Origin of the sequence: Spirosoma soli, from assembly GCF_042684525.1 — a bacterium.
In the GTDB taxonomy this organism is placed as follows: Bacteria; Bacteroidota; Bacteroidia; order Cytophagales; family Spirosomataceae; genus Spirosoma; species Spirosoma soli.
In genome coordinates this window covers 164,602-222,272 of the sequence record NZ_JBHULN010000002.1, presented here as the reverse complement: position 1 = coordinate 222,272, position 57,671 = coordinate 164,602, and the positions used below count along the sequence as shown (strand labels likewise).

Genomic DNA, 57,671 nt, shown 5'->3' with positions numbered 1-57,671 from the left:
AAAACGATTTGCCCTTCTTTTCGTTGATAACTAGTGAGGTAAGTGTCGCCAATACTGCACGTAAATGAACGTCTTAAACGTATTCTATTTATCTGCTGCTGCACTTATTTCCTTATTTTGACTTAATTGCTAAACTATGCATTATCGCCTGTCTGCTGACCCAACCTTACCTCATTATATCGCTGTTGAAGCCTTCCTCACCAACATTACAACAGCGGAGGTTGAGCTACAATTGCCAGCCTGGCGTCCGGGGCGTTACGAATTACAGCAATTTGCCAAAAATATTCAGCGTTTCGACATAGTCGATCAGAACGGACGGCTCCTGCCTTTTCAAAAGATCACCAAAGACCGCTGGCGGGTGCAGACTAAGCAGACAACTGATTTAACCGTCCGATATAACTATTACGCTTTGCTGCCGACGCCTAATCTGCTGAACGCCGGTAGCAGCTTCGTGAGCGATACGTTGCTGTACGTTAATCCGGTGAATCTGTGTCTGTATGCCGAAGGACGAATTAATGAGCCGTGTCTACTTGAACTGGGTATTCCACAAGATTGGACGGTAGCCTGCGGATTAGCACCGACTTCAGATCAGGCCCACATATTTCAGGCCGCTGATTTTTACGAATTGGTCGATTGTCCGCTGATGGCGGCTCCCGTTATGCAGCACGTTCGATACGAAGTAAGAGGCATTTCGTTTCACGTATGGATTCAGGGGGGGCGTCGGACGGATGGTAACCCCACGTTTGATGCCGACCGTATCGTTCATGACTTTAGCCGTTTCTCCGAGAAACAGCTTGATTTATACGGTGAGTTTCCCGAACGTGACTACCATTTTCTGACGCTGGTCCTCCCCGTACCACATTACCACGGCGTAGAACATCGCAATTCGACGATGCTGGTGTTAGGGCCTAATGATGAAGGAGAAGGGTTATACCAGGATTTACTGGGCGTATCGTCGCACGAGTTGTTTCATGCCTGGAACATCATCCGCATTCGACCGACGGAACTTCTACCGTATGACTTCACTCGGGAAAATTACTTTTCTACCTGCTTTGTAGCAGAAGGCGTAACCACCTATTACGGTGATCTGATGCTTCGGCAGTCGGGCGTGTTCAACGATGAAGCGTATCTTAAAGAGTTACAGGTGCTCTTTAAACGGCATTTTGAAAATAACGGGCGGGCGTTTCAATCGTTAGCGGAATCTTCCTGGGATCTGTGGCTCGATGGGTATGATAAAGGCGTACCCGATCGGAAAGTCTCTGTTTATCACAAAGGGGCTATTGTGGCGCTAATTTTAGACCTGCACATTCGTCGGCTTACTGACCATGTCCGCTCCTTAGACGATGTGATGCAGCAGATGTGGCAACACTTTGGTAAGCCTTTTATCGGCTATACGTTAGCTGACTACCGGGCTATTACGGAAGCCGTAGCCGGTGAGCCACTGGACTGGTATTATGAGGTATGTATTTTCGGTAATAAACCACTCGAAGCTAAACTCAATGAATATCTGGCTTGGGTAGCGCTGGAGATTATTTATGAAGAGCCCTCTCTGGATCGGCCGGGCGGTATTCGCCTACTAGAGCGAGATGATATTCAGGGCCGACAGCAACGGGCCCGGTGGCTTGGTCATTCATTGTTGGAGGATGGAGCCGTTGAGTTACCGCAGGAAAGACCAGTACCACAAGGAAAATTGGGCAAAAGCGTAGTTGCGAAATGAATTAACACAATAAAGACATGAAAAAAGCCCGATGCCTTCAGGCCGCCTTACTTCTGGTATTCCTGACCAATTTGGTGTTGGCTCAGTCAACGCCCGAAAAGCCGTGGATGCTGGGGCCGTTTCAAAAACAAAACAAGGACAACCCTATTCTGGATGCGAAGGCCAGCACTACGTTTCCGTGTCCGGTGCGGAAAGAAACGGTGCATTGGGAGGAGAAAGACGTATTCAACCCGGCAACGGTGGTGCGCAATGGAAAGGTGTATATGATCTACCGGGCCGAAGATACCGTTGGTAAACATGCGGGTACATCCCGTCTAGGGTTGGCTGTAAGTTCGGATGGAATTCATTTTCAGCGGATGCCCAAACCTGTTTTTTACCCGGATAACGACGCCATGAAAGTCTACGAGTGGGAGGGTGGCTGCGAAGACCCGCGGGTTGTGGAAAGCCCCAACGGAGTGTATGTGATGACCTATACGGCTTACGATGGTGATAAAGCCCGGCTGTGCGTGGCCACCTCGCGTGATTTGACGAACTGGCAGAAACAAGGATTAGCGTTCGACCAGTTCGACAATGGTCGGTATCGTAACGAATGGTCAAAGTCAGGGGCCATCGTTTGCAAACGCGTGGGAAGCCGGTTGGTAGCGCAAAAGATAAACGGTAAATACTGGATGTACTGGGGTGATCAGCCTGAGCTTCGTATTGCTACGTCCGATGATTTATTGCACTGGACACCCCTTGAAACAGATAAAAGCAAACCCTTCGCTGTTGCCGAGTCCCGGAAAGGAAAGTATGACGTTCGCCTGATTGAGCCTGGGCCGTTTGCGATGTTAACACCAGCAGGTATCCTGTTGATTTATAATGGCATGAACGACGCCAAGAATGGCGATACAAATCTACCCGAAGGCGCGTACGCAGGTGGTCAGTTGCTCTTCGATGCCCAACACCCTGAAAAACTCATCGATCGTTCGGAAACTTACTTTATTAAACCTGACCAACCCTATGAGATGGAGGGGCAGGTGAACCAGGTGTGTTTTCTGGAGGGTATGGTTCCTTTTCGCGGTAAATGGTTTTTGTATTATGGTACAGCCGATTCAAAGATTGGCGTAGCGGTAGCTCCGCAGTAGTATTTCTCTGCTAAACCATCCTCTTAAAATAGCATGCAGACCTCGTCTACCTCAATCCTTTCGTTCGACGAATACGTTTCGCACGATGCAACGGCGCTGGCTGAACTGGTGCGAACTGGCGAGGTTACACCCGCCGAGCTTCTCGAGGCAGCTATCGCCCGCGCCGAGTCGGTTAATCCGCAACTGAACGCCATTGTAACCCCTTTGTATGAACAAGGCGTTGCCATGACTAAACAATTGCCTCCTTCAGGACCGTTTCGGGGTGTACCCTTCCTGCTTAAAGATTTAGAGCTCGAATGGGCAGGCACACCCATGAAATCGGGGAGCCGGGGCTATCAAAACTATGTCTCGACCGCCGACAGCGAGGTGACTAAACGCTTAAAAGAGGCTGGACTAATCTTTTTCGGTAAGACCAATACGCCCGAATTTGGCCTGACGCCTTATACGGAGTCAAAACTATATGGCCCCGCTCGTAACCCCTGGAAGCTCACCCATTCGCCGGGTGGGTCGAGTGGTGGCTCAGCTGCGGCCGTGGCAGCAGGCATTGTCCCCGCAGCGACAGCTTCAGACGGGGGTGGCTCTATTCGCATTCCGGCAGCTTGCTGCGGCTTATTCGGGTTCAAACCCTCGCGGGGGCGCGTTACCCTCGGTCCGCGTTTTGGCGAGTTATGGAATGGCGCCGTTATCGGTCATGCCGTCACGCGCAGTGTTCGCGATAGTGCCGGATTATTAGATGTTGTGGCGGGTGGACCAACGTATCAGCCATTTCCGGGTGACCCTTATTTGATAACTCCGCCTGAGCGTCCGTTTGTCGAAGAAGTTGAGCGAGCGCCGGGTAAGCTACGTATCGCCTTCTCGACACAGGCGCTGATGCCTTCGCAAGTCATTGATCCTGAATGCGTAAAAGCAGTGCAAGAAACAGTTCGGCTGTTAGAGAGCCTGGGCCATATCGTTGAGGAGGTGCCGCTGCCTTACGAAAAGACGATTGTGACCGAAGCTTTTTTCGTGACGGTACTCAGCGAAACGGCGGCTACGCTCCGGGAGTTAAGTGCTTACCTGGGACGGCCCGTTCGGCGTGGCGATGTCGAACTTAATACGTGGGCGCAGGCCCGGCTGGCTGGTGGATTCTCGGCGGAAGACCTGGCGTTTCAAAAACGGCGCTGGAACACCCTGAACCGCAGCATGGGGCGGCTCCACGAAAGCTATGATTTGTTTCTGACACCCACGCTTCCGCGTTCGCCAATCGCGATTGGCACCTTTCAGAATAAGGCCTCAGAAGAGCGGTTGCTTAAGTTAGTCGATACTGTTGGAGGGTTGAAATACTTAAAGAACAGCAAAACGGTGGAAGACCTGGCGGAAAGATCGCTGGGTTATATTTCTTACACAGTCATCACAAATATGACCGGTCAGCCGTCCATGTCTGTTCCCTTGCATTGGTCGGCCGATGGATTGCCCATTGGGGTCATGTTTGCCGCTAAACTCGGCGATGAAGCAACGCTGTTCCGGCTGGCGGGTCAATTGGAACAGGCCCGCCCCTGGTTCAATAAGCGCCCCGTACTTTAGAAGTTGTTTGAATAAGTAATTTTGAGGCAACCCGATGCATAATGCTCCGGTCACAGACCGGATAACGCCTGAGCATAGTCTGAGATTATGCTCAACATGGCTATAACAATTCGTTCATTTATTATGCGTACCATACTTATTGTTGAAGACGACCGACGAATTGCGCAGAACATTAGCCGTAGTCTGCGCGAAGAAGGGTACGCCACCGAAGTAGCTTATGAAGGGTACGCAGGACGTCAACTTGCACTTGATCAGGCTATTGACCTGCTAATTCTGGACATTAACCTGCCCGGTCTGAACGGATATGAAGTTTGTCGTAGCGTTCGGCTTCAAAAACCCGACTTACCCATTATCATGCTAACGGCACTGGGCGAAATCGAGGACAAAATCGAAGGCTTGTCGTTGGGGGCTGATGATTACTTAGTTAAACCATTTGACTTGCGTGAACTGAGCGCCCGCATCGGGGTCTGGATGCGCCGGGCGAATTCGAAGCAGATAACTAAGGAAGACGTGCTACAAATTGCCGATTTGGTAATAAACTTATCGGCCAAGACCGTTAGTCGTCAGAATATACCGATCGACTTGACAGCCCGCGAGTTTACGCTATTAGAATATCTGGTTCGTAATCAGGGGCGGGTTGTATCAAAAATGGACTTGAGCGAGCAGGTTTGGGGGCTAAATTTCGACTCAGGTACCAATGTCGTTGAAGTATACATCAACTACTTACGTCGGAAAATTGATCGCGACTTCGTACCAAAACTAATTCACACCCGACCCGGTCTGGGCTACGTGCTCCGGGAAGACTAACTCCTCATGACGATACGTAACCGAATTGCCCTCCAGTTTTCGATCATTGTAGCCGTTATTTTACTTGTCTTCTCGCTGATCGTTTATCTCCGTTCTGAACAATATCGGCAGAAAGAATTTTATGACCGACTGGAGCAGCGCGCCCGAACAACGGTGAAGTTTTTAACCGAAGTCGAAGAGGTTGATCGTAATCTGCTGCGGATTATTGACCGTAACACGTTAATCACTTTATACGATCAGAAGGTATTCGTTTTTGATGCTACGAACCACCTGCTTTACGCCAGCATTGATGAGGATTCATTGGCGATTCCCTCTTCATTGTTGACCCAAATCAGGATGGAAAAGGTCGTACGTACGGAGTTAGGCGAACGAGAGATATTTGGATTGTTTTCTTCCGAAAACTCCCAACCGCTGACCGTTGTCGCGTCGGCCTATGATAAGTTTGGTAAAGGCGAATTACGTGACTTAAAACGAACGCTCATCTGGAACCTGCTCATCGGCATCGGTTGTACGGTTGTGTTGGGTGTGCTCTTTGCGGGTCAATCATTGCGTCCCATCAGCCAAATCAACCACCAGGTATCCACTATCAATGCGCTGAATCTTCAGCAACGGCTGGACGAAGGTAATCGCCAGGATGAGGTAGCACAACTCGCTATTAATTTTAACCTGGTGCTGGGGCGACTCCAACAGGCATTTGAGCAGCAGCGTACCTTTATCTCTCACGCATCCCATGAGCTACGAACTCCCCTGACTGCGCTCAAATCAGAACTTCAGCTTGGATTACGTCATACGCTCGCCCCCGAACAGTACCAGCGAATACTGTACGATCTCTCTGCGGATACTGACCGGATCATAAACCTGACCAATAGTTTGCTGTTACTCGCTCGCACACTCGATGCGCCTGCTCAACTAGCTCATGAAAAAGTTTTTATAGATGACGTTGTATTTTCGGCCTGTGACGAGTTGTTGAGCGCCTGGCCCACCTACCGAATCGACGTAGGTTTTGCCAACGTGCATGACTCAGAAGAGCATCCACAAGTGCTGGGCGACGAGTTGTTATTACGGCGGATGCTGCTCAATCTAATCGATAACGCTTGTAAATACAGCCCCGACCATCGCGCCGTTGTTCGTATTGCTACTGACGAGTCAACGTGCCGGGTGAATGTGACCGACCAGGGTATTGGTATAGCGCCGGATCAGATAAAACGAATTTTTGACCCGTTCTACCGTGCCGAAAACGCCCGGACTCACAACGGTTTTGGCCTGGGTCTATCCATCTGCCAGCGCATTATCGAACTGCACCAGGGCCGCATTGAGGTCGTTAGCCAGCCTGACGCAGGTAGTACATTCACCGTAGTTTTGCCACTCAAAGGGTAATTGAAAATCTAATTTTTTTCTAATGTAGCTGTAAGCTTCCCCTAATAGCGCTGTTCTACCTTTGCCAGTCGATAGCTAAAATGCTATCGACTCAACATGCAACAAGTCATAAATTTTATAGGAATAGATCAGACAACATTGGTTTGGCTGATAGTGCTCATCCTATGTGCAGGCTTGTTCGCCTACGCCAATCGACAGTTAGATTCGATTAATCTGGAATCAACCAAGGCTGGTCCCGACCAGACTGGATTGTATAACTGGCTTTACCGGATATTCTACGTTACGTATGCAGGCGGTTTAATCAGCCTTGGTACGCTTGCTTACATTGCCCCAACACTTACTATAATAGTTTCAGGCTTTGTTGCGTTTCTGTTTGCCCTTAAAAGCCTGAACCGTTGGCTTTCATTAGCGATAAACGCTGCCGTTCACCGGGTCAGCCAATGGCGATGGTCGATGTCTCTTCGGTCGGTGCGACTAGGGCTATTGGGCGTCGGTGTTAGCACCGTAACTTTTGTTGAAGAGGAATGCCTGTTAGGGTTTATGTCGATCAGCCCTGAAAATGTGATCGGTATTATTTCAAGTCGTTTAAACCATGCCGAAGTTTGGGACTGGGCCAACGGACTGGTTGTGATAACCGAGTATGTGTTGGGCAGTGCCTTGTGGCAGGCATCCATACGGTTGCGTCAGGAAAATGAGTTTCTGTCTCTCGCCATGAAGACCTCAAGCTACTCGTGGCGAGCTGATTCACTACTGCTGACCTATCTGGCCCTGTTGATTGGGCTGATCAGTACAACCGCTTTTGTTTCACTGACGCCTGTATCTGACTATGCTTTCTGGATTGGTTACGCTACTGTTTTGCTTGGACAACTTACACCAACCGGTCAACGTATTGGTAAAGACCTGCTGCGTCGTTTCGAATCGCTGTTTCGCTCCACCAATCATCACACGCTTTAGTAAATTATAATCCTCGACCAGGGTAATTTGTCAGATTGCTACTAACCCGATTGAGTAGCGCGTCTATTTATTCTGAATAGTCCAGCTCCTTGCCAAACGTTTCCTCTATCGTTAGTAGCGACCAGAAACCAAGGCCAAAGCAGAGCAGCGCAACAACCCCCGCTGCACCTAATACACCTATCGCTGGCTTCATGGCTTGAAAAGCCGGAATCGTCAGTAACGTAGTCGCCCTTACGTTGTTAGCTACCGAGGTAGTTGCCGTAGCCCGTAGATTGGTACCGAAGCTTTCGGCCGTAATGGTCAAAAACATGGCGATGTAGCCAATGCTGAAGCCCATGCCAAGGCAGATGGCGTAAAATAAAGGCGCTGAATTAATAAGCCCCGACAAGTAGATCAAAACGAATACAAGGGTGAAGCCCATCATCAGGCCGATGGCTTTTCGACGTGACTGTACGTATTGACTCAGGGGGCCGCTCAGCAGATCGCCAACAGCGGTGCCAATGTAAGTAAACATCACGCACCGACCCGGCTGAATGGGTTCGTTGATGCCGAGCGCTTTGCCAAACTCGTTGCCGAAAGTGGCCAGAATGCCAATCACTAAATACGTCGGTAACGCAATGCCCATGCAGCGCAGGTAACGTAATAAACGATCCTTACCTTGAAACAAAGCCCAGAAATTTCCACGGGATGCGGTGGTTTCCTGAACACGTTTGAACATGCCAGATTCCAGTACGCTGACCCGTAGCAACAATAAGCCCAAGCCCAGCCCGCCCCCAATAAAATAGGTCGTGCGCCAATCGAAGAGTGTAACGGTAAAATAGCCCACCACGGCCCCCAGCAAACCAACACCAGCCACAAGCGAAGACCCTAACCCGCGTAACTCTTTCGGGAGAATCTCGCTGACTAACGTAATACCCGCTCCTAACTCACCAGCCAGACCCAGGCCAGCAATAAACCGGAGTATGGCATATACATTAGGATCGTGGACAAAACCACAGGCAATGTTGGCCAGCGAATAGGTTATGATGCTGCCAAAGAGCACCGACAATCGACCGCGTTTGTCGCCCAGGATGCCCCAGAAGATGCCACCCAGCAGAAGCCCGGCCTGCTGAAAGTTCAGAATGCGTCCGCCGATTAGAGAAACATCCGCTTCTGATAAATCCAGATCTTTTAGGCTGGGCACACGCACGATGTTGAACAGCAACAGATCGTAGACATCAACGAAGTAGCCCAGCGCAGCCACAATTACCGGCAGGGCAAACAACGGACGGAGCGATACGGGACGAGATTCGGCAACTTGCATCGACTGTAAATAATCTGACAGAACACAGGTTAGGCGGATCGAGCGGATTTGCCTAACCTGTGTTCTGTCAGGGTTTCAATAAGTTTTTACCAGAACCGGATATACAAGGCAGAAATCAACAGCAGAATAATCGCAATTAATGCCGTCGTTGATGGCGACAGGCGGAACATGCTTGCATCAATCTCAAACGCTTTGGGGTTCACTTTAGGCCCGGCCAGGCTAATGGCTACCATCAGGAGGACCGTTAACACGAATGACCAGCCCATCGCAATCAGGAACGGAATCTCATAAACACCCTTCGAGTTTGGGAAGGCCGTGTACATGAGCGTTTCATTGCCAAACAAGCCCGGTGCAAAGTTGTTGAACAGTACGGCAAAGCCAAAGCCGGCCAGAACGCCAACTACCGCAGCCACACCCGTAGTGCGCTTCCAGAAAAAGCCCAGAATAAAGATGGCAAAGATACCCGGGCTGATGTAGCCCGTGTACTTCTGAATGTACGTAAAACCACCCTCGCCACCAATGCCCAGCGCATCGCTCCAGGCGAAGGCGATGGAAACAATCATCGCAATGAGGATCGTCAACCGACCGATCCACACCAACTGTTTTTCTTCGGCAGTTTTATTGATGTATTTGTGATAAATGTCCAGCGTGAAGATGGTCGAAATGGAGTTCGCTTTTCCCGCCAGCGACGCTACAATGGCCGCCGTCAGGGCCGCCACCGATAAACCTTTTAAACCATTGGGCAAAAAGGTAAGCACCGCCGAGTAAGCATTGTCGCCCACAACGATACCATCGCGAACCATTTCCTGTTGCAAACCGCCGTTTTTGAAGATAACATAAGCCGCAATGCCGGGCAGCATTACGATAACTGGCATAAAAATCTTCAGCAAAGCGGCAAATAAGATACCTGTGCGGGCCGTTTGCAGGTCGGCACCCAGCGCACGCTGGGTGATGTATTGGTTACAACCCCAGTAGTTAAGGTTTACAATCCATTGACCGGCGAAATACATGGCAATACCGGGTAAGGTCAAGTACTTATTGATATCAGCCTGGGCGGCTCCGGGACCAGGTTTTTCGAAGATCATGTGAAAGTGATCATCGGCGTCGCGAATCATTGACGTAAAGCCCGCAATAGCTGAACTACCCAGCCCAAATGTCTCACTCACCTTAGTGAGCGCCAGGTAGGTTGTTACCAGTCCGCCGATAATCAGGACCAGTACCTGAATGACGTCGGTAAACCCGATAACTTTCATGCCACCGAGCGTAATGACCACAGCAAACAGACTTAGTCCGATGATAATGGCATGGAACGAGTCGCCCCCGATGAGATTGCTGATAGCCGACGCGCCCAGAAACAGAATAGACGTGAGGTTAACAAACACATACAGAAACAGCCAGAATATCGCCATAATTAAACTCACGGTCTCGTTGTAGCGGGTACTCAAAAACTGAGGCATGGTGTAGATGTGGTTCTTGAGGTAAATGGGAATGAACCACACCGCTACGATAATGAGGGCAATAGCCGCTACCCATTCGTAGGCTGCAATAGCCACCCCTAACCGGAAACCATCACCCGACATACCAATGAACTGCTCGGCCGAAATGTTCGACGCAATCAGCGAAGCGCCAATGGCCCACCAGGTCAGCGAACCCTCGGCCAGGAAGAAATCTTTAGTATCAGTTTGTACTTTTTGCTTTCGTTTGTAAATCCAATATCCATACGAGGAGACACCTATAAAGTACAGAAGAAAAATAACGTAATCGGTCAGGTTTAATTGATTCATTGCAGCACGCAGAAGAGGTTTCTATTTTAGCTCGTAAAAAAGCAATTATTTCTTGAAATAGGCTTTATCAATCCCGAAATCATTTGCCAAATGAAGCCAATGGCCCCGTTTAAAACGTAAAAAGCACGAAGCTCGGCCCCGTGCTAATCTGGATTCATTTATGTTTAAAGAACTAGTTCATCGAAATAAGTCGATTTGGCAGAGCTTCAGTTAACGTTGGTGTCGTGAGTTTAAACGTCATTTCCTGTGTTTGCGAACCACCCGTTACCCGGAAGGTGTACTTACCATCGCTGATCTGGCTCATGTCGAACTGCTGACGGAAGCTGTTACGCTTGTTGCTTTTTTTGGGGAGCACGCCATGATACAATATTTTACCACGTTCGTTGTACAACTCCACGCTAATCTTGTCTTCGGGTTTATACTTCTCCAGATGCAGCCAGAGTTTAGAGGCATCAGCTGCTGGAAACATGGCCGCTGCAAATGATTTCGTTGAGGATAGGTCATCCTGAGCCAAGCCAGGAAGCGATACGGATACAATGGCGGCCAGCAATAAGGTGCTGAGAGTCGACTTGAGGAACGTTTTCATTGAGTTGAAGAATTAAGTGGAAACCTTTAACTGTCAACCCAATGATGCTAAAATGCTGGCTGGGAGCTGCCGTTCTGGAGCAACGGTTTCAGCGAATGATAAACGGTTTTAACGTCACTCAACGAAGTCTAACTCCTTACCAAAGGTCTCTTCCATGCGGCTTAACGACCAAAACGCCATTCCGTAAACGACGCCCCCCAGCAAACCAGCTGCAACCAGCGCACCCACGGACGGCTTGAGCGCTTGAAAAAGTAACGTCATGGGGATAAGCGTGCCACGAACAATGCTTGGTACCGATGTGGTGGCCGTATTACGAAGGTTGGTGCCATACAGTTCAGCCACCATAGTCAGGAACATGGCAATGTACCCGGTGCAGAATCCGGCGAGTAGGCACACGGTATAAATGCCGCTGGCGGTAGTAATGCCCCCAAACAAATAAACCCCGCTAAGAACCATGCTGAAAACGAGCAGACCCGTTATGGCGCGAAGCCGCGATTGTAACCACTGACTCAAGGGGCCGCTGAGTAAGTCGCCCCCGGCTAAGCCGACGTAAATCATCATGACGCAACGACCTGGCTTTACTACTTCACTAATACCCAGGGCCTGGCCAAATTCGTTAGCGAACGTAGCTAGTATGCCAACAATGAACCAGGTCGGAATACCCACCGTCACACAACGGAGGTACTTGATGGCTTGTGGCCAGCTGCTGAAAAAGTAAAGAAAGTTACCCCGCTTAACGCCCTTATGCTCGACGTTCATGCGGCTAAACAGGCCGGACTCAAATACGCTGACTCGCAGCAGCAATAAGGCAAGCCCCATGCCACCACCCACCCAGAAGGCCGTGCGCCAGTTGAAGTATTCGACGGTGAGGTAAGCGGCCCCGGCTCCGAGGTAACCAATACCCGCCACGACGGACGAACCATAGCTGCGAATCTCTTTGGGCAAAATTTCACTGACCAGCACCATGGCCGCTCCAATCTCGCCCGACAGACCAACCCCGGCAACAAACCGTAACAAGGCGTACATGTTAACGTCCTGCACAAAGCCGCAGGCAATGTTGGTGAGTGAATAGGTAACAATGCTCCCGAACAGCACCGACATCCGTCCTCGTTTGTCGCCTAACACACCCCATAATATGCCACCCAAGACTAACCCGGCTTGTTGGCAATTTAAAATGAACGTACCCGCTCTGGACACCTCGACTTCCGACAAACCCAGCGATTGCAGACTCGGCACGCGCACAATGCTGAAGATAAGCATGTCGTATACGTCCACAAAGAAACCCAGCGCCGATACAATCACTGGCAACGTAAGCAGAGGGCGGAGCGAAACGCGGGGAGCGGGGCTGAGTGTATGCATGTAAGGCTGGCAGAGTAAGCTGATCGCTGGTTATTCTTCCAGATAGTTCAGGTCTTTACCGTGGGTTTCGGGAATAGTCAGGATGGAGTAAAAGCCAATGACAAAGCTAATCAGCCCTACAACGGCCCCCGCGTTGATGATGTCCAAAGAGGGCTTCAGGTATTGGTAGAGACTCGTCATCAGAATGACTGTCCCGCGTACCATGTTGGGTACCGTTGTCGCGGCTGTAGCGCGGATGTTGGTACCAAACTGCTCGGCCCCAATGGTCACAAACATGGCCCAGTAACCGATGCCAAAGCCCATTGCCAAACATAGGCCGTACAAAACAGTAGCGCTGCTAATACCAACGTACAGGTAAATCAAGCCAAACACGAGCGCAATCGCCATGAGTAACGTAACGGCTTTTTTGCGAGATGCCATGGCCTGGCTAATGAAACCACTGGCCAAATCTCCCACGGCCAAGCCGACATAACACCACATAATGGCCAGGCCGGGTTGTATCTCTTCCGCAATGCCCAGGGCTCGGCCAAATTCGTTGCTGAACGTGGCCAGAATACCAATCACGAACCAGGTTGGTAGCCCAATACCAATACATTTGAGGTAGCGGATGAATCGGTCTGCGTTGGTGAAGAAAGACAGGAAGTTACCCCGGCTCACGTGCTTCTGCTCGGTTACGTCTTTAAACATGCCCGACTCGACGACACCCACGCGCAGGAGTAACAAACCAAAGCCTAAACCACCTCCCACGAAAAAAGCCGTTTGCCAGTCGAATAATTTTACTGTGAAATACGCCACCACAGCTCCGAAAAGACCAATGCCTGCCACAAGCGAGGTGCCAATGGCCCGTTTTTCTTTGGGCAGAATTTCGCTTACCAGCGTGATACCCGCACCCAGCTCGCCAGCTAAGCCAATACCGGCTACGAATCGCATGAGGGCATAATAGGTAGTGGGGTTCATGAACGTAATGTCCTTCACGAAGCCGCAGGCAATGTTGGCGATTGAATACGTAATGATGCTGCCAAACAGTACCGATAGTCGGCCGCGCTTGTCACCAATAACGCCCCACAGAATCCCTCCGAGCAGTAAGCCGCCCATCTGCCAGTTTAAAATACTAGCCCCAACAGTAGAGATTTGCTCGGGTGTTAACCCTAAATCTTTTAAGCTAGGAACCCGTACGATACCGAAAAGCAACAGGTCATAAATATCAACGAAGTAACCCAGCGCGGCCACAATGACCGGTAGGCCGAACAGACTGGTTGATGGAGATTGCTTTTCAGAAGAAAGAGTAGGAACAGCCATGCGGCAAAATCAGTGGTTGAGGGACAATGATTCTGCAATAATACAAAACGGCCAAAGAATAGTAAGGTTAAAAACTGTATTAAGCCCCATGACTTACTGGCGGACTACCTTCCTGGTCAGCGTTTGTTGCCCTACTTGCACAGTCAATAGATACGTACCGGCCGAAGTAGGCATCGGTATTGATTCCGTGACGTGCGTTGTCAAACCAAACTGCTTTTGAAACACTGATTTACCTTGAGAGTCTCGCAGAAATAAACGAACCTCTTGTTTCTGCGTAGTCGATAAATCAATTTGAACGACATCGTGGGCCGGATTTGGGTAGATACTCAATCGACCACCGGCAAACTCCTCGGCCTCGGTTGGCAACAAGATTGTCACAGACGCTTGCCCCGAGCCAGTGCCCTTGCCGCAGCTGTTTTCCAGAGCTGTGATGGAGTACGTAGCAGTTTGCTTGGCCAGGACAGTTACTGCAGTAGGGGTAGTTGTGGCCGAGAACGACGTCCCATCCGACAAGCTGCCTCGCCAGGGGCCATCGCCGGTAAAACTGAGGGTCAGGGAGGCTGGTTGTCCTTGCAAAACCGTGGCTGAGCCTGTGAGCGTAGCCGTTGGTAACGCACTTACCGTAAACGCACCACTCGATGCGACGTCTGCATACGTTATGCCGCGCGGACGAACCTGGAGTCGGTAACCTGTTCCGGCTGGTAGGTTGGCCGGCAAGGTCGCTTTTAACTGGCTCAATGCCCCTGAGCCTACTAAACGCTCGGGCGTAAAATTGCCAGACGCGTCCGATAGCAATACGTCGTACTGCCACCCGGCGGCCTTCGTTGTGTTTTCGGGAAGAGCAGTAACCGATATGGTGCTACTCGCACAAACAGAACCAGTGGGGGTTTGGGCGGTTAACTTAGGGCGGGCTTGTACGTTCACCTGAAACTGATCGGTAAGGCATTGCTGAGGATCTGTAACCTTAACCGAAAACTGCCCCGATGTAGCCGCTACATAACGAATACTGCGGTTTGTCTGGCCGTTACTCCAGCGGTACTCGCCGGGCCAGGAGGCATTGAGTTGAAGTGTGTCGGCGAATTCAGCCGTAAGCGCTGACGTTTTGTTCACGCTTTTTATGATCGTAAACCGATCCGGTACTGAACCGTCGGCGGCTACCCACTGGCCATCCATACGATTGTCCGTTACGTCAACAACCAATGATCCGCCAAGAGACGTATTGCTGTAAATCATGGCTGGGTGTGGATAACCAGCCGCTTGGCCGCCTAGTTGTCCCCCTGACCCGGCTACGGCATAAACAGTGCCAACGCCCTGGCTGACAACCGGGCAGGAATTAGCTGAGCCATCGTACCTGAATGTCGTGGTATCAGTTGTGTTAGTCCGTTTCTGAAATGTATTGGCCAAACCGGTGTGGTTTCGCAACCGGTATGAGCGCTCATACACATGGCTATGCCCGTTCAGGACCAGATCAACGCCGAAACGTTCGAGAATAGGGGTAAGATTTTGACGAAGCCGTACTAGCTCGTCTTCTGTATCCGAGTTATGAGAGCCTTTAGTATGGGGTGGATGATGAAAGTAAACAACCGTCCAGGGACGCTTATTGGCGGTTAAATCGCGTTTGAGCCATTGTACTTGGGTGCCAGTTGTATCATAAAGCCGGGACTGGCTGCCTTGAGTGCCGTAGGAATCTAGTGAAATAAAATGGACGTTACCATAATCATACGAGTAGTATGAGGCTGTTTCTGAGGGGACTCCACCCGCTTCGCCTTTTACCGGGACACTGAATATCTTGTAATAATCAATATCCATAGCGCAAATGTTGTCGCCATAATCGTGATTACCGGGAGCAGGCCATACCGGAATATTTTTGAAAAAATCAGGGTAGACGGCGAATACTTTCTGACCAAACTCCGCATCGGTGCCCGCGTTGTACGCGTTATCGCCGAGCCACAGCCAGATGTCAGGACGGTGGCCAGCAGTGAAGCGCGCAATCTGGTCACGGACGGCGAACTGGTTAGGGGTTGCGCTACCAAAGTCACCGAGTGCCCAAAACCGGATTGGGGCGGTACTACCAGCAACCGGCGCTGTACGCACATTTTGGGTAGAGTCACCAGATAGGACCGCTGCGGTACTACCAATAGTGTAATAATATTTTGTAGCTGGTTGAAGGCCCGTTAGCGTAACAATATGTTCGGTGGTTAGCTGGGCCACGGATGCCTGCTGGTTAAATTGACCAGCGCGGGTGCCGAACGTAACGCGACTGTCAGTAGACTGGTTGGTGCGCCAGCGGACAGTAACCGAGGTTGGGGTGACGACTTGTAGATACGGCCCTCGGGTAATAGTGGGCGCCTGGCCTAAAGCGGTAAGGCTTGAAAGCAGCCAATAAATGACGGATGAATGAAAGTACAGTTTCATACGGTGTCGTTATGTCACCGCAAAATACGCTTCCAGCTAAGAACATTCCTAGCTGGAAGTAAACAGAGAGTCAGCTTGTTTGTCTAGCGGTTTGTCTCCGCCAGCGCCTGGTGCATCCGCAGCAGGTACCGCACTGGCCAATCGCTTTTGTTGTACGATTCAAGCTGAATCGTTTTGATAAGTAGGAGCCGTTCTGTTTTCCGACGCTCGTCCGCCGGAAGGCTTCTCAACCGAAGAGGTAGTTCATGTAAGGCTTGGTTCAATTGAACGCAGGCCGTTACGGGCAGCGAAAAATGGGCTGCCAATCGCTCAACATCCGAGAGTTTCCATAAATCTGGCTTGGCGCGTCGGTTGCGAATAGCGTTACCGCTGACTCCCAGCGCCAAGCCTAGTTGTTCGTCGTTGAGTGAACATTCGCGGAGCCGCCACATGACGGCCTGGTAGTTGTTCGCAAATGAGTGTAGTGTGGTGCGTAAATAGTCTACCAAGTTTTACAGAGTTTAGATCAGTCATTGGCTTTGCATCGAATGACCAACGGGTTTTTAGACTTTACGAATCACAATCAGAAGGTAGGTTAACATTCCCAAGACGCAGACGATAAACGCATTGTATATCAGTGTAGTGCGCCTGTATTGGCCAATGAGGTTAACACTTCATCCAATTGTATATACCGGCTTATTGGCAAGTTTCATGCCACCGAACACTTTTTGTTAAGATCTCTGTAAAGCTTATATGAATAAAAAGGCGGCACCCAATAGGATTGCCGCCTTTTTCAATTGCTGGTATGAATTTGTGCTTACTGGGCTACATCTATTTTTACCCGGAGCAGGAATTCGTCCATTTCAATTTCGGTGGCTGACCCGTTCAGATCGGTCACTACATCGAGTGATAAAGCCTGCACTTCCTGTTGGATGTAATTGCTGTTACTTTCAATCGCCTGGGCCAGCAGGTCGTTGTTTCGTTCGAGCGCAATGATGATCTTATCCGTAACATTGAAGTCACGGTCTTTGCGTAGGTTCTGAATCCGGTTCACGAAATCACGAGCAATGCCTTCCCTCCGCAGTTCGTCGGTCACCGTTACGTCGAGCGCCACCGTCAGGCCACTCTCACTGGCAACAAGCCAGCCAGGGATGTCCTCCGTTAGGATCTCAACGTCCGATAACTGCAAGTCGAAATCGCCCAGTTGCAAGCCACCGTTGGCTTCAAGCTGCTTCAGCTGCTCTTCGTTCATAGCCGTAATAACAGCCGCTACGTCCTTCATCTGTTTGCCAAACCGAGGACCGAGCGCCTTAAAATTAGGCTTCACTTTCTTCTTCAGAATGCCGCTCGCGTCGTCGACAAATTCGACCGCCTTTACGTTGACCTCCGACATAATCAGCGGGGCAACGTGCTCAATCTGCCGACGTGTATCAGCGCTCAGCACGGGTATCAATACACGGCTTAGCGGCTGTCGCACTTTCAGTTTGTGCCCTTTACGCAATGAGTGCACCAGCGACGATACGTCTTGTGCTAACTCCATTGACTGCTCCAACTCTACATCAATGATGGCTTGATCAGCCACCGGAAAATCGGTCAAATGAACAGACGTAGCGCCTTCTACCAGGCTACGATACAACCAATCCGCGTAGAACGGCGCAATCGGCGACATCAACTGCGACACGGTTGTTAAGCATTCGTGCAGCGTTTCGTAAGCCGCCCGTTTATCGTTGGTCATCTCGCCCTGCCAGAAGCGCCGACGTGCCAACCGAACGTACCAGTTCGACAATTGATCGTTGACAAAGTCCTGAATGGCACGACCTGCTTTCGTTGGATTGTAACTGTCAAACTGCTGCTCAACTTCCAGAATCAACGATTGCAATTTCGAGAGAATCCAACGATCTAGTTCAGGGCGTTCGGCAACGGGTACCGTACGTCCTTCGAACGAGAACTGATCGAGATTCGCGTAGAGTGCAAAAAAGTTGTACGTATTTGACAACGTGCCAAACAGCTTCCGTTGCACCTCTCCAATGCCATCGACGTTGAATTTCAGGTTGTCCCAGGGCTCGGCGTTGGTAATCATGTACCAGCGCGTGGCATCGGGGCCATACTGAGCCAGCGTCGCAAACGGGTCAATCGCGTTACCGAGCCGCTTCGACATCTTATTGCCGTTCTTGTCGAGCACTAGCCCCGTCGAGACTACGTTTTTGAACGCGACCGAATCAAACAGCATAACGGCAATGGCATGGAGCGTGAAAAACCAGCCCCGTGTCTGGTCGACGCCTTCCGAAATGAAATCGGCCGGAAAGGCCTTGCCGAAAACGTCTTGATTCTCAAACGGGTAATGCCACTGTGCATACGGCATCGCGCCCGAGTCGAACCAAACGTCGATCAGGTCCGGCTCGCGCTGCATGACGTTGCCCGACTCCGAGACGAAATAAATTTCATCGGAATAGGGGCGGTGCAGGTCATAAGAGCCATCCGTGTAAGCCGTCAGAAATGCCTTATTCTTATCGATATAAGCTTGGTAATCGGCCTGGCCCTGAGCAGCCCATTCGCTCATTCGCTCATTCGCTCTTTCACTCAATGACACCAGCTCCTCTACTGAGCCGATGCAGACTTCTTCACCAGCCTCGCTGCGCCAGATTGGTAAGGGAGTTCCCCAGTAGCGGCTGCGCGAGAGGTTCCAGTCAACGAGGTTTTCGAGCCAGTTGCCAAAACGGCCGGTACCCGTACTTTCGGGTTGCCAGTTGATAGTTTTGTTCAGCTCCACCAGCCGGTCTTTCACCGCCGTGGTGCGGATAAACCAGCTATCGAGCGGGTAATACAAGACCGGTTTATCCGTCCGCCAACAGTGTGGGTAGGGGTGTTCGTATTTCTCCACCCGAAACGCCTTGTTCTCTTCTTTCAGCTTGATAGCAATCAACACATCTGTCGGCTTAAACTCCGGATCGGCGCGTTCTTCGTCGGAATAGTATTCTTCTTTAACGTACCGTCCGGCAAAGTCCGTGATTTCAGCCACAAAACGTCCCTGGCGATCCACAATAGGAACGTCTTTGCCAGTTTCATCTTTCACCATGATGGGTGGAATGCCAGCCGCCTGCGCTACGCGAAAGTCATCCGCGCCGAAGGTGGGCGATGTATGCACTACGCCCGTACCGTCTTCGGTTGTCACAAAATCGCCCAGGATAACCTTAAAAGCCGGGCGATCTGGTTGGATGTAAGGCATGAGCTGTTCGTACTCGATGCCTTCCAGGTGTTCGCCTTTAAACGATGACAGCACGGCCCAGGGGATGGATTTATCATTGGGAAGGTATGCGTCAAAAGCTGGGTCATTAGATGACCCAACCTGGCTTTTTTCGTTGAACCATCGACTAACCAGCGGTTTGGCCAGCACGACATTGATCGGCTCGAAAGTATACGCGTTGAACGTCTTGATCAGGACATAGTCAATATCTCTTCCTACTGTCAACGCCGAGTTAGCAGGTAGCGTCCAGGGCGTAGTGGTCCAGGCCAGGATGTGTATATCTTCATCGGCTGAGTCATAGAATAAAAAGGCTGACTTACCAGTCGGTTTGACCTTGAATTGCGCTACTACGGTTGTATCCCGAACATCTTTATACGTACCGGGCATGTTCAGCTCGTGCGAACTAAGACCAGTCCCCGCTTTTGGCGAATAGGGCTGAATCGTATATCCTTTATACAGGAGATTCTTGTCGTAAAGTTGCTTAAGTAACGCCCAGACCGACTCGATGTACTCATTTTTGTACGTAACGTAAGGGTTCTCAAGGTCGACCCAGTAGCCCATCTTCTGGGTTACTTCGTTCCATTGATCCGTGAACCGCATCACCGTTTCGCGGCACTTGCGGTTGTAGTCCTCTACGCTGATGGTTTTACCAATATCATCTTTGTTGATACCAAGCTCTTTTTCGACCTGTAGCTCAATGGGCAGGCCGTGCGTATCCCAGCCGCCTTTACGCTCGACCTGAAAGCCACGAAGCGTTTTATACCGACAAAAAATATCCTTGATCGTCCGGGCCATAACGTGGTGAATACCAGGCGTCCCATTTGCCGAAGGAGGCCCTTCATAGAACGTAAACGATGGTTTCCCCTGGCGAATGGCAACGGACTGTTCGAATACCTGATTCTGGTTCCAGTAAGTCAAAACCTCGGCCGCGATCTGTGCGTAGTCGAGGGATTCGTATTGCTGATACTTCACGCTTGGCATGATCGGAAAACACAAGTCATCCCAAACAACAACGCCGGGCTACTCGTGTGGTTAAAAATGAGTGCAAAGATACGGAAATTGACCGGGGCAATAAAACCAGATGCCTGACAGGCGGCTGAATGAGCCCAGTTCTGTTGATAACAAAAAAGCGAACTTTAGGAGTTCGCCTGGCAGACCATGATAACCGCTAAGTAGACAGCGATGAAGCTATTTTTTGAAAAAAGTCATTTGTTAACCAACCGTTCCTCACGGATAAGAATCTAGTAAGGCAGATAACGTTTAACAAACCCTGCCATGCATACCGATTTAGAGATCTTATTGGTAGATACTCCGCTGTCCGACCGCCTGGAAGCCGCAGTAAATCTGATGATTCTATTCCCGGACCTGCCCTCCGACCAGGCGCTCGTGCAAGCTTATGCCTGGATCGGGTTCTTCTGTAAGCAGCTAGACTAGAGTAAAGATTGTTTCATAAATGATCAACCAGGGTATTGTGTCTTGTATTGCTGATGAATTTTGTCGCGGGTGCGCTTGAGCCGCATTTTAATGGCACTACTCTTTACGCCGTATAACTTTGCAATAGCATCAACACTAAGTCCGTCTTCGTATTTAAGCTTTAGCAGTGCGGTTTCATCGGTAGACAGGGTTTTCATTGCCAACTTCACCAATTGAAGGGTTTCTTCCTGCAACTGAGCTTCTTCTGACTCCTGCAAATTATCTTCTACCTGGGTGTCAATTGCTACCGTGTTTATTCGCTTAGAGACCCGAAGCTGGTCCAGGCAGTAGTTGTACGAAACGGAGTAGAGCCAGGTAGAAAAGCTGGAACGCTCCTGGAAACCGTCGAGCTTAGCAAATACTTTTATAAAAATATCGTGGGTAAAATCTTCGGCCTTTTCTGAGTCATGAGTGATTGAGAGGCAACGTTTGTATACTTTACTGACGTAGCGATTATATAACTCCTCAAAGCAATGAGTTGGTTGAGTTGGTAAATACAAACGAATCATTTCCTCATCTGTTAATGAAGTCCTCATGACTAGACGCTCTTAGAAGTGTAGTTAGTTAACTAATAGATTTGTTCTACGTCGTTTTGTTAACCTTAGATTTCTACAACTTGTTATTTTTATATAATTTGGATATTATTGCTACTATTAATTGGAATAGTACAATTATTTAATAGCATTCTAAAATGGTTAAGAAGGTATCTGCTTATATGAAGTAATGATAAAGCTGACCTAATCTGTTTATTATTTACGTAAATGCATAATTGGCTACCTATCTATTTTAATCCTGTTTAGGCAAGGATTAAACTTGTTTAAAAATTTATCAAGCTGATCAATAGCAAGTTAAAATGATAACATTTACTGATGTAACTTAACCGTAACTAAGCAGACTTCTCTTATCTACTTAATTGTTTGAACAGAGATAACGTGTAGTATGGGTAAACTAATTGTCACGAACGCAGGTTTTTTGTAAAATTACTACCTGCAAAAAGTTATAAAACGCTAACCGCGCTTGAACAAAGAATTTTTAGGAGATACTGTAAAAATACAAATAAGTTGTAACGAGCCCTAGTCGCTTTCTCGCTTTTGGAGCGTCTGTATAAGCTTACCGTTTTCGATAAGACGTGTCTTCAGAACAGTCTGCTTAGGAATAGCCACGACCAGCGTTGGTTGCGTGGTGGTAGAAGATTGCGCAGGGTTGGTCTGGGTAGTGTCCGCCATGCGAATGTAGCGAACTGTGAGTGTGGAGTCGTTAACAAATATCCGGCTTACCGAAAGCTTTGGTGGTTTATTGGTAGACGGCAGAGCAATACCGATAACCATTTCCTTGCCAAAGTTTGGAGCATCAGCGCGTTTACTTGCCGCTGTCGCTTTAAAGACCTGATCAAATGTTTCGGCTTGTTCGAAGACAAACAACGTTGGCTTGCCTTTATTGATGGGAGCCTCACTTGTTAATTGATAGCCATTCAATAGTCTGTGTTTTAAGGTAACCTGCGCCCAGGTGAACAGACTGACAAGCAAGAAAATAAAAGAAAAAGTGAGGGAACGGGGTAGGCACAAGCAGATTTTGGTAACTCGACGGAATGGCATAATCAGACCTTAACTACGTAGCAACTATAGATTTTTAACGTCTGATAACTGGTTTCGGTGTATTAAACGTTAAAAAAACAAAATCACCGTGGTTGAGCCGACGACTCTGCCGGGTTTTCGATGGTCATGCCCGCCACGTTGAAGCACGAGCTCTGGTTGTCGCTTTTGCACTCAAACAGATCGAACGACTCTACACCTTTATCTAGCCGCTCAAAGTACAAGACAAATGACACTTTCTCGTCGTTCTTAATTTCGCGCGTTTGGGGCGTCATGGGGATACCCTCTGTTTTTAATAAAGCATACGTTCGTTTTCCGTCAGAAGACGCCAGCACAGCTTTCGGATTGAATGATACGCTACTGGAGCCGTAATAATTGTTGTTCCGATCATTAGGATCTTTGCCGAACGTCAGATACAGCACGGTATAACTGGCTGTCAGGCGGATATCGGTCACCCGAATGTCGGGGTCCTGCGAATGCCCCAGGCCACCGTGGGGATCTGGGTAGATGCGATTCCGCACCGCATACGTTGCCTGGTTCGGTTGATAGTACTCCGCACCATCGGCGGGTGCGTTGACAACCGGCGTTCGGCTTGAGGTGCAAGCCGCGCCGAACAGAAGAAGGAGGGCGACAAGGGCTTTCATAATACAGGCGTTCGTTGGCGATAACTGCAATAAGTCGGCATTTGTTGCTAACTAGTCAGCTACAAGTTAGCGACAAATGCCGATGTTTCACGCAGGTACACCCACGGAAATTGCATCCCATATTCGGTCGTAAACAGCCGTTGCTGACAACGACTTGCCTACGTTCTGACTGCTGACAAAAACCGGATGGTACTCCTGGGCTGTACCGATTCGCCCGTGCGATCCTTTCACAAGTGTAGCGTCGAGGGAGATCACGTTCATGAGGTACCGGAAACCAAGCATTTTACGACCCAATTTGTAGCCCGCTTTCAGCTTAATCAACGGATTTGTCTGGTCCATAAACATTTCAACGGGATCGTAGCCGGGTTTCTGGTGAATAGCTACCAGCCGGGCAAAATCCGGAGCACGAGCGTCGTCGAGCCAATAATAATACGTAAACCAGCTGTCGGCGTCGGCTACTACGACAAAATCGCCGGAGCGTTCGTGGTCGATGTGATACTTCTTTTGCTCTTCCTTGTCCAGGATCAACTCTATGCCTGGTGTCTTTTCCAGCAGCGACCGCACTTTGTTATAGACAGACGAATCATTGATGTACACATGGGCAATCTGGTGGTCGGCTACGGCAAAGGCGGGCGATGCTCCTCCATCGAATAACTCTAAACCACGCTCTTCGCGGTAACGGATCATACCCGCTTCGCGCAGTACGCGGTTGATATGGATTGGCTTGCTGACATTGGTAATACCGTACTCCGACAGCACAATGACTTCGGCACCTTGTTTCTCATAATGCTGGATGAGGTCGCGGCAAACGTCGTCGATCTCGCGTAGGTCATTGCCAATTTTTGCGAAGTCCTGACCAAACTTTTGCAGACAGTAATCCAGGTGCGGTAAGTAAATCAGCGTCAGTGTTGGATTGTGCCATTTGTCAACCAGCAGTGATGCGTCGGCAATCCAGCGCGTACTCTTTATGGTGGTGGCCGGTCCCCAGAACTGGAACAGAGGAAAAGTGCCGAGCTCCTGCTGAAGCTTATCGCGCAAATCGCCGGGATGGGTATAGCAGTCCGGAAACTTAAGTCCGTCGGACGGGTACTGTGGGCGAGGTGTGGCTGAGTAATCAGCGCTGGAGTACATATTATACCACCAGAACATTTTTGAGACGGTAAAGCTGGGATCTATTCTCCTGGCTCGCTCCCAAATTTTTTCGCCCGCCACCAGCTTGTTCGACTGTTTCCAGAACTTCACTTCCGAGTCGGTGCGATCATACCAGCCATTCCCGACAATGCCGGTTTCATTGGGCCATTTGCCGGTTACGTAGGTAGACTGTACGGCGGTCGTCACCGCTGGCAGCATGGGATCAATGGTGGCCTGGTGCTTCTTGGCAAACCATTGTTTCAGGAAGGGCGTATGCTCGCCAATTAGCGAATAAGACAGGCCCACTACGTCGAGTACTACGGTCTTTTGCATAGTTTTCTATTAACCGCAAAGGCGCAAAGGTTAACGCGAAGAACGCTAAGAAATACCCTGCGCTCTTTGCGAAGCCTTAGCGTCTTTGCGGTTCATGAGAATTGTTGAATCCATTTTAACTCCCGTTCAATTGAGTCGACCAGGTCAACCTTCAACCCTTCCGGCAGAACGTCCCAGGTATAGGTTTCGGCTTCAAACTGATTGGTAAAGGCCCGGTCAGCCTGTAGTTGTAATACGTCACGAATATCGTCCTGGGTGGATTTCAATACGCCATAGTCCGATACGAAAATGGGTACGTGAAAGTGCGCCCGCCATTCCACATGCTCATCGTTAAAAGCGGCTAAGGCATCCGGCAGGTCAGGAAAACGCAGCAGTTCGCCCGATTTCGTCCGGGCCACAACCTGGTGCAGATACGTCGGCTCGTTGAATCGCTCGAACGCTTGTCGAACGCTTTCACGGCCTTCTACATCGTCGGGAAACTCAGCTTTTAAAGCCGCGCTAACCTGAACTTTACCCACCCGCAGGCCATACTCTTTAAGCTTCGCCAGTACATCGGCCGGGCGTTCGTAGCCGACTGCGAAATGACAAACATCGTAGCACAGTCGAACATGCTCACAGATGGTTGCTTCGGCTTCTTCGTCCGTCAGGTTGAACTGCTCGCTGAGCTGCTCAATGCCCATCGGCAACAGATAGTCCGTAAACCAGGTAATGAACTCATCCGCCGTTTCGATGACACCGTCGGGCTCGGGTTCGAGGTCGAGGTGCATCAGTCGGTCTGTCTGCTTACGAAGGCGAACTAGTTCGGCAACAACTTCGAGTACGTTCTGAGTCGTCTGCGAGAATATGTAATCGCGGGCCGCGGGTTGTTCCCACTCAAACCAGTGCCGGTAGGAGAGGGGCGACGTTGAAACTCCTCCCTGAATGCCGTTGCCGAGTTCATCGACCGGCAGCAGGACTGACAGGATTCGGAACAGCCGTTTGGTATATTCAACCCGGGCTTCGGTGGTCCAGTCGGGCGTATGGACCTGATCTTTCACGACGGTATGATGAAAACCGCCGAACGGAAAGCCGTTCATCGTGAACACATAACAGTCGTTATCGGCCAGCCAGTGCTGAAAAGCTATAAGATTTTCGGGCTGCTCCAGCTCTTCGCTGGCGATGTTTGATACCCGTAAGCCGATGCCAAACGGGGCATCTGGTGAAAGTCTTTGCTTTAGCGCTGGAATGGCTTGCTGGAGGGCTGCGAAATGATCGGCCCAGCATTCGCCAGCATGAATGTTGGTGCAGTAGCCGAGGTGTCCAAAGTCGAGCTTCATGCGTGAAGGGTTTGAACGGTTGGTTCCTGCTCGCGCAACGTAGCAATGGCTTGCCGCACGCGATTGGCATCTATTTCGTGCACTTCAACTCCCTGGCCAATGGCTTGCAGCAGCATAATGGTGAGCTGACCACCTAGGTGCTCACGAAATTCACTCAAACCTTTCAGAATTCCGGCGCTATTGTCAGCATCGAGCATAGGCTGATACAGCGAGAACCCAAGCGTCCGTAACGTGGTTAGCACCCGATTGGTGTCGGCGTCGGTAAGCCAGCCCAGCTGATTGGAATAGATGGTGTCCAGCGCAATACCAATGGCAACAGCCTCACCGTGGCGAAGCTCGAAGTTAGTGAGTTGCTCGAGCTTATGGGCGCTCCAATGGCCAAAATCCAGCGGTCGCGATGATCCCATTTCGAAAGGGTCCCCTCCGGCAATGTGCTGAAGGTGCATCTCAGCACAACGATGAATAAGGTATTGCATCGTTGCCATGTCACGGGCAGCAAGGGCCTCGGCATTGGCTTCGATCCACTCAAAGAACACCTTGTCTTTGATTAACGCTACTTTAACGGCTTCGGAGATGCCCGCCCGCCAATCGCGATCGTCCAGCGAGGTTAGAAAGTCACTATCGTTGAAAACTGCGACGGGTGGCACGAACGTACCGAGAAAATTCTTTTTACCACGATAGTTAACGCCGTTTTTAACGCCCACGCCTGAATCGTTTTGTGATAGAACCGTTGTTGGGATGCGAAGGTGGCGAATGCCCCGGTGCGAAATGGCAGCTGCGTAGCCGACCATATCCAGCACTGACCCTCCGCCAATGGCGGCAACATATGAGTGCCGGTCGATACCATAACGATCTACAGTGTCTACAATTTTTTCGATCAGATCAGGAGAATTTTTCGCTAACTCACCACCAGAAACAACCATCAGATCCGGTACTAACTCAACGGCATCACTGTGTTGAGCAAAGTATAATGTAATATCTGTCAATAGATCAGGAATGGCTTCAACAACACCTGAGTCGATTACGAACAACAGTTTTTTGCGTACTTCACTAGTTGCTTGCTGGCTAAAGAAGTCGGCGAGTAACGGGTTTGTATTGGCGAAAAGCTGTTCGGTAAAGAAAACGTTGTACGTGAATCGAACCGCGAAGGACTGTTGCAAATGACTCATCTCAATATGATCCGGACTATTTTAGAAACTCAAAATTACCCTTAACTAACAAAACGTTTGCTACAAATGTCCCCAGATGGTATTCTTTGGCTGGCCAAACCCGGAAGAATGTGATATAAAAAGAGGATTGTATAGCTTACACAGGTATGTAAACGTATTAACAAAGAAAATATACCGTTAATTAGGCATTAACTATGAAAATCATCCTTGTAGGAGCGTCAGGCACCATTGGCCAGCACCTGTTCACTGAGTTAGCACCGCGCCACGAAGTCATTCGGGCTAGCCGAAACGGCGACGTAACCGTTGATATTACGTCTCGGGCGTCTATCGAGGCTATGTTTACCCAAGTAGGTCCGTTTGATGCCCTCGTCAGTGCGACCGGGGGCGGGCATTTTGGGCCGCTTGATACCATGACCGAAGAGGACTTCTACAAAGGCATTCGCAGCAAGCTGATGGGACAAGTAAACCTCGTTATGGTTGGGAAAGACTATATCAACGACAACGGCTCATTTACGCTGGTCTCGGGTATTCTGGCCGACGATCCCATTCGCAATGGCGTTAATTTAAGCGTTGTAAACGGGGCGCTCAACGCATTTGCCGTTTCGGCCGCGGTGGAATTGAAGCGTGGCCTCCGGCTCAATGTTGTTTGCCCCGGACTGGTCGAAGATTCGGAAGAGGAATTAGGTAGCGCTTTCCCCGGCCACATACCCGTATCGATGAAACGAGTTGTATACGGCTATCTTAAAAGCGTTGAAGGCGTACTGACTGGTGAGGTGATACGGATATATTGATCGTTAAGCAGCGAAGTTACTTCGGCCATAACCCGTTCTGTGGTTGCCTCAGGCTCCAGAATAACCCGGTGTCGGGCCGTGTCTAAAGGCGCCCATTCGCTGGGTTTGGCAGAGGTGAAAATAACGACGCTCGGGGCGTGGCAGGCAGCCGCTACGTGCGACACGCCCGTGTCGTTGCTGACCAGGACGGAGGCCCCTTCCAATACGGCCGCGAGTGTGCCTAAATCTGTTTTTCCGGCTATGCTTACTGCCGGATGATGCATGGTCGCCTGAACTGTTTCGATAAGGGATTGCTCAGTAGCGGTGCCGGTCAGAACAATCGTAAAGCCTTGTTCGGCTAGCGCATCGCCAACGTTGGCAAAGTTGGCTGCTGGCCAGCGACGACCGGAGATACCCCCCGCATGGAGAATAGCGTAGCGGTTTTGGGCATGATCGGTTGCGGTTTCTATTCCGACTGCCCGTAGAATTTGCTGCGCTCCTGCCCGGTCCTGCTCCGTAATCGGAAATTCTAATTCGTAGCCTTGCGGTGAAATACCTGCAAACTCCATCAAGCGTACCCATCGCTTCACCTCGTGTTCGTTTTCGGGGTAGGGCGCGAATAACTCCGGATTTGGAAAAAATCGTTCGGGGTAATGAGCCGGGTGAAAACCAACCACCGCTTTCGCTCCACAAAGGGTCAGCATGGCATTGACGAGGGTTCCGTTCCCCTGCATCTGAAACATAAGGTCCCATTGCCGGGCTTGCATCTCTTGTAGGAACGTAACGGATTGGGCTACGTCCAGCGGTTGCTCAGGTAACCCCGGCCAGCCGGGGAACAGAATGAACTCGTTGAAATAATCAGAGTAACGAGTGACAAACTCAGCCGCCCACGGCAAACTAATCAATGCGATATGTGCATCAGGATACGCTCGGCGTAATGCCCGGAAAGCAGGCACCGCGCACAACAAATCGCCTAATTTGATGGCCCTCAATACAGCGATGCGTTGAGGTGGGTGGGGGAGGTAGTCGCTCAGTGTCATAGATAAAGTAGCCTGGCCGCTTGAGCGCAAGCCTGGCCAGGCTATGTAAAAATTACCAATACAAAACTTTATACTTGAAGGCGCCGTAAAGCCGCCAGTAAACCGATAAAAACGGCGTCGCTACGGCAGTGAGCACGGCATGTTTTACATCGAGCCAGCCAACATGTTCATCTGGTAGGTAGCGTACAATTAAGTCGGCCGATAACAGCGCCCAGATGCCCAGACCTGATGCGGCTACCGTATCATTGCCTGCTAACAGGCCAATAACACCGCTGCCTATGCTCACGACGGCTGCGTAATACTGTAATACCAAGCCCCGGTAGGTTGGAATGCGTTCGCGGAATAAGTCAGGATGGCGTTTGTATAAAAGGGCATCGTAACTATTTTTTCGTTCGTCGCGCAACGGAGCGTACCAGGGATACTGACGCATAGGATGAACGATGATGGCCTCAGGGCACTTCCCGATCGGTATACCAGCCTGAATCAGTTTAAATTGCAAGTCACTGTCTTCGCGCCAGGCAATGTCAAACGCTTCTTCAAAGCCACCCACTCGCTCGAGGGCGGTTTTACGGCAAAAGCAGTTAGCGGTAATAAACTCGGCCGTTTCCAGGAAAGCCGTCGTGCGGTCGTAATGCGACGGGTTGTCGGGCAGAGGCATTCTGAGCTGGCCCGTTACAACCTGCGCGCCCCGTTGAAAACACGCCAGCGCAGCCGGTAACCAGGTAGGTTCGGGAATACAGTCGTCGTCAGTAAAGGCCACAATACGTCCTCGCGCAGCCCGCCAGCCTCGATTTCGCGCAGCAGCCGGGCCACGCCGTTCGGGTTGGCCCAGGTAGCGTACTTCTAAGGGGCCACCAGCCCGCGCAATCTGTCGGGCAAAGAGAGCGACCGCCGTTTCAGTTTCGGGCGAGTTGCCATCGTCTACCACAATGATTTCAAACTGGTCGCGCGGGAGCTGTTGACGACCTAACGCGTCAAGACATTTCAGGAGCAGGGCCGGCCGTTGATACGTTGGAATCACGACCGAAAATTCAGGAATCATGGCTATGTGAGAATGTAGATAAAGTTGGATAACGTTACGCTGTCCTGGTAAAAGAGTAGTACATCTTCCCTGTAAATTAGATACAACGTATTGAAAACAAGGATTTAAATTATGCTTCTTTTACGGGCTAAACAGCATGGTCAACATCCTGCAAAAACCTAACCAAAAATAGGTTGAAACTCCTTCGACACCGCTTCACTACTACGTGACCAGGTAACGGTGTCGCGGCCGGTGCTCGTTTTCTCCAGCATAAACGAACCGATCACTAAAGCGTCCAATGGCGATGTCCAAAATGATTCAACGGCATCCCGTGGGCTGCAAACAACGGGTTCTCCCTGCGTATTAAACGACGTATTTACTAAAATAGGCACACCGGTGAGGCTATGAAATGCCTTCAACAGGTGGTAATAGGGTGCATTCTGCCCCTCGTTAACCGTCTGAATCCGGGCGGTGCCGTCGGTGTGCGTTACTGCCGGAATTTCAGGCTTTTTTTCGTCTTTTACATCATTAACAAACAACATAAACGGCGATTTACGGGCGTTCACAAAGTAGTCGGCCGCATACTCTTCCATGACTACTGGCGCAACGGGTCGAAAATCTTCCCGGTCTTTAAGATCGTTCAGTCGGCCCTGCATTTCGGCCGGGAAAGGTGGGGCCAGAATGGAGCGTGCTCCCAGCGCCCGTGGACCAAATTCCATGCCTTGTTGCATCCAGCCAATGATGTGCCCTTCGGCCAGGTATTCGGCTACGTCCTGCGCTACGTTGTCCAGCTTTCGGTACGGCAGTTTCGACCATTGCAAAAAGCGCTCAATTTCAGCATCCGTATAGGCAGGACCGAGGTAGGCATGTTCCATCTCATAGGCCCGTTCATTCGTTTGGCGCTGTTGAGTGTCGATCCACAGGGCAGCGCCAAGGGCTGTGCCGGCGTCTCCCGCTGCGGGTTGTATCCAGATGTTCTTAAACGGACCACGGTCGCGCAACCGGGCGTTCATGACGCAATTGAGCGCTACACCACCCGCCATGCACAGGTTTTCGACTTGCCCTCCGACGCGTTCGTGTAACCAATTAAGTAATCGAAGAACGGTTTCTTCCAGCACGGCTTGAACCGAATGCGCAATGTCGAAATGCAGCGCTTCGAGGGGGCCACCTTTCGTGCGGGCCGGACCAAACTGCTGTTCCAGATTTAGCGAAGCAATTGTGTACTGTCCATTAGCGTCAATCTGAATCAGGCTGCGGAAATAATCGACGTATTCAGGCTTTCCGAAAGAGGCCAGCGCCATAACTTTGTATTCGTCGGACGAGTGCAGAAAGCCAAGGTAGGTCGTCATCTGCTCGTACATCAGCCCCAGCGAATGCGGTAAAGCAACTTCACTCAGCAACTCCATCTGGTTGCCGTTGCCCATCCAGTAACTCGTAGATACCTGCTCGCCCCGGCCGTCGAGTACCAACACGGCGGCATTCTCATATGGACTCGGTAAAAAGGCGCTGGCAGCATGAGCCAGGTGATGGTTTACGAAGTGCCAGCGCTGGCTGACACTTTCCAGCGTTGCTCCCTGAAATCGTTTAGACAAGTGCAACGGAACACCATCGACCAAATGCCCAGGTGCGTTTAAGATAGACGCCAGGAAAAGGCCTTCGTAAGGATTCTGAAAACCGAGAATACCCGCTTGCACACCCTCGGGCCGAAACGGAATCTCAACCGTCAACGCGTTGCTACGCTCGCCCAGCAGCGGGTGTGGATCGAAGGAATACGTAATGTGATCCACGTCGGCTAAGGTGATGCCAGCCGTTTTGAGGCAAAAGTCAATCGCGTTGTAGGGCAGCTCCCAGGTTGAAAACGGTACGGGTCGTTTACCGTGCTTGATATGGGTAAAACGTTCTTCTTCGGCTGCGGCCAGCACTACGCCATCTTTAACTAAAGCCGCGGCCGGGTCGTGGAAAGCCGCGTTGATTCCGAGTGAGTACATGCGTTGAGTGTGTTTGAGTGCAGTTCAGCCGGTTGATCGGCTGTTGCTAATAAGAAATGAGTAAAGGATGTATACAAAACTGGCTGGTCTGCCCTAATGGGCTGGCACGGTGATCAGTTCACGGGCTAATTCTTTCACGGCCAATACAATGGCATCGGCGGATGCGACTGGCTCGGCAGGTTCAGGAAATTGTTGAAGCAATACGTTCCGGGATCGTAGTTCAGCGGGCACATCGAAGTACAGCACCCGGTTCGGTACCTGCCAGGGCGTATGCTGCGGGTTGGTTTTTGCGTACAGCACGACAACTGGCGTTCCGACGGCGGCTGCCAAATGTACCGGTCCCGTATTATTGGAAATCAGCACCGGCGCTTCGGCCAGTAAGCCAGCCAGCGTAGCCAGGTCCATGGTACCGGCCACATTGAACGCATCCTCGCCAATCTGCTGACAGATGCCATCTACGTAGGCCCACTCAGAAGCACTGCCCGTTAATACAATCTGGTAATTATGTAGGTCCGTCAGCCGATGCGCGGCTTTAACGAATCCATTGGCGGGGTAGCGTCGCTTTTCTTCACTGACACCGGGATGGAGTACCAACCACGGACGCATTATGTCGACACCCGCTTCCTGAAGTTGCTGCATGGCTCGTTCCCGTGCACCGGCGGGTAATTGCAGGGCCAAGCGAACGTCATAGGTTTGGCAGCCGACGGTGGCTACCAGATCAAGTTGCCGATCCACTTCGTGGCGGGTAGCTACTAAGACTTCAGGATCGGGAATCCAATCGGTTAGAAGCTGGTAGGGGTTTTCGCGGCAGTAGCCCAAAACGCGCGGAATACCGGCGAGATAACAAAGCATGGCCGTTGGAAGCGGGTTTTGGCTTTGTACGGTAAAGATGATGGCTGCGTCAAAAGCACCTTCCCGCAATGTCTCTGCCATAGTCAATACGCTAGCCGGGTCATGCTGAGCATCCGACCGAACCCAGGGCACATCAAACGTAATGACCTCGTCAAGTTCGGGAATCATTGAGGCTACAACCGCGCCAACCGACGCTGCCAACAACGTAAGATGGCAGTCAGGCCAGGTTTGTTTCAGGGCGCGAAAGGCGGGCGATGTCATCAGAACATCACCGAAATTGTCGGGCCGGACGCACAAAATTCGCCGTGGCCCACTCGTTGCGTCACGATTATGCCACCAATCTTTCACGTTCATAACGTTGAGTGTTTACCCGAACCTCACTTAGTGAGATAACAGACGCTTACTTGTTGAATGTCTTTCTAACCGAGTAGTAGATTTGTACTCTACTATTGTATTGACTGCTTCCTCTAAATTGTTCACTATGGCCGTTGGGGTACGGTATGGCCCTGTTTGCCATTCGGTTTCATTGCCTCGATCGACCAGAATTGTCCGGCATCCGGCGCGGTTACCCGCTTCCACATCGTTCAGAATGTCACCGATCATCCAGGAGGCTGGCAGGTCAATGTCATACGTTTGGGCTGCATCGAGCAACATACCGGGTTTGGGTTTCCGCCGATTGCAGTCAATGACGTAGCCCTCAACGGTTCCCTGTGGGTGATTTGGGCAGTACTCAAAGCCATCTAACGTTACCGAAAAGGGCTCTAGCAATTGATTCATTCGGTCGTACACCGCTGGCAACTGATTCTCCCGGAAGTAGCCCCGTGCCACACCCGCCTGATTCGAGACCACTACAAGTTTAAATCCCGCTTGCTTGAGCCGTTGCAAAGCCAGACCCGTTTCTGGGTAGAGCGTAATCAAGTCAGGATCTACGTTGTACGGAATGTCTGGAATCAGTGTTCCGTCTTTATCTAAGAAAATAGCCGGCTGCATTGTATCTATGGGTTACAGTATTCGGTTTGCGGTTTATATCCGGTTGAATTGCCCCGGCTTCCAGATACCGATTATCCTGAACCAGCTCAGTTCTTAGGGGTTATAATGGCCGACACGTCTCGCTGAATCGCAGACGGCAGCATGGTTCGACGCTGCATTTTGGCAGGCGTCAATTGTCCGGATAGGACCAGCTCGTACAAATTAGCGGTTTGATGAGCGATCTCGAACCAGGTATAGTTGTCTTGCACATGCTGAATTGCTTCTTCACTCATCACCAGGCGCAGTTTTTTACTGTAAAGCAAAGCCGCTAGTTTGGCCGCTAAGGCCTGTGGATCATTGGCGGGAACCAAAAAGCCCGTTTCGCCATCCAGCACCGTTTGCTTGATGCCACCCACTGCCGAACCAACCACCGGCGTTCCGCAAGCCATGGCTTCCAGCGGAGTAATGCCGAAGGGTTCGTACCAGGGTGTGGTGACAAATACGTCGGCCGCACTGTAATAATAACGTAGTGTTTCGCGCTGCCGTCTACCCGTAAACGTCACCCATTGTTCAACGCCTTCTTCCTTCGCCAGTTCCTGCAACCGGCCAATTTCAGGCGTTAGATCTGGATCGGGTAAGTCCGATTCACCCCCAACAATCAGCAACCGAGCGACCATACCGTAAGCCCGGCGTAAATGTCCCAGCGCCCGCACTACGTTGTCGACACCTTTGCGCGGTACCATGCGGCCTAGTTGTAGAATCACCGGTTCGGCTGGGTCGAGACCCAGCACAATGCGGGCCAGCGGTTTGTCGATTGGGTAAAATTCGTCAGGGTTAAAGCCGTTGGCTATAGTAAAAATCTTGGCACGATCTGCTTCGTATAAGTTAACTAAGTCTTCGCGGTCTTGATGACACAGGGCAACCAGAGCGTCGGCTTCACAGATGACGCGCTGCTCGATCGTAAAACGTTCGGGCGGGAACTGATCGCAACTGCCCTGAATTTGTTTACGCACTTCGCCCAGTGCGTGGAAGGTGACAACAAACGGAATTCCCAGCGAACGCTTAATGTTGGCTGCTACCAGGCCCGACATGAAGAAGTGGGCGTGGATGAGTTTGTAGGGATCAGTCTGCCGATCGATGAACCGAATGGCGTTTTCGGTGAACTCGTCCATGTAGCAGAGCAATTCTTCTTTTGGCACAAACGTCGTTGGCCCTGCCTGTACATGAACGACTCGAACGCCTGGTTTCCACTCTACCGTTTCGGGTAAGTTAGCGTCGTCCCAGCGCGTAAATACATCAACTCCGTAGCCAAGTTTGGCGAGATGATAGGCTAGCTCAGCCACCGCTATGTTCTGTCCGCCTGCATCGACTCCACCAACCAACGCGAGTGGTGATGCATGTTCACTAATTAAAGCTAGTCTCCATTTCATTGAGTCATTTCCCGCCGGTGCTTGGTATGCGGCCGGAGGATAGTCTTCTAACTTGATGTGATAAGAATGGTTAGTCAAATTCAGCATGAAGAACCGTTTATGTTCAATTTTTGAGCCAACGGCCCGGCCATTATTTAAGGGTATATTACTGAACAAAACATAAGATGATAAGTCTTTAAACTTACCAACTGTAAATAAGGAAGTTAAGCAATTGGCCAGCTTTCGAGGGCGAGTTGGAACCCTCAAAATCGGCTTTATCTTTGCAAATCATCGCTTTTTGGCTTGTGTTCTATGTCTCCTATTGCTCTTATCACCGGTGCTACGTCCGGCATTGGCCGCGCCACTGCCGAAGCTTTTGCCTCTCTCAACTATCGCCTGATTTTGTGCGGACGTCGTAAGGAACGCCTGGACGAATTACAAACGCAACTTGGTCGGCAAACAATCGTAACAACGCTCAACTTCGACGTGCGTGATTGGAGTGAGGTGGATGCTGCCGTTCGGTCGCTGCCTGAGGAATGGCAGGCTATTGACATCTTAGTTAACAGCGCCGGTAATGCGCACGGTATGTCGCCAATCCAGGACGGTGATCCTGACGACTGGGATCAGATGATCGACGGAAATGTGCAGGGATTGTTATACGTCTCGAAAGCCGTAATACCGGGTATGGTTGAACGCCAGCGGGGACACATTGTGAACCTGAGCTCGATTGCCGGAAAACAGACGTATGCGAACGGAGCAGTGTACTGTGCCAGCAAAGCCGCCGTTGAGGCACTCAGTACGGGTATGCGCCTGGACCTCACGCAACATGGCATTAAAGTAACAAACATTGCACCCGGAGCGGTCGAGACCGAATTTTCGATGGTCCGCTTCAAAGGGGATGCCGAACGAGCTGCCAAAGTGTACGAAGGCTTTACACCCCTCACGGCGGCCGACATCGCCGACACGATTGTGTATGCCGTAAGGGCTCCGGCCCACGTCACAATTGCCGACCTGACCATCTTGGCCAGCGCTCAGGCAGCGGCTACTACTATTCACCGAAAGTGAGAATATGATCAGCACGGTATGTTAACAGACGTATCGGCTGACGATTGTAACTCCATTTTGCCCTACATTTACCCGCCACTATTTTGTGAGTTATGGAGAACCTTAAGATTGCGACCGCTCAGTTCGAAAACGCCAGCGGTGATAAAGAGTACAACCTTGGTGTCATCAGTAGGCTATCGGCTAAAGCGGCTCAACTGGGCGCTCAGGTCGTTGCTTTTCACGAGTGTTCGATTACGGGCTATACCTTCGCCCGGCACTTATCCAAAGAGCAAATGCTGGCTCTGGCCGAGTACATTCCCGAAGGTGAAAGTATTCAGAAGCTAACCCAGATTGCCCGCGACAATAACATCGTTGTGCTGGCCGGCCTGTTCGAGAAAGATCACGACGATCAGCTGTTTAAGGCTTACATATGTGTTGACAAAAACGGACTGGTGGCCAAATACCGTAAGCTGCACCCGTTCATCAATCCACATTTGCTGCCCGGCGATCAGTACGTCGTGTTTGACATACACGGCTGGAAATGTGGGATTCTGATTTGCTACGATAACAACGTCATCGAGAACGTCCGGGCGACAACGCTGCTGGGGGCCGATATCATTTTCATGCCCCACGTAACCATGCTGACGCCTTCGACCCGGCCGGGCGCAGGCTTCGCTGATCCAAACTTGTGGTATAACCGGGAAAATGACCCGACGTCGTTACGTCTGGAGTTCGACGGGATGAAAGGTCGTGCGTGGCTCATGAAATGGTTGCCATCCCGCGCTTACGACAACGGCATCTACGTTGTTTTTGCCAACCCCATCGGCATGGACGATGACCAGTTGAAAAATGGATGCTCTATGATTCTTGATCCGTTTGGCGACGTAATTGCCGAATGCCGGGAGCTGGGTGATGATGTCGTCGTGGCGACCTGCACACCCGATAAGCTCGAAAAAGCGGGTGGTTACCGCTACCGCAAAGCCCGACGCCCTGATCTATACCGCGACATCATCGGTCAGGAGCACGTAGCCGAGCAGAAAGTTGTGTGGTTAAATAAAGAAGAGACGCCGACTACGTAACTTAGAACGAGGCATGCGATCAAGTATGCAAAACCGAATCCAACTGGGTTCGGTTTTGTTGTTTCATGAGCAGCGACCAACCTACTGAAGGCGTACCTAAAAGACCTAATTCATAACGATAATATAAGCGTAACACCCATTTGAAACCCTTTTCGCAATTTTAACGAGACTTAATACTCATGTTGTGGGAAAGGAAGACGTAGATTTTGTGAGCATAGGTTTGCAACTCGCGGGCGGACTGGCTTTGTTTCTGTACGCCGTGAACATAATGGGCGATACATTGCAGGAACTGGCGGGCGATAAGATGAAAGCTTTTCTGGCCCGCTTCACAAAAAATCCGGTTAGTGGTATTGCTACGGGTACGGTGGCGACAACGTTGCTTGATTCGTCATCGGTGGTAATCATCATGGTGTTGACTATGGTTAATGCCGGGCTAATTTCAAGCCTGGAATCTTTTGGTGTCATCATGGGGGCCAACATCGGTACCACTATCTCTAGTCAGATTATTGCACTTGACATCGCCGGGTTTGCGCCGATTCTGTTAGTCGTCGGTTTATTACTCAGCGTGATTGGTAAGGACGAAAACCGGCATAAAATCGGGCGGGTTGTTTTTGCGGCCGGGTTAATCTTCTTTGGTTTGTGGACGATGGATAAAGCCGTTGAACCGCTCAAAGAGTACCCTCCGTTTTTCGACTGGATGAAAAAACTGGATGGTCCGGTGCAGGGGGCGTTGCTTGGTGGTTTAGTGACACTCGTTATCCAGTCATCGTCGGCAACGGTCGGTATTGCCATCGTGTTAGCCTCACAAGGACTAATATCTACACAAGCCGGCATTGCCATTATGCTCGGTGCCGAAATCGGTACTTGCTCCGATACGTTGTTAGCTGTGATTGGGCGCTCAAAAGAAGCCATTCGTGCGGGCGTTTTCCATCTGCTGTTTAACGTGGTTTGCGTCATCGTTGGCCTGATTCTTATTCAGCCATTAGTCGGCGTTGTGGAGTGGGTCAGTGGAAATGCTCAGCCTGGGCGTAAACTAGCCAACGCGCATATGCTCTTCAACATAGCCGGTGTAGTACTCTTCGCCTGGTTTATTCCGTATTTCCACCGGACGCTGAACGCTCTGATTCGATAGCGCTTTAAGCAAGTGGATAATAGAATGGTTATCTTTACTGTAAAGACAATCAGGCTATGAACAAACTACCGTCTCTTCATATTCCTATGCCCTGCGTGCAGTCCTGGGACTGTATGACTGTCTCGGACGGTGGCCGACACTGTAGTCAATGCCATAAGACGGTAGTTGATTTCACGGGTATGACGGATCAACAAATAATCCGAATAATAGCCCAGCAATCTGGTAAAACCTGTGGGCGTTTCAGCCCTGAGCAACTCCATCGACCCTTACTAACTAATTCGCCTGGGCCAATAAGCCAACGTCGTTTACTTGGCTTATTGGCCGTAGGATTATTGAGTATAAAAGCCCTACCAGCTCATGCTAATTTGCCTGCTATAAGTAGTCAACAAAGTGCTTTTAATGGTAGCAATTATCTGATTAACAATGGCTTATTGGCTGATGAGTCTGCGGCAGGAGAACTAGTAGATTCAGTAGGAGTTATTTCTGGCCGTGTAACAGCCGCATCTGATGGTAGTGCTTTGCCTGCGGCAATGGTGATCGTAAAAGGAACCTCAATTCAAGTGCTAACCGATTCTGTTGGTTATTTTCGCCTGGTCATACCTTCTGAACTTACGGTTCCGATAGTAGTGCTTAGAATCGATCAGGTAGGTTTTATCTCGTATGAGATTACGGTTGACCCAAACAAGGGTAATCCATTGCTTATTGACATGAAAGAAGATATTACCGTTTTGGGTGAAGTTGCGATAGTCACCTCTAAAAAGAAGCCGACATTTTTAGACCGTCTGCGTAACCGCCTAAGCCCTAGATAACAACCGCAGTAAGACGTCTGGCTCAACCCGGTGCCCACCGTCGAACGCAGTCAAGTGCAAATTCGGTACGTCATCTTGTATCCGTCGCAGATACCCTTCAGCATCGTCCATCTGCTCAATGTACTCGTCCTGTCGGCCATACACGTAATGGATTTCAACGGCTACACCATTGCGTTCTGCCAGCTTACCCGGATCAATTAATTCGCTCAAACCGTTCGGAAAGTAACCCGCCCATAAGATAAGCCGGTCAGCCCGGATGTGGCCATTATTAAGCCAGCGACAAGCGGTGGCCGCGCCCTGCGAGAAGCCCAGAATTGTAATTGTTAGCGCACTTAAATCTCGACCATCGAGTACAAGATCGTAAAGCGAATTGAGGTACGCAATCATGTCTTTAATCTCGTGCTCTTTGTCTTCGCGAGTTAGCCACGATGCGCCAATTCGTCGATACTCGCCGTCCAGGTAAAGACGAGATAGTCCTTCGGGCACCACAATGAGGGTATTACCGTCGTCTAAACTGGTAAACTTGCGGCTAAAATATTGAGCTAATTGCCCGAAGCCGTGCAGGCAAAACCAAATGCTCCGCGTCTGGTCAGTCAGCTCGCCCAACGTGTAATAACGGGCTGTACGTTGCACGGTAAGGTGATGCTCGTGAATCATGGCTGGAGACTATCGGGGAAATTTAGATTGTTGCTTGTCTCCTTTTCGCTGCTCATAGTGCTTCTTATCGGCGATGTAGCACAGCCGCTCGATCTCGGCATAAACGACGCCGTCTTTATCGACCCATTGCAATGTAAACGTGTGCTCAGTTTGGCCATTACTCGCTACGTCCCGGCGAATCTCATCAAGTGTGTCATCCGTTAGTTCGTAGCGAATGTACAACGTTTGGCGGGCGGGTTTGCGAAAACGAATACTACCCGCTTTATCCCAGACGACGTATTGTTTACCAAGTATCCGCAGCAACATAAGCATGTAAAACGGATCGGCAGCCGCGAACAAACTACCACCGAAGATAGTACCGACGTAATTGTACGTCCAGATGCTTCGACGTAGTCGCAGGTGGACTTCCCGCGAGTCACCGGACCAGAACAGGATTTTACCGCCTGTGCCGAAGAACATAGGATACCAGTTCATGAACGTCCGGAACCGCCAGGTCGCGAAAGATTCCGTACGGTTAGTTTGCAGAAATTGAGGTTTCATACTGATTAAGCCGATTGAAGATCGTACGCTTTCCCCTTTTTAATCGCTTGCGAAATCTGTCCGGCATGGTAGGAATTGTGGTGCATCAGGAACACCAATACCTGCATCCGCGAGACCTCGCCAAAAGGTGATGCAATAGTCTCAGCCCATTGTGCATCGTTCGTTTGGCGAATGTGATCAGCAATCATGGCAAAACTGTCGTCAACCGCCTGCTGAATAGAGGATAAGTCGAGTTGTTTACCATCATCCGAAACACCACCGGTCGCCTGGAAAGGAATCGTAATCTCTCGGTTGAACATGATCTTGGCAAATCGGTGCATGGCTTCGGCCGTGTGCAGCGCAATGAAACCAGCCGAAGCCGTTTCGGGTGTCAGGCGGTTACGATAGTTCTCGGCTGTCAGCTTCCGGATAGGGCCCGATACGGTGCTTTGATTAATTTGCCAGAGTTGGATTAGGAATTCAGTTGTCATAAGGATAGCTGATTAAGATTTGAGTTGATTCAGGAGTTTCGTTGATAATACCGTAAGGCCGTCCACGGCTTCGGGACCTAATTCATCGCGAACTTGTTGGTTAAGGGCCTTCCAGATCTTGTGTGAACGTTTGGCTATCGCCTTACCCTCTTCGGTCAGGAACAGCCCTTGGCGGATGTTATCGGTTAACCAGCCATTCTTCTGAAGCAGCTGTACGTCCCGGCTCATCGCCGATTTTTCAATCTGCAACGCTTTTGATAATTCTGCCTGCCGGATGCCGGGCTGGGCAAAAATGCGCATGAGCAAACCGGCCTGCGCAAACGTCAGCCCTTCGCCCGAAAAGGCGTCGTTGTACAACCCGGTTACAACCCGCGACAGCATCCTGAGCCGACCTGCAATGCAATAATTTTCGCCTTCCATAAAGCAAATATAATTAAAAAGTTGTATATGCAACTTAGGGGCTATTTAAATAGCGCTTCCACAGAGTCATTTTGTAAAAGCGCTATTTTGCGATAATTAAACGGCTGTCTGCGGAGTTGAGGACGCTTCAACCGCTACCTCTTTGGGTGGCCGCTGACTCCAGAACGTAGCCAGCAAGGAACCGGTCGTGTTCATGATCGGGCCGAATAGGGCAGGGGCCAGCCCGACTGTAGCGACTTTGCCCATTTGTACGGCAATGCCCGATGCCAGCCCACCATTCTGCAAACCGACCTCAATGGCTACCGTCCGGCAGCTTTGCTCGTCCATACCAAATAGGCGGGCGCTCCAGTAACCGAGGGTAAAGCCTGTTAAATTATGAATCAGCACGCACAAGGCCAATGTCCAGCCAACGGTGAGCAGACTGTCGCGTCCGGCGGCCGTGATAATGGCGACAATCAGGACAATACCCCCCATCGAAATCAGAGGCATAACCCGGTTGATAACCACGGCTGACTTATGAAAAATTCGGTTCAGGATAAGCCCGACAACGACTGGTAAAATGACGATCTGCATAATTTCGAGCATCATTTTCCAGAAGGAGATTTCAATGAACTGCCCGGCGAATAGCTTCATCAGGGCAGGCATCAGAAACGGAGCCAGCAGTGTCGACAGCGTGGTTACCGTGATAGAAAGTGGTACGTTGGCTTTAGCAATAAAGCACATCACGTTTGACGCCAATCCACTAGGCGAACAACCAATCAAGACAACACCCGCGGCAATTTCAGGGGGAAAATTGAACACATTAGCCAGGGTGTAGCCCAGTAATGGCATGATTACAAAATGGCAGGTTACGCCAATAAACACGGCCCGGGGTTGCCTGGCAACGCCTTCAAAGTCTTTGATTGACATCGTCGTGCCCATCCCGAGCATAATGATCTGCAAGAGCGGCACAATCAGCTTTTTCAGTGGAAAGTCGCCAATCTGAGTGAATGGTTTTGGAAAGGCTAAGGCAACGGCCACAGCCGCAATAATCAGCGCCGTATAGATTAGATTACGGTATGATGAGCGGTCGTTAGTTTCGGCTTTCAACGCAGTAGACGGTTAAGGAGTCAATAGCTGGGAAAGTATTTACCGGGGCTATTCTACTTAACGTATACGTGGTTTACTGCTCCGTCATAGTGGCCAATACACCTTCTTTTAGGGAATAGGTTGATGTCTTGATTTGCCGGATGCCGTAGGTCTTCAGGACGTAATCAATCAAACAAACGGCTACTACAATCATGTCGACCCGCAGCTCAATCATGCCGGGTAATTGCATACGTTCGGCATGGTTACGGGTAATAAGCAATTTGTAAGCCCGGTAAAATTCAGCAACCGGTAGCTCAAATGTAGTTTGGTCAGGTGAAGGTAAATGGCCTCGCTCATGCATGTACCACATGTCTACCAATGTATCAAAGGACCCCGATGAACCCGCCAGCATCACAGGTTGGTACTGGTGTACGGCATTAGCCAACGGCACAAGCTGTTCCTGAAAAAAGTCATGCAATCGGCGTATGCTGGCTGGGCTGATCGGGTCTCCGGTCATGAACCGCTCACGCAGACGCTGTCCCCCGATTTCGAAGCTTTGTTTCCAGAAGATACGCGTTTGATTACCTAAAATAAATTCTACACTGCCTCCGCCAATGTCCATGACAAGGGCCATAGTATCAGTTAGGGCACCGGCTGCCCGCACGCCCTGGTAGATGTACTCCGCTTCTTGTGCCCCGTCTATTACCCGGATCGGAATACCGGTGGCCTGCTGAACCCGATCTATAAACGCTGCCTGATTTTTGGCTACGCGGATGGCGCTTGTGCCGATGGCTACAACCTGGTCGGGGGCGATGTGGTGGCTATCGAGCACCTGGCGGAAGTAGGTCAATACACCTAAAGCCCGACCGATGGCTTCTTCGGTAATAACGCCCTGATTAATACCAGCCTGGCCAATTTTAGCCGGACGGCTCTCGCGAAACAGTGTATGATACGTATCAGCCTTTTTTTCGGCAATAAACAGATGGAATGTATTGGTGCCTAAGTCAATTATGGCTTGTTTCATAGTCGCGAATTTACTACCTTTGCTACCCGTTTTAGCTAAAACACAACATTTAACACATGCTTATCATTAACGTAAAAGACAACGAGTCGATTGACAAGGCCCTCAAGCGCTTCAAAAAGAAGTTCGAGAAGACGGGCGTGTTGCGGCAGTTGCGTTCGCGGACGGCTTTCCAGAAACCGTCGGTAAAGCGTCGCACTGAGATTATTAAAGCCGCTTATAAAGAGCGGATGTATGGCAATCACACCGAACAGTAGATCTGGCCGGTGGTGTAGTGTTAGCGCCGGAATTGTTGAATGCGCAGTCAGCGGTTCAGGAACAAGCTAACCAATAGACAAGGGCAGCAAGCAGCAATGTTTGCTGCTTTTTTTATGTCTGAACCGGAATTCATGAGATTTAAACGATTTACAGAATTAGATTTACGAACGAAATCCCGTTCATCAGTTGAATCCTATGAATCCCGGTTCAGACGACTTCCTTCAGCACATTCGCTACGAAAAACGGTTGAGCCACCACACGCTTACGGCTTACACAAAGGACCTGGAGCAGTTTACGCTATTCCTCTCTGCCGAATGCAACGTCGATCAACCCGAGCGGGCCGACTTCCGGCACATTCGCTCGTGGATTGTGAGCTTAGTCGAGAGTGGGCTCGATAAAACGTCGGTGAACCGGAAGATCGCTACGTTACGTAATCTGTACAGCTATTTTTTGCGTCGGAAAGTCATTAAGCTGGACCCAATGGCAAAGATCCAGGCGCTTAAAACGAGCAAAAAACTACCGGTTTACGTTGAGGAAAAGCCAATGGAAATGTTGCTCAACGACGTCGAGTTCACAGATACGTTTGACGGTGTTCGGGATAAACTCGTGCTGGAATTGCTCTATGGAACCGGTATCCGGCTGAGCGAACTGATCGGATTGAAAACTACCGACGTAAATCTCTACGACAAAACTATTATGGTGCTCGGTAAACGGAACAAGCACCGCATCATACCCATTACACAGCCGTTATTTGAATTGATACAGCAGTATCGTGAACTGAAGGATCGGGAGTTTGCCGGACAGGCCGATGCTACGTATCTGATCGTGAGCGATAAAGGAGTTGCCGCCTACCCCATGTTGGTGCAACGCATCGTGAAACGTCATCTGACACTGGTGACAACGCTGGAAAAGAAGAGCCCACACGTGTTACGTCATTCCTTCGCTACGCATCTGCTCAACCGGGGGGCTGACCTAAATGCCATTAAAGATTTACTCGGCCACACGAGTTTAGCGGCTACTCAAGTGTATACACACACTAGCCTGGAACAGCTAAAAAAGACGTACGACCAGGCGCATCCAAAAGCTAAAAAAGATGAACTTTAGCCCGGTCACATTACAGAGCCAATGAATATTCTTGCCATGAGCCAAACGCTGTTCTACTTGCTGGAACAGCAGCCTGAATCCGACAAAACGGTTTCTTACTTACGTCAGCAAGCGGATGCTTTTCAAGCGAATCCTCAAGTGTCGGCGTTCTACCGCGTTTTCACCGCACTACCCCGGTTTGTTGGTAAGCAATCACTTGTTGTACCCTCAGATATGTCGTTTGCGCTTGAACGTTTACGGCCTGGTTTCACGGTTGCCGACTGGTCTCGTGATCGACTGGCTCGGGTGTGGTGGCTGCTCCAGTTTCCGGTCGATGACGAGGCTATTTACGTTAAAACAATCACCCAACTGTTTAAAGCCGGTGAACTGAACGAGTTAGTGGCGCTCTATTCTGCACTACCCGTACTGGCTTTTCCGGAAGCCTGGCGGTTTCAGGCAACGGAGGGTATCCGGAATAACATTGCCGACGTGCAATCGGCCATTATGCTTCACAACCCGTACCCCGCCGATTACTTCGACGAAGCGGCCTGGAACCAGATGATCTTGAAAGCCTTTTTTACCGACAAAGACGTAACACAGATTATTGGGCTGGATGAACGCAAGAACGCCCGGCTCGCTCAGACATTAGCAGACTATGCCGCTGAACGCCGGGCTGCCGGGCGAAGTTTGCCACCCAATATCGAGCAGCTTATGTAATGCGGGTTTCCACCCGCATGGGAGTAAATGAACGCTACCTATGCGGGTTTCCACCTTCTGTCTGCATTACCTTAATACCAACGATACACAATACCCGCCGATAGCATCAGCGATGGGGCGCTGTTCTGCAACTGCTCGTAGTTGAAGAAAATATGTTGATACTGCGCCTGAATTTCGGCACCAAAGCCTTTTTCGCGTTTGCCGTAATATTTTAGGCCAATGGCGGGCGCAATGGCACCTTTAAAGCCTGTGCTTTGGTCGGCCAATGTGCCAAAGAAATTGGTGTAATCGACAAAAGCGCCACCCCCGGCAAACTGAACGTAGGGTCGAATGGCGGCTGCGTTATCGGCGAAGTAATAGGACACCGAAGCCATCGCCGGAATGATTGATAGGGTTCGCGTTTGTACCGCCGAGACATCCTGCCCTAATGTTTGAGTCGCTGGTCCTGATGAACCTTGCCCCGAATTATTCGACGTAAAGCTATACACTCGGCGATCAAACCGCTGCTGATTGTATTGATAGCCCGTTTTCAGGCCAAGCGAAAAGCGTTGCGGAAATAGCCACTCGCCTTCGAGAGCGAGGTTGGCTGGTGAGATCCGATCAATATATCCTTTGGTGCCGCCCAGCGGAAAGGCAACGCCATAGCGGGCTGCGATGTTAAACGTTACGTATTGCTGGTAAGGAGAGGCTAATATTCCTGCGTAATCATCATTGTCTGATGTACGGGTGTTCTGTGCCCAGGCTGCCGTTGAGAGTACGGCCAGGGTTACTGCTATGATTATCCGTTTCATGACTTTTTATCGAGCTGCCTGTAAGTAAGGAGATTGATTGAAAATAGTGGTCAGCGCTGTTGAGACCGCCTGCTGGTCAGGAACATCGGTTCCCCGAATAGTAGCGTCGTAAATGACGTTTAGCTGTTGTTGGTTATTACCCGTCCCCGTTGCCGGACGGTTCTTTAGATCAACAATCTGGATCTCCCAGTACTGATCAGACACCTGATACGTGTAATAGGTAGGATAATACGGATAGAAGCCACCAAACCCACCGAATCCACCAAAGCCAGGGCCGTACCAGTAGTTTGAGTAATAGGAGGAATAGGGGTCAACACCTACGCCCGTGTACCGATTATTCACTCGAATAACGGCTACACCCAGGTCAGCCGGCTGGCCCTGACTAACCCGTTGGAACCCCCGGCTGGTTAGGGCATTGGCAACACCCGTTACAAAGCTGCTTTCCAGCGTACCCAACGACGTCTGGTACCGATCGTTTGACTCGATAACGACCGAATCGGGCAGGCTGAAGGTTCTGTACTGACTAAAATTAACCGAGCGATCGTAATTCGTAATATACACCGGACTGTCTGCAGGACTCAGGTCATTTAGGGCATTCTCGCGGCAGGCGGTTAGCCCACCACCCACCGTTAAAAGCAGGGCCGCGTAGAAAGCCCATCTACTTTTCTTTAGCTGTTGAAGCGTTTTCATAGTTAGTCTTGTTGTTTAACTAGCTATAAAACGAATAGACTTGTCAGAGGTTTACACAAGCATGATTAGAATTTGCTTAAAGATGAGTCGGCTATGAAGCCATATATTTGCCCCTTTGTTAGCGGTAAGCTCACTATTTACTTTTAAGAACCTATGGATTTTATGGATTCCATTCGTGGCATGTCGTTTTTTGACATGCACGTGCATATGACCTCCCGAACAACCGACGACTATCAGGCCATGGCCGACGCGGGCGTAGTGGCCTTGATTGAACCTGCTTTCTGGCTGGGCCAGCCTCGTACCGGGGTCGACTCGTTTCGGGACTATTTCGCCAGCCTGGTAGGCTGGGAGCGGTTTCGGGCATCGCAGTTTGGTATCCGCCATTATTGCACCATTGGGCTGAATTCTAAAGAAGCCAATCAGGAAGAATTAGCGGAGCAGGTTATGGAAATCCTGCCTTTATTCATCTACAAAGAAGGCGTAGTAGGGGTTGGAGAAATCGGCTTCGATGATCAAACAGCCGCCGAAGAAAAGTACTACCGGGCGCAATTGGAGTTAGCTAAAGAAGCGGCTTTGCCGGTACAAATTCATACGCCCCACCGCGATAAAAAGCAGGGAACCAGCCGAAGCATGGACATTGCACTGGAGCACGGACTTGAGCCGGGAATGGTGATTGTCGATCATAACAATGAGGAAACGGTACGCGAAGTGCTGGATCGGGGTTTCTGGGCCGGCTTCACGATTTATCCGTTCACCAAAATGGGGAATGAGCGTATGGTTGAGATTGTAAAGCAGTATGGGCCCGAGCGCATCATGATTAACTCCGCAGCTGACTGGGGCATCAGTGACCCACTGGCCGTACCTAAGACGGCGGCTTTAATGAAACAGCGTGGTATTTCCGACGAAGCAATTCGGCTGGTTACGTTTACCAACGCCGTCACTGCTTTTGCCCAAAGTGGCCAGCTTAGCCTGGACGATCTCTCTCAGCCGATGGGTATTGATCAGAGTCAGCGTTACAACGGAAGCTCCGTGTTACGTGGTGGACAGGCTCCGCGGGTCGACAAAGAATCAACGATCATTAAATAGTGAAAGAGTGAAAGTTTTCTCGGCCAGCTTTCATTCTTTCGCTCTTTCCATATGTTAAAAGCATTTCTTTCCCTGACTCGGCCCGCTAATCTGGTAACGGCCGTTGCCGACGTACTGGCGGGTATGGCCATTGCTGGTTATTTTACTATGTATGCCCCTGCTCCGGCTCCAGTGGGATGGTTATGCCTCGCGACCATTGGCCTATATGGCGGGGGCGTTGTTTTTAACGACGTGTTTGATGCGGAATTAGACGCCATTGAACGACCTGAACGCCCCATTCCGAGCGGAATAGTAAGTAAGAATGCCGCTACGTTGTTAGCCGTCATTTTATTGCTGATCGGCATTGTTGCGTCGTTCTCTGTGAATCAAACGGCTGGTTTTCTGGCAATTGCTATCGCCGTAGCCTCTGTTGTATATGACCGCTTTGGAAAGCATCACAATCTCCTGGGGCCGTTGAACATGGGGCTGTGCCGGGGCTTAAATCTTTTATTAGGAGTAAGCATCATCCCGGAACAGGTAATGCCGTGGGCGTGGGTGGGCCTGGTGCCCATTGCTTATATAGCCGCCATCACAATGATTAGTCGAGGAGAGGTGCATGGGGGGAGCGCTACTACCTTACGAGCCGCTGGTTTGCTTTACGCGCTCGTTATTGCCTGCGTAGCCGCTCTGGCTCAACGGCGTCAGCAGTTAGGTACTGCTTTACCCTTTTTGCTTCTGTTCGGCTATTATATTTTTCCGCCACTCTGGCGAGCGGTTAAAGAGCCAATTGGCCGAAATATCGGTCTAGCGGTAAAGGCAGGCGTGTTATCACTTATTGTGATGAATGCCGCCTGGGTAGCTGCGTTCGGCTCATTCCCGCTGGCGATGCTGGTATTCTGCCTGTTGCCCCTGTCACGATTGCTGGCCAAAGTATTTGCCGTTACTTAAAAGATAGAGCCGGCCTTCCGGATTGGCGTGATCTTCTCACCCCAACCCGGAAGGCCGGCTCTACGTCAAAAAACTATCAGGCGTTGGCTGGTGTGCAGTATTCGTCCAGCGCCATTTCGAGGTGCTGAGCAATCATCTGCGCTGACCGGCCTTCAATGTGGTGCCGCTCAATGAAGTGAACAAGTTCACCATCCTTGAAAATACCAATAGCCGGCGACGACGGCGGATACGGAAGCAGGTACTCCCGCATTTTAGCCGTAGCCTCAATATCGCCACCCGCAAAAACGGTGACCATCTTATCAGGCTTCACAGGGCTTGCTGCTAAGGCTGCTTTAACACCCGGACGAGCCGCACCCGCTGCGCACCCACAAACCGAGTTAACCACAACCAGCATAGTGCCTTGCGCGTTTTCCATCGTATTCACCACATCATCAGCGGTGGTAAGTTCCTGAAACCCGACACTGGTCAGGTCTTCCCGCATCGGGACAAGCAAATGAGGAGGATACATAATTGATTTATGAAATTTAAATTACGATATACAATTCAGAAATGGGTAGGCATTACATAAAGCCAAGCTCCAGTTTGGCAACTTCAGACATCAGCTCGGTTGAGTAAGGGGGATCAAACGTCAACTCAACGCTTACGTCATTTACACCCTCAACAGCCCGTACTTTCTCTTCAATTTCGCCCGGAATAGACCCCGCTGATGGGCACGAGGGTGAGGTCAGCGTCATCAGAATGTAGACGTTATTGACCGGAAATATCTTAATATCATAGATCAGCCCCAGCTCATATACGTCCACGGGAATTTCAGGGTCGTAAACGCCTTTGAGGGCCAATATGATTTGTTCTTTCAACTCTTGCTCATTCATGGTTGTTAAGCGTTTGATGCTGCCTAGTTGGTGTAGAACCGGCCATAAGCTTTCATGCGTTCGATCATGGAAGCCAGGCCACCCGCCCGTAATGACGTGACCAGGTTTCTCATGCCAACTTTATCGATAAAGTATAGGTCGGCTTTCGCAATATCTTCGGGCCTCTCATCCGAAAGCACCCGAATTAGTAAGCTAATCAGTCCTTTCGATATTTGCGCCGTTGGCTCGCTGTCTCCGTAAAAGTGCAGCTTGTCACCCTGTAGCTCGGCATCTACCCACACTTTTGATTGGCAACCCATGATTCGATGTTCATCGGTTTTAGCCGACTCTGGCATGGGCGGTAATTTTTTACCCAAATCTATGATGTATTGCGTCTTGTCGAGTTGGTCCTCGAATAAGTCGAACTCCTCGATAATCTCGTCCTGTTTCTCGTTAATGGTCATACTCTATATTCTACCAAGTGGTCTGCCCATTGCACGTATGGCAAGTACCGTCGGAGTTACTTCCTGGGTACTATAAACTAGTCTGTATCGACCGACAAAAACTTCACGGATAAACGTAATGTAAAAATCTGGCACCATTCGTCCCATTTCTGGAAACTGTTCTATTAGCGCCAACTTTTTCTCTAACTCATCTGACCAATCATCAGCTACAGCGGGCGATTGATCAAACAAGGCTTCGTAAATCTCACGGACTTCGTCTCTTGCCGACTCTTTCCAGGCAATCATGCTTTCTTCTGGACTTCGGCTAACTTCTTCTGTTTTATCTCCTTAAGCTCTTGCATGACTTGCTCGTTAGAAACCTCAGCTGTCTCCCTAAGCCTGCTTTCGATTAATTTCATAAACAGAATACGTTCAATCAGATCCTCCGAAGATACTTTATCAGGTAACTGACTTAAATTAGCAAGCACTTGATTTTTATCCAGCAGGATTTCATCCGAATACATAATAGAATGATTTAGGGATTATAACATCATTTTCTGCACCCGACGTAACCCTTGCACCAGCCGGTCGACTTCGTCTTTGGTATTGTAAACCGCAAACGACGCCCGCGTAGTTCCGGCAATGCCAAAGCGCTGCATGAGGGGCTGGCAACAATGGTGCCCCGTCCGAACGGCGATGCCTTGCTGATCTAATATCACGCCGGTATCCTGATGGTGAATGCCGTCCATTACCCACGACACTACACCAATCTTATTTTTAGCCTGCCCGATGATCCGTAGCCCATCGAGCTCGCTAAGCTGCTCCGTAGCGTATTGAAGCAGATCGTTTTCGTGGGCGGCAATATTTTCTTTGCCTAAACCAGCCATGTACTCAAGCGCGGTCTTAACGGCTACTACGTCGGCAATGTTCGGCGTACCCGCTTCGAATTTATAGGGGATCTCGTTGTAAGTCGTTTTCTCGAAGGTCACCTCTTTGATCATCTCGCCCCCACCACGGTAAGGCGGCATCGCATCTAACAAGGCTTTTTTGCCATAAAGGACACCCATGCCGGTCGGACCATAAAGCTTATGGGCTGAGAAGACGTAGAAGTCGGTATCGAGCGCCTGCACGTCGAGTTCGAGGTGCGAGCTAGCCTGCGCACCATCGATCAATACCACAGCGCCCACAGCATGTGCTTTATCGATGATGGTCTTAACAGGATTGATGGTGCCAAGAGAGTTGGAAACGTGGACAACCGAGACAAACTTAGTTTTTTCCGAGAGTAGTTTTTCGTACTCCTCCAGAATCAGCTCGCCGTTGTCGTCAACAGGAATCACCTTTAGCACACAACCGCGCTCCTCGCAAAGCATCTGCCAGGGAACAATGTTTGAGTGGTGTTCCATGCCGGAGATGATGATTTCATCCCCTTCTTTCAGGTACCGACGACCGTACGTCTGAGCAACTAAATTGATACCGTCAGTGGTACCGTAGGTGAAAATGATTTCTTCCCAGTGCTTTGCATTCAGAAATTCCTGAATCGCCCGTCGGGATGCTTCAAAAGCAGCGGTTGCCTGCTCGGCGAGGTGGTGAATACCCCGGTGAATATTCGCGTTGTAGCCCTCGTAATAGCGAGTTAATGCATTGATAACGGGTATCGGCTTCTGATTGGTCGCTGCGTTGTCAAAATACACTAAAGGCCGACCGTTGACTTGCTGGTCTAAGACCGGAAAATCACGGCGGATTTGCTCAATATCGAGGGTGTTATCTATGGCCGATTGCATATGAAGTCGTGAAGGATGTACTAAAAAGACAACAAATCGGGCGGGCGAAAGGTGCGAAACAATGAGCAGTAAACAGCCAACAATGAGTAGTTCACTACGTAAAAACTGTTCATCGTTGGCCGTTTACTGGCTACTCTTTTGTTAGCTTCTGAGTTACAACACGCTCCAGGTACTCGCGAATTGGCTGAATTTTGATCTGACTTAACACGTCCTGCGAGAAGGCGTAAAGCAGCAGCGTCTGAGCGTCGGCTTTCGGAATACCCCGCGACCGCATGTAAAACAGTGCTTCGTCGTTAAGTTGGCCGGTGGTGGTACCGTGCGAACACTTTACGTCGTCGGCAAAAATCTCCAGCTGCGGCTTGGTATTCATCGACGCTCCTGGCGACAATACGACGTTCTTGCACGATTGATAGGCATTCGTCTTCTGAGCGTCGGGTCGAACGTAAATCTTGCCATTGAAAACACCTGTACTATTTCCGTCGAGAATACCTTTGTACAACTCACTGCTGTAAGAGTTGGGGCGGGCATGGTCAACGAGCGTATGGTTGTCCACGTGCTGACGACCGTTTGGCATGTATAAGCCATACATGAACGCTTCAGCGTGCTGACCATCCAGCACAATATTCAGGTTGTTGCGGACGAAGTTGCCGTTGAGCGTAACGGTAGCCGAGTAAAAATGGCTGCTGTCGGTCTGGTTAACCTGCGTGGTGCCGATGTGATAGGCTTTGTCCGTTTCGTCCTGCACTTTGTAATACTGCATCCGGGCATCACGATCGAGCACAATCTCCGTTACAACGTTGACAAAACTTGACCGTTCGCCAAGCGTCCGGTACGATTCGGCCATCATCACTTCCGCATTTTTGCCGACAATAATCAAATTACGCGGTTGAGAAACGACGTTCTTCTCACGAGCGTCGTTGATAAAGCGAAGAATAATCGGTTGCCCAACCGTTGTGTTATTCGGGACGCGAATAACAACGCCATCACTTGCCAGGGCCGTATTGAGTGCGGTAAAGGCATTATCCTGATAGTCCGCATAACGCGCAAAATGAGTTCCGATAAAATCGGGATCACTTTTCAATGCTTCAGCGAAACTCGTAACGTGTACTTGCTCGGCCGGGCTGATGATTCGCGACAGTTCGGGTTTGTAGAAGCCGTTGACAAAGGACAAGATATTTCCGTCGAGGTTTGGGATCTGAAGCGGAGTCAGATCGTCGGCTGTTAGGCTAGACTTGCTATCCAGGTCAAAAGCTTCTTTAAGCAAACTGCTGACGTTAGAGTATTTCCATTCCTCATGACGGATGGTAGGGAAGCCCAGCAGGTCGAACTGCTTTAACGCGGCTCGGCGAAGTTGATGCAGCGGAGTTTTGCTTTCCCCGTTCATGCGCTCTTCGTTGGTCCGGAAAGCTGCCAGTAACTGGTCTTTAAACTCGTTATATGATGCGTAAGAGGGTGTCATAATGGGCTTGTCATTAGGTGGTCATTCAATAGTCATCGAGTAGTCATTCTTTATTTAGCGCACAATCAAACGACTACCTGATGACCATACATGACGATAAATGACTATTATATTTCTACTTCGGCTTTGATCCAATCGTACCCTTTTTCTTCTAATTCAAGCGCCAGCTCTTTAGGACCCGACTTCACAATGCGGCCTTTATAGAGTACGTGTACGAAATCAGGAACGATATAATCCAGCAGACGCTGATAGTGTGTAACAACGATGGTAGCTCGTTCCGGCGACCGCAGTTTATTGACACCGTCGGCTACAATCCGGAGTGCGTCGATATCCAGACCTGAGTCTGTCTCATCTAGTATGGCCAATTTGGGTTCGAGCATGGCCATCTGGAATATTTCATTCCGTTTTTTCTCCCCACCCGAAAAGCCTTCGTTTAGCGAGCGGCTCAAAAGCGACTGGTCGATGTTGACAAGCTTCATCTTCTCCTTCATTAACTTGAGAAACTGTACAGCATCGAGCGGCTCCTGCTCCCGGTATTTGCGAATTTCGTTAAGCGCCGTTTTCAGGAAGTTTGTCGTGCTTACGCCTGGTATCTCAATTGGGTACTGAAAAGCCAGAAATATACCTTCGGCGGCCCGTTCTTCGGGGGCCATATCTAATAAATCTTTCCCATCGAACAACACACTACCGTCTGTTACCTCGTAGTCTTCGCGGCCTGCTAACACAGACGCCAATGTACTCTTACCGGCTCCGTTCGGACCCATAATAGCGTGAACCTCACCGGGGTTGACTTCCAGGTTCAGACCTCTAAGGATTTCCTTATCGCCGATGGAGGCATGTAAATTACTGATCGATAACATAATAGGTTGTATTGTGACGGCTCAAATGAAGCCGCAAAGTTAACAGATGAAATGGTATCTGCCTTTCTAGGTTAACAAAATCAGGAAGTTAAAAGTTGACTTGGGCTATCCATATTCTTAGTAAGCTGATTAACTGCAGGCTACTGGAACGCAAAATCCTCCGAAACGTCGGAGGATTTTGAGAATTACAATAAGTCGGCCGAGCCAGTACGCTATTTTTAACGCCCCTCATTTCTACGCGCTACGCGTTTTGTCTGTTTAACCACATAAGGTATGCAAGTGCTCGGGGGGCACGAACATGCAGTTGGCATAAGCGTAACTGTTATGTCAGTGAAACAAGCTTCGCTGTTGTATACTCGAATCGTATACGGTTTAGGAGCCGCGGGGCTGGCCAAGCTGTCCATAACAATACCGTTTGCGGGAATCACTTTAGCGTTACCTGAGAGCTGTACACCATTGGGTTCAAAGACAGCCCCTTCAACACATTGGTAGGTACAGGTGGTATCGAATTTAGTGAGCACGATTTGCCCATTGGTCTGCGGAATGTTGTCAACGCATTCTGCCGCTATTGCTTTAGCGTTAAAGGCTGGAGGGCTGCACACTATTGAGCAGGAAGCTGGGGCCGTATAAGTTGTGCTGACCGGCGTGTAACCCTGGCCGCTTACTGTCACCGTATGCGCATCCGTACCTGAGTTTAGACCCGTCAAGCTAAAGCTGGCCGTGGTTTGACCGGCCGTCACCGAAACGACTGTACTTACTAATCCATCAGTAATGGTAAGGCTGCTAGCCATAGCATCTGTCATGGACAAGGAGCCTCTCACTGTATACTGATTAGTAGCGGTCTGGCATTCGCCGGGGGTGACGGCCAATGTCACGGTAGGAATCGGAGCTGCTAAGCAGGAGACAGGAGCGGTGTAGGTGGTGCTGATGGGGCTGTAACCCGTACCGTTCAGGGTTACAGTATGGGTGTTGGTACCTGAGCTCAGACCTGTCAGGGCAAAGCTGGCGGTGGTCTGTCCAGCCGTCAGCGAGACGGTGGTGCTCACCAAGCCATCGGTGATGGTGAGTGAGGAAGCCTGGGTGTTAGTCAAGGACAGCGTACCACTAAGAGTGTACTGGTTGGTGGCTGAGAGGCACTCGCCCGGGGTGATGGCCAGGGCCAGAGCGGGAGGCAAGACTGGTGCTACTGAGCAGGAGCTTGGGGCCGTGTAGGTTGCACTCACTGGGCTGTAGCCTTGCCCACTGACGGTTACAGTGTGGGTGTTGGTACCTGAGCTCAGACCCGTCAAGCTAAAGCTGGCGGTGGTCTGTCCAGCCGTCAGCGAGACGGTGGTGCTCACCAAGCCATCGGTGATGGTGAGACTACTAGCCTGGGCGTTGGTCACGGACAGCGTACCTGAGAGAGTGTACTGGTTGGTGGCCGTCTGGCACTCGCCGGGGGTGATGGCCAAAGCCAAAGCCGGGGGCAGCACTGGTGCCACTGAGCAGGAGACAGGAGCCGTATAAGTGGTGCTGATGGGACTGTAACCCGTACCGCTCAGGGTGACGGTATGGGTGTTGGTGCCTGAGCTCAGACCCGTCAGGGCAAAGCTGGCGGTGGTCTGTCCAGCCGTCAGTGAGACGGTGGTGCTCACCAAGCCATCGGTGATGGTGAGTGAGGAGGTCTGGGCGTTGGTCAAGGACAGCGTACCACTAAGAGTGTACTGGTTGGTGGCTGAGAGGCACTCGCCCGGAGTGATGGTTAAAGCCAGGGCCGGGGGCAGCACTGGTGCCACTGAGCAGGAGACAGGAGCCGTATAAGTGGTGCTGATGGGACTGTAACCCGTACCGCTCAGGGTGACGGTATGGGTGTTGGTACCTGAGCTCAGACCCGTCAGGGCAAAGCTGGCCGTGGTCTGTCCAGCCGTCAGCGAGACGGTGGTGCTCACCAAACCATCGGTGATGGTGAGTGAGGAAGCCTGGGTGTTGGTCAAGGACAGCGTACCACTAAGAGTGTACTGGTTGGTGGCCGAGAGGCACTCGCCCGGGGTGATGGCCAAAGCCAAAGCCGGGGGCAAGATCGGTGCCACTGAGCAGGAGACAGGAGCAGTGTAGGTTGCACTCACTGGGTTGTAGCCTTGCCCACTGACGGTTACAGTGTGGGTGTTGGTACCTGAGCTCAAGCCGGTCAGGGCAAAGCTGGCCGTGGTCTGGCCAGCCGTCAGCGAGACGGTAGTGCTCACCAAGCCATCAGTGATGGTGAGACTACTAGCCTGAGCGTTAGTCAAGGACAGCGTACCACTAAGAGTGTACTGGTTGGTGGCCGAGAGGCACTCGCCCGGGGTGATGGTTAAAGCCAAAGCCGGGGGCAGCACTGGTGCCACTGAGCAGGAGCTTGGGGCCGTGTAGGTGGTGCTGATGGGGCTGTAGCCTTGCCCACTGACGGTTAGGGTATGGGTGTTGGTACCTGAGCTCAGACCCGTCAGGGCAAAGCTGGCCGTGGTCTGGCCAGCCGTCAGCGAGACGGTGGTGCTCACCAAGCCATCGGTGATGGTGAGTGAGGAAGCCTGGGTGTTGGTCAAGGACAGCGTACCACTAAGAGTGTACTGGTTGGTGGCCGAGAGGCACTCGCCGGGGGTGATGGCCAAAGCCAGGGCCGGGGGCAGCACTGGTGCTACTGAGCAGGAGACAGGAGCCGTATAAGTGGTGCTGATGGGGCTGTAGCCTTGCCCACTGACGGTTACAGTGTGGGTGTTGGTACCTGAGCTCAGACCCGTCAGGGCAAAGCTGGCGGTGGTCTGGCCAGCCGTCAGCGAGACGGTGGTGCTCACTAGACCATCGGTGATGGTGAGTGAGGAAGCCTGGGCGTTGGTCAGCGACAGCGTACCTGAGAGAGTGTACTGGTTGGTGGCCGAGAGGCACTCGCCCGGGGTGATGGCCAAAGCCAGAGCGGGGGGCAAGACTGGTGCCACTGAGCAGGAGACAGGAGCGGTGTAAGTCGCACTCACTGGGCTGTATCCTGTACCGCTGACGGTTAGGGTGTGGGTGTTGGTACCTGAGCTCAAGCCGGTCAGGGCAAAGCTGGCGGTGGTCTGTCCAGCCGTCAGTGAGACGGTAGTGCTCACCAAGCCATCGGTGATGGTGAGTGAGGAAGCCTGGGTGTTAGTCAAGGACAGCGTACCTGAGAGGGTGTACTGGTTGGTGGCCGAGAGGCACTCGCCGGGAGTGATGGCTAAAGCCAGGGCCGGAGGCAAGACTGGTGCCACTGAGCAGGAGCTTGGAGCGGTG

The 57,671-nt window shown here is 50.6% G+C and carries 54 protein-coding genes; 17 read left to right on the top strand and 37 right to left on the bottom strand.

Going from position 1 to position 57,671, the window contains the following annotated elements:
- Positions 1-136 precede the first annotated feature (136 nt).
- From ACFSUS_RS04455 to ACFSUS_RS04430, 6 genes are all read left to right on the top strand, one after another.
- Positions 137-1,717: a M61 family metallopeptidase gene (locus tag ACFSUS_RS04455; RefSeq protein ID WP_381519640.1), complete on the top strand. Its 1,581-nt coding sequence runs from the start codon at positions 137-139 to the stop codon at positions 1,715-1,717.
- A 17-nt stretch (positions 1,718-1,734) separates the two neighbouring features.
- A complete protein-coding gene (locus ACFSUS_RS04450; RefSeq protein ID WP_381519637.1) occupies positions 1,735-2,841 on the top strand; it encodes a glycoside hydrolase family 130 protein in 1,107 nt (368 codons plus the stop codon).
- A 33-nt stretch (positions 2,842-2,874) separates the two neighbouring features.
- Complete coding sequence (locus tag ACFSUS_RS04445) at positions 2,875-4,404, top strand: amidase (RefSeq protein WP_381519634.1); 1,530 nt, start codon at positions 2,875-2,877, stop codon at positions 4,402-4,404.
- Positions 4,405-4,527: 123 nt separating this feature from the next.
- The gene (locus ACFSUS_RS04440) at positions 4,528-5,211 is read left to right on the top strand and encodes a response regulator transcription factor (protein ID WP_381519631.1); all 684 of its coding nucleotides are present in this window, start codon (positions 4,528-4,530) and stop codon (positions 5,209-5,211) included.
- Positions 5,212-5,217: 6 nt separating this feature from the next.
- Entirely contained in the window at positions 5,218-6,588 is a 1,371-nt protein-coding gene (locus ACFSUS_RS04435) for a HAMP domain-containing sensor histidine kinase (RefSeq protein ID WP_381519628.1), read from the top strand.
- A gap of 96 nt (positions 6,589-6,684) precedes the next feature.
- A complete protein-coding gene (locus tag ACFSUS_RS04430; RefSeq protein WP_381519625.1) occupies positions 6,685-7,542 on the top strand; it encodes a hypothetical protein in 858 nt (285 codons plus the stop codon).
- A 67-nt stretch (positions 7,543-7,609) separates the two neighbouring features.
- Here the strand turns inward: ACFSUS_RS04430 and ACFSUS_RS04425 are convergent, their stop codons facing one another.
- The 8 genes from ACFSUS_RS04425 to ileS form a co-directional block, all read right to left on the bottom strand.
- Positions 7,610-8,845, bottom strand: a complete 1,236-nt coding sequence (locus ACFSUS_RS04425) for an MFS transporter (RefSeq protein ID WP_381519623.1) — start codon at positions 8,843-8,845, stop codon at positions 7,610-7,612.
- 86 nt (positions 8,846-8,931) lie between these two features.
- Positions 8,932-10,629, bottom strand: coding sequence for a sodium:solute symporter family transporter (locus tag ACFSUS_RS04420; RefSeq protein WP_381519620.1), 1,698 nt, complete (start codon positions 10,627-10,629; stop codon positions 8,932-8,934).
- Between the two features lie 172 nt (positions 10,630-10,801).
- Positions 10,802-11,215 (bottom strand): hypothetical protein, encoded by a 414-nt coding sequence (locus ACFSUS_RS04415; RefSeq protein ID WP_381519617.1) that lies wholly within the window; start codon positions 11,213-11,215, stop codon positions 10,802-10,804.
- A 114-nt stretch (positions 11,216-11,329) separates the two neighbouring features.
- Positions 11,330-12,574 carry an MFS transporter gene (locus ACFSUS_RS04410; protein ID WP_381519614.1) on the bottom strand — a complete coding sequence of 415 codons (1,245 nt, stop codon included), beginning with the start codon at positions 12,572-12,574 and terminating at the stop codon, positions 11,330-11,332.
- A gap of 30 nt (positions 12,575-12,604) precedes the next feature.
- Entirely contained in the window at positions 12,605-13,873 is a 1,269-nt protein-coding gene (locus ACFSUS_RS04405) for an MFS transporter (protein ID WP_381519612.1), read from the bottom strand.
- A gap of 93 nt (positions 13,874-13,966) precedes the next feature.
- Positions 13,967-16,288, bottom strand: a complete 2,322-nt coding sequence (locus ACFSUS_RS04400; protein ID WP_381519609.1) for a metallophosphoesterase — start codon at positions 16,286-16,288, stop codon at positions 13,967-13,969.
- Positions 16,289-16,371: 83 nt separating this feature from the next.
- On the bottom strand, positions 16,372-16,776 hold the full coding sequence (locus ACFSUS_RS04395) for a hypothetical protein (RefSeq protein WP_381519607.1): 405 nt from the start codon (positions 16,774-16,776) through the stop codon (positions 16,372-16,374).
- A gap of 308 nt (positions 16,777-17,084) precedes the next feature.
- On the bottom strand, positions 17,085-20,492 hold the full coding sequence (gene ileS / locus ACFSUS_RS04390) for an isoleucine--tRNA ligase (protein WP_381519604.1): 3,408 nt from the start codon (positions 20,490-20,492) through the stop codon (positions 17,085-17,087).
- 294 nt (positions 20,493-20,786) lie between these two features.
- Between ileS and ACFSUS_RS04385 the strand changes: the two genes are divergently transcribed.
- A complete protein-coding gene (locus tag ACFSUS_RS04385; RefSeq protein ID WP_381519601.1) occupies positions 20,787-20,945 on the top strand; it encodes a hypothetical protein in 159 nt (52 codons plus the stop codon).
- A 23-nt stretch (positions 20,946-20,968) separates the two neighbouring features.
- Here the strand turns inward: ACFSUS_RS04385 and ACFSUS_RS04380 are convergent, their stop codons facing one another.
- From ACFSUS_RS04380 to ACFSUS_RS04355, 6 genes are all read right to left on the bottom strand, one after another.
- Positions 20,969-21,520, bottom strand: a complete 552-nt coding sequence (locus tag ACFSUS_RS04380) for an RNA polymerase sigma factor (protein ID WP_381519598.1) — start codon at positions 21,518-21,520, stop codon at positions 20,969-20,971.
- 537 nt (positions 21,521-22,057) lie between these two features.
- Positions 22,058-22,510 (bottom strand): hypothetical protein, encoded by a 453-nt coding sequence (locus ACFSUS_RS04375; protein WP_381519595.1) that lies wholly within the window; start codon positions 22,508-22,510, stop codon positions 22,058-22,060.
- A 152-nt stretch (positions 22,511-22,662) separates the two neighbouring features.
- Positions 22,663-23,220 (bottom strand): hypothetical protein, encoded by a 558-nt coding sequence (locus tag ACFSUS_RS04370; RefSeq protein WP_381519592.1) that lies wholly within the window; start codon positions 23,218-23,220, stop codon positions 22,663-22,665.
- A gap of 87 nt (positions 23,221-23,307) precedes the next feature.
- Positions 23,308-24,684, bottom strand: a complete 1,377-nt coding sequence (locus tag ACFSUS_RS04365; protein ID WP_381519589.1) for an alkaline phosphatase family protein — start codon at positions 24,682-24,684, stop codon at positions 23,308-23,310.
- Between the two features lie 92 nt (positions 24,685-24,776).
- Complete coding sequence (eboE, locus tag ACFSUS_RS04360; RefSeq protein ID WP_381519586.1) at positions 24,777-26,000, bottom strand: metabolite traffic protein EboE; 1,224 nt, start codon at positions 25,998-26,000, stop codon at positions 24,777-24,779.
- Positions 25,997-27,169, bottom strand: coding sequence for a 3-dehydroquinate synthase (locus ACFSUS_RS04355; protein WP_381519584.1), 1,173 nt, complete (start codon positions 27,167-27,169; stop codon positions 25,997-25,999). Before ACFSUS_RS04355 ends, eboE begins: the two co-directional genes overlap by 4 nt.
- A 194-nt stretch (positions 27,170-27,363) precedes the next feature.
- Here ACFSUS_RS04355 and ACFSUS_RS04350 point away from each other — a divergent pair, with 194 nt between their 5' ends.
- Positions 27,364-27,960 carry a short chain dehydrogenase gene (locus tag ACFSUS_RS04350; RefSeq protein ID WP_381519581.1) on the top strand — a complete coding sequence of 199 codons (597 nt, stop codon included), beginning with the start codon at positions 27,364-27,366 and terminating at the stop codon, positions 27,958-27,960.
- Here the strand turns inward: ACFSUS_RS04350 and ACFSUS_RS04345 are convergent.
- From ACFSUS_RS04345 to ACFSUS_RS04320, 6 genes are all read right to left on the bottom strand, one after another.
- On the bottom strand, positions 27,906-28,979 hold the full coding sequence (locus ACFSUS_RS04345) for a glycosyltransferase family 9 protein (RefSeq protein ID WP_381519579.1): 1,074 nt from the start codon (positions 28,977-28,979) through the stop codon (positions 27,906-27,908). The genes ACFSUS_RS04350 and ACFSUS_RS04345 overlap by 55 nt on opposite strands.
- A gap of 52 nt (positions 28,980-29,031) precedes the next feature.
- Positions 29,032-30,021 (bottom strand): glycosyltransferase family 2 protein, encoded by a 990-nt coding sequence (locus ACFSUS_RS04340; protein ID WP_381519576.1) that lies wholly within the window; start codon positions 30,019-30,021, stop codon positions 29,032-29,034.
- Positions 30,022-30,179: 158 nt separating this feature from the next.
- Positions 30,180-31,988, bottom strand: a complete 1,809-nt coding sequence (locus tag ACFSUS_RS04335; protein ID WP_381519574.1) for a carbamoyltransferase family protein — start codon at positions 31,986-31,988, stop codon at positions 30,180-30,182.
- 93 nt (positions 31,989-32,081) lie between these two features.
- Positions 32,082-33,194, bottom strand: a complete 1,113-nt coding sequence (locus ACFSUS_RS04330; protein ID WP_381519571.1) for a glycosyltransferase family 9 protein — start codon at positions 33,192-33,194, stop codon at positions 32,082-32,084.
- 27 nt (positions 33,195-33,221) lie between these two features.
- Positions 33,222-33,830 (bottom strand): D-glycero-alpha-D-manno-heptose-1,7-bisphosphate 7-phosphatase, encoded by a 609-nt coding sequence (locus ACFSUS_RS04325; protein WP_381519568.1) that lies wholly within the window; start codon positions 33,828-33,830, stop codon positions 33,222-33,224.
- 86 nt (positions 33,831-33,916) lie between these two features.
- A complete protein-coding gene (locus tag ACFSUS_RS04320) occupies positions 33,917-35,239 on the bottom strand; it encodes a glycosyltransferase family 4 protein (protein ID WP_381519566.1) in 1,323 nt (440 codons plus the stop codon).
- A 291-nt stretch (positions 35,240-35,530) separates the two neighbouring features.
- Between ACFSUS_RS04320 and ACFSUS_RS04315 the strand changes: the two genes are divergently transcribed.
- From ACFSUS_RS04315 to ACFSUS_RS04300, 4 genes are all read left to right on the top strand, one after another.
- On the top strand, positions 35,531-36,283 hold the full coding sequence (locus ACFSUS_RS04315) for an SDR family NAD(P)-dependent oxidoreductase (RefSeq protein ID WP_381519563.1): 753 nt from the start codon (positions 35,531-35,533) through the stop codon (positions 36,281-36,283).
- Positions 36,284-36,375: 92 nt separating this feature from the next.
- Complete coding sequence (locus ACFSUS_RS04310; protein ID WP_381519561.1) at positions 36,376-37,341, top strand: nitrilase family protein; 966 nt, start codon at positions 36,376-36,378, stop codon at positions 37,339-37,341.
- A 184-nt stretch (positions 37,342-37,525) separates the two neighbouring features.
- Positions 37,526-38,473 carry a Na/Pi cotransporter family protein gene (locus tag ACFSUS_RS04305; protein WP_381519558.1) on the top strand — a complete coding sequence of 316 codons (948 nt, stop codon included), beginning with the start codon at positions 37,526-37,528 and terminating at the stop codon, positions 38,471-38,473.
- A 179-nt stretch (positions 38,474-38,652) separates the two neighbouring features.
- Positions 38,653-39,282 carry a carboxypeptidase-like regulatory domain-containing protein gene (locus tag ACFSUS_RS04300; RefSeq protein ID WP_381519555.1) on the top strand — a complete coding sequence of 210 codons (630 nt, stop codon included), beginning with the start codon at positions 38,653-38,655 and terminating at the stop codon, positions 39,280-39,282.
- Here the strand turns inward: ACFSUS_RS04300 and ACFSUS_RS04295 are convergent.
- From ACFSUS_RS04295 to ACFSUS_RS04270, 6 genes are all read right to left on the bottom strand, one after another.
- Positions 39,268-39,939, bottom strand: a complete 672-nt coding sequence (locus ACFSUS_RS04295) for an alpha/beta hydrolase (protein WP_381519552.1) — start codon at positions 39,937-39,939, stop codon at positions 39,268-39,270. The two genes, ACFSUS_RS04300 and ACFSUS_RS04295, sit on opposite strands and share 15 nt — an antisense overlap.
- 9 nt (positions 39,940-39,948) lie before the next feature.
- Positions 39,949-40,479: a DUF4442 domain-containing protein gene (locus ACFSUS_RS04290; RefSeq protein WP_381519549.1), complete on the bottom strand. Its 531-nt coding sequence runs from the start codon at positions 40,477-40,479 to the stop codon at positions 39,949-39,951.
- A 5-nt stretch (positions 40,480-40,484) separates the two neighbouring features.
- Positions 40,485-40,949: a DinB family protein gene (locus ACFSUS_RS04285; protein WP_381519547.1), complete on the bottom strand. Its 465-nt coding sequence runs from the start codon at positions 40,947-40,949 to the stop codon at positions 40,485-40,487.
- A 12-nt stretch (positions 40,950-40,961) separates the two neighbouring features.
- Positions 40,962-41,369: a MarR family winged helix-turn-helix transcriptional regulator gene (locus ACFSUS_RS04280; RefSeq protein WP_381519544.1), complete on the bottom strand. Its 408-nt coding sequence runs from the start codon at positions 41,367-41,369 to the stop codon at positions 40,962-40,964.
- Positions 41,370-41,465: 96 nt separating this feature from the next.
- On the bottom strand, positions 41,466-42,458 hold the full coding sequence (locus ACFSUS_RS04275; protein WP_381519541.1) for a bile acid:sodium symporter family protein: 993 nt from the start codon (positions 42,456-42,458) through the stop codon (positions 41,466-41,468).
- 73 nt (positions 42,459-42,531) lie between these two features.
- Complete coding sequence (locus tag ACFSUS_RS04270; protein ID WP_381519539.1) at positions 42,532-43,461, bottom strand: Ppx/GppA phosphatase family protein; 930 nt, start codon at positions 43,459-43,461, stop codon at positions 42,532-42,534.
- A gap of 56 nt (positions 43,462-43,517) precedes the next feature.
- Between ACFSUS_RS04270 and rpsU the strand changes: the two genes are divergently transcribed.
- From rpsU to ACFSUS_RS04255, 3 genes are all read left to right on the top strand, one after another.
- The gene (gene rpsU, locus ACFSUS_RS04265) at positions 43,518-43,715 is read left to right on the top strand and encodes a 30S ribosomal protein S21 (RefSeq protein WP_012924721.1); all 198 of its coding nucleotides are present in this window, start codon (positions 43,518-43,520) and stop codon (positions 43,713-43,715) included.
- Between the two features lie 196 nt (positions 43,716-43,911).
- Positions 43,912-44,820 carry a tyrosine-type recombinase/integrase gene (locus ACFSUS_RS04260; protein WP_381519535.1) on the top strand — a complete coding sequence of 303 codons (909 nt, stop codon included), beginning with the start codon at positions 43,912-43,914 and terminating at the stop codon, positions 44,818-44,820.
- 21 nt (positions 44,821-44,841) lie between these two features.
- The gene (locus tag ACFSUS_RS04255; RefSeq protein WP_381519532.1) at positions 44,842-45,516 is read left to right on the top strand and encodes an EboA domain-containing protein; all 675 of its coding nucleotides are present in this window, start codon (positions 44,842-44,844) and stop codon (positions 45,514-45,516) included.
- A 71-nt stretch (positions 45,517-45,587) separates the two neighbouring features.
- Here the strand turns inward: ACFSUS_RS04255 and ACFSUS_RS04250 are convergent, their stop codons facing one another.
- Positions 45,588-46,307 carry a porin family protein gene (locus ACFSUS_RS04250; RefSeq protein WP_381519529.1) on the bottom strand — a complete coding sequence of 240 codons (720 nt, stop codon included), beginning with the start codon at positions 46,305-46,307 and terminating at the stop codon, positions 45,588-45,590.
- 6 nt (positions 46,308-46,313) lie between these two features.
- Entirely contained in the window at positions 46,314-46,997 is a 684-nt protein-coding gene (locus ACFSUS_RS04245) for a DUF4136 domain-containing protein (protein WP_381519526.1), read from the bottom strand.
- Between the two features lie 153 nt (positions 46,998-47,150).
- Here ACFSUS_RS04245 and ACFSUS_RS04240 point away from each other — a divergent pair, with 153 nt between their 5' ends.
- Positions 47,151-48,083, top strand: coding sequence for a TatD family hydrolase (locus ACFSUS_RS04240; protein WP_381519524.1), 933 nt, complete (start codon positions 47,151-47,153; stop codon positions 48,081-48,083).
- Between the two features lie 51 nt (positions 48,084-48,134).
- Positions 48,135-49,010: a UbiA-like protein EboC gene (gene eboC / locus ACFSUS_RS04235; protein WP_381519521.1), complete on the top strand. Its 876-nt coding sequence runs from the start codon at positions 48,135-48,137 to the stop codon at positions 49,008-49,010.
- A 76-nt stretch (positions 49,011-49,086) separates the two neighbouring features.
- On the opposite strand, the gene ACFSUS_RS04230 is transcribed toward eboC, so the two are convergent.
- The 9 genes from ACFSUS_RS04230 to ACFSUS_RS04190 form a co-directional block, all read right to left on the bottom strand.
- Entirely contained in the window at positions 49,087-49,518 is a 432-nt protein-coding gene (locus tag ACFSUS_RS04230; RefSeq protein WP_381519519.1) for a BrxA/BrxB family bacilliredoxin, read from the bottom strand.
- A 52-nt stretch (positions 49,519-49,570) separates the two neighbouring features.
- Positions 49,571-49,882, bottom strand: coding sequence for a DUF59 domain-containing protein (locus tag ACFSUS_RS04225; protein WP_381519516.1), 312 nt, complete (start codon positions 49,880-49,882; stop codon positions 49,571-49,573).
- Between the two features lie 23 nt (positions 49,883-49,905).
- Positions 49,906-50,325 (bottom strand): SufE family protein, encoded by a 420-nt coding sequence (locus ACFSUS_RS04220; protein ID WP_381519513.1) that lies wholly within the window; start codon positions 50,323-50,325, stop codon positions 49,906-49,908.
- Positions 50,326-50,328: 3 nt separating this feature from the next.
- On the bottom strand, positions 50,329-50,610 hold the full coding sequence (locus tag ACFSUS_RS04215; protein ID WP_381519511.1) for a type II toxin-antitoxin system RelE/ParE family toxin: 282 nt from the start codon (positions 50,608-50,610) through the stop codon (positions 50,329-50,331).
- The gene (locus ACFSUS_RS04210; protein WP_381519508.1) at positions 50,607-50,828 is read right to left on the bottom strand and encodes a hypothetical protein; all 222 of its coding nucleotides are present in this window, start codon (positions 50,826-50,828) and stop codon (positions 50,607-50,609) included. Before ACFSUS_RS04210 ends, ACFSUS_RS04215 begins: the two co-directional genes overlap by 4 nt.
- Positions 50,829-50,846: 18 nt before the next feature.
- Complete coding sequence (locus tag ACFSUS_RS04205) at positions 50,847-52,085, bottom strand: SufS family cysteine desulfurase (RefSeq protein ID WP_381519507.1); 1,239 nt, start codon at positions 52,083-52,085, stop codon at positions 50,847-50,849.
- Positions 52,086-52,215: 130 nt separating this feature from the next.
- On the bottom strand, positions 52,216-53,544 hold the full coding sequence (sufD, locus tag ACFSUS_RS04200; protein WP_381519505.1) for a Fe-S cluster assembly protein SufD: 1,329 nt from the start codon (positions 53,542-53,544) through the stop codon (positions 52,216-52,218).
- Positions 53,545-53,651: 107 nt separating this feature from the next.
- On the bottom strand, positions 53,652-54,404 hold the full coding sequence (sufC, locus tag ACFSUS_RS04195) for a Fe-S cluster assembly ATPase SufC (RefSeq protein ID WP_381519503.1): 753 nt from the start codon (positions 54,402-54,404) through the stop codon (positions 53,652-53,654).
- A gap of 218 nt (positions 54,405-54,622) precedes the next feature.
- Positions 54,623-57,671: beta strand repeat-containing protein (locus tag ACFSUS_RS04190; protein WP_381519501.1), on the bottom strand; the 3,049-nt coding region annotated here is incomplete at its 5' end.

Coding starts and splice junctions, on each gene's coding strand:
- ACFSUS_RS04455 (WP_381519640.1), top strand. CDS start 137: ATGCATTATCGCCTGTCTGCTGACCCAACCTTACCTCATTATATCGCT.
- ACFSUS_RS04450 (WP_381519637.1), top strand. CDS start 1,735: ATGAAAAAAGCCCGATGCCTTCAGGCCGCCTTACTTCTGGTATTCCTG.
- ACFSUS_RS04445 (WP_381519634.1), top strand. CDS start 2,875: ATGCAGACCTCGTCTACCTCAATCCTTTCGTTCGACGAATACGTTTCG.
- ACFSUS_RS04440 (WP_381519631.1), top strand. CDS start 4,528: ATGCGTACCATACTTATTGTTGAAGACGACCGACGAATTGCGCAGAAC.
- ACFSUS_RS04435 (WP_381519628.1), top strand. CDS start 5,218: ATGACGATACGTAACCGAATTGCCCTCCAGTTTTCGATCATTGTAGCC.
- ACFSUS_RS04430 (WP_381519625.1), top strand. CDS start 6,685: ATGCAACAAGTCATAAATTTTATAGGAATAGATCAGACAACATTGGTT.
- ACFSUS_RS04425 (WP_381519623.1), bottom strand. CDS start 8,845: ATGCAAGTTGCCGAATCTCGTCCCGTATCGCTCCGTCCGTTGTTTGCC.
- ACFSUS_RS04420 (WP_381519620.1), bottom strand. CDS start 10,629: ATGAATCAATTAAACCTGACCGATTACGTTATTTTTCTTCTGTACTTT.
- ACFSUS_RS04415 (WP_381519617.1), bottom strand. CDS start 11,215: ATGAAAACGTTCCTCAAGTCGACTCTCAGCACCTTATTGCTGGCCGCC.
- ACFSUS_RS04410 (WP_381519614.1), bottom strand. CDS start 12,574: ATGCATACACTCAGCCCCGCTCCCCGCGTTTCGCTCCGCCCTCTGCTT.
- ACFSUS_RS04405 (WP_381519612.1), bottom strand. CDS start 13,873: ATGGCTGTTCCTACTCTTTCTTCTGAAAAGCAATCTCCATCAACCAGT.
- ACFSUS_RS04400 (WP_381519609.1), bottom strand. CDS start 16,288: ATGAAACTGTACTTTCATTCATCCGTCATTTATTGGCTGCTTTCAAGC.
- ileS (WP_381519604.1), bottom strand. CDS start 20,492: ATGCCAAGCGTGAAGTATCAGCAATACGAATCCCTCGACTACGCACAG.
- ACFSUS_RS04385 (WP_381519601.1), top strand. CDS start 20,787: ATGCATACCGATTTAGAGATCTTATTGGTAGATACTCCGCTGTCCGAC.
- ACFSUS_RS04380 (WP_381519598.1), bottom strand. CDS start 21,520: ATGAGGACTTCATTAACAGATGAGGAAATGATTCGTTTGTATTTACCA.
- ACFSUS_RS04370 (WP_381519592.1), bottom strand. CDS start 23,220: ATGAAAGCCCTTGTCGCCCTCCTTCTTCTGTTCGGCGCGGCTTGCACC.
- ACFSUS_RS04365 (WP_381519589.1), bottom strand. CDS start 24,684: ATGCAAAAGACCGTAGTACTCGACGTAGTGGGCCTGTCTTATTCGCTA.
- eboE (WP_381519586.1), bottom strand. CDS start 26,000: ATGAAGCTCGACTTTGGACACCTCGGCTACTGCACCAACATTCATGCT.
- ACFSUS_RS04355 (WP_381519584.1), bottom strand. CDS start 27,169: ATGAGTCATTTGCAACAGTCCTTCGCGGTTCGATTCACGTACAACGTT.
- ACFSUS_RS04350 (WP_381519581.1), top strand. CDS start 27,364: ATGAAAATCATCCTTGTAGGAGCGTCAGGCACCATTGGCCAGCACCTG.
- ACFSUS_RS04345 (WP_381519579.1), bottom strand. CDS start 28,979: ATGACACTGAGCGACTACCTCCCCCACCCACCTCAACGCATCGCTGTA.
- ACFSUS_RS04340 (WP_381519576.1), bottom strand. CDS start 30,021: ATGATTCCTGAATTTTCGGTCGTGATTCCAACGTATCAACGGCCGGCC.
- ACFSUS_RS04335 (WP_381519574.1), bottom strand. CDS start 31,988: ATGTACTCACTCGGAATCAACGCGGCTTTCCACGACCCGGCCGCGGCT.
- ACFSUS_RS04330 (WP_381519571.1), bottom strand. CDS start 33,194: ATGAACGTGAAAGATTGGTGGCATAATCGTGACGCAACGAGTGGGCCA.
- ACFSUS_RS04325 (WP_381519568.1), bottom strand. CDS start 33,830: ATGCAGCCGGCTATTTTCTTAGATAAAGACGGAACACTGATTCCAGAC.
- ACFSUS_RS04320 (WP_381519566.1), bottom strand. CDS start 35,239: ATGAAATGGAGACTAGCTTTAATTAGTGAACATGCATCACCACTCGCG.
- ACFSUS_RS04315 (WP_381519563.1), top strand. CDS start 35,531: ATGTCTCCTATTGCTCTTATCACCGGTGCTACGTCCGGCATTGGCCGC.
- ACFSUS_RS04310 (WP_381519561.1), top strand. CDS start 36,376: ATGGAGAACCTTAAGATTGCGACCGCTCAGTTCGAAAACGCCAGCGGT.
- ACFSUS_RS04300 (WP_381519555.1), top strand. CDS start 38,653: ATGACGGATCAACAAATAATCCGAATAATAGCCCAGCAATCTGGTAAA.
- ACFSUS_RS04295 (WP_381519552.1), bottom strand. CDS start 39,939: ATGATTCACGAGCATCACCTTACCGTGCAACGTACAGCCCGTTATTAC.
- ACFSUS_RS04290 (WP_381519549.1), bottom strand. CDS start 40,479: ATGAAACCTCAATTTCTGCAAACTAACCGTACGGAATCTTTCGCGACC.
- ACFSUS_RS04285 (WP_381519547.1), bottom strand. CDS start 40,949: ATGACAACTGAATTCCTAATCCAACTCTGGCAAATTAATCAAAGCACC.
- ACFSUS_RS04280 (WP_381519544.1), bottom strand. CDS start 41,369: ATGGAAGGCGAAAATTATTGCATTGCAGGTCGGCTCAGGATGCTGTCG.
- ACFSUS_RS04270 (WP_381519539.1), bottom strand. CDS start 43,461: ATGAAACAAGCCATAATTGACTTAGGCACCAATACATTCCATCTGTTT.
- rpsU (WP_012924721.1), top strand. CDS start 43,518: ATGCTTATCATTAACGTAAAAGACAACGAGTCGATTGACAAGGCCCTC.
- ACFSUS_RS04260 (WP_381519535.1), top strand. CDS start 43,912: ATGAATCCCGGTTCAGACGACTTCCTTCAGCACATTCGCTACGAAAAA.
- ACFSUS_RS04255 (WP_381519532.1), top strand. CDS start 44,842: ATGAATATTCTTGCCATGAGCCAAACGCTGTTCTACTTGCTGGAACAG.
- ACFSUS_RS04250 (WP_381519529.1), bottom strand. CDS start 46,307: ATGAAACGGATAATCATAGCAGTAACCCTGGCCGTACTCTCAACGGCA.
- ACFSUS_RS04245 (WP_381519526.1), bottom strand. CDS start 46,997: ATGAAAACGCTTCAACAGCTAAAGAAAAGTAGATGGGCTTTCTACGCG.
- ACFSUS_RS04240 (WP_381519524.1), top strand. CDS start 47,151: ATGGATTTTATGGATTCCATTCGTGGCATGTCGTTTTTTGACATGCAC.
- eboC (WP_381519521.1), top strand. CDS start 48,135: ATGTTAAAAGCATTTCTTTCCCTGACTCGGCCCGCTAATCTGGTAACG.
- ACFSUS_RS04230 (WP_381519519.1), bottom strand. CDS start 49,518: ATGTATCCTCCTCATTTGCTTGTCCCGATGCGGGAAGACCTGACCAGT.
- ACFSUS_RS04225 (WP_381519516.1), bottom strand. CDS start 49,882: ATGAATGAGCAAGAGTTGAAAGAACAAATCATATTGGCCCTCAAAGGC.
- ACFSUS_RS04220 (WP_381519513.1), bottom strand. CDS start 50,325: ATGACCATTAACGAGAAACAGGACGAGATTATCGAGGAGTTCGACTTA.
- ACFSUS_RS04215 (WP_381519511.1), bottom strand. CDS start 50,610: ATGATTGCCTGGAAAGAGTCGGCAAGAGACGAAGTCCGTGAGATTTAC.
- ACFSUS_RS04210 (WP_381519508.1), bottom strand. CDS start 50,828: ATGTATTCGGATGAAATCCTGCTGGATAAAAATCAAGTGCTTGCTAAT.
- ACFSUS_RS04205 (WP_381519507.1), bottom strand. CDS start 52,085: ATGCAATCGGCCATAGATAACACCCTCGATATTGAGCAAATCCGCCGT.
- sufD (WP_381519505.1), bottom strand. CDS start 53,544: ATGACACCCTCTTACGCATCATATAACGAGTTTAAAGACCAGTTACTG.
- sufC (WP_381519503.1), bottom strand. CDS start 54,404: ATGTTATCGATCAGTAATTTACATGCCTCCATCGGCGATAAGGAAATC.